This window comes from Nonomuraea sp. NPDC049758 (assembly GCF_040674635.1).
Lineage (GTDB): Bacteria > Actinomycetota > Actinomycetes > Streptosporangiales > Streptosporangiaceae > Nonomuraea.
Genome location: NZ_JBFAMZ010000009.1, coordinates 112,314 through 165,811 on the forward strand (window position 1 = coordinate 112,314; position 53,498 = coordinate 165,811).

60 protein-coding genes and 1 pseudogene (1 of these 61 only partly in view) are annotated in these 53,498 nt (G+C 74.3%); 19 read left to right on the plus strand and 42 right to left on the minus strand.

Features of this window, described 5'->3' with window-relative positions:
* Positions 1-47: 47 nt before the first annotated feature.
* The 3 genes from AB0J46_RS24405 (at position 48) to AB0J46_RS24415 (ending at position 3,432) form a co-directional block, all read left to right on the plus strand.
* Entirely contained in the window at positions 48-1,361 is a 1,314-nt protein-coding gene (locus AB0J46_RS24405) for a sensor histidine kinase (protein ID WP_364335675.1), read from the plus strand.
* On the plus strand, positions 1,358-2,020 hold the full coding sequence (locus tag AB0J46_RS24410) for a response regulator transcription factor (protein ID WP_364335677.1): 663 nt from the start codon (positions 1,358-1,360) through the stop codon (positions 2,018-2,020). The genes AB0J46_RS24405 and AB0J46_RS24410 overlap by 4 nt, the downstream gene beginning before the upstream one ends.
* Before the next feature lie 80 nt (positions 2,021-2,100).
* Positions 2,101-3,432 (plus strand): serine hydrolase domain-containing protein, encoded by a 1,332-nt coding sequence (locus AB0J46_RS24415; RefSeq protein WP_364335679.1) that lies wholly within the window; start codon positions 2,101-2,103, stop codon positions 3,430-3,432.
* Between the two features lie 84 nt (positions 3,433-3,516).
* Here AB0J46_RS24415 and AB0J46_RS24420 read toward each other — a convergent pair whose 3' ends face one another.
* Complete coding sequence (locus tag AB0J46_RS24420) at positions 3,517-4,380, minus strand: LysR family transcriptional regulator (protein WP_364335681.1); 864 nt, start codon at positions 4,378-4,380, stop codon at positions 3,517-3,519.
* Positions 4,381-4,451: 71 nt separating this feature from the next.
* On the opposite strand from AB0J46_RS24420, the gene AB0J46_RS24425 reads away from it, so the two are divergent.
* Positions 4,452-5,150, plus strand: a complete 699-nt coding sequence (locus AB0J46_RS24425) for a gamma-glutamyl-gamma-aminobutyrate hydrolase family protein (protein ID WP_364335683.1) — start codon at positions 4,452-4,454, stop codon at positions 5,148-5,150.
* 26 nt (positions 5,151-5,176) lie between these two features.
* On the opposite strand, the gene AB0J46_RS24430 is transcribed toward AB0J46_RS24425, so the two are convergent.
* A complete protein-coding gene (locus AB0J46_RS24430; RefSeq protein ID WP_364335685.1) occupies positions 5,177-6,196 on the minus strand; it encodes a hypothetical protein in 1,020 nt (339 codons plus the stop codon).
* A 150-nt stretch (positions 6,197-6,346) separates the two neighbouring features.
* Between AB0J46_RS24430 and AB0J46_RS24435 the strand changes: the two genes are divergently transcribed.
* Together AB0J46_RS24435 and AB0J46_RS24440 are read left to right on the plus strand one after the other, a co-directional pair.
* Positions 6,347-7,564 carry a histidine kinase gene (locus AB0J46_RS24435; protein ID WP_364335687.1) on the plus strand — a complete coding sequence of 406 codons (1,218 nt, stop codon included), beginning with the start codon at positions 6,347-6,349 and terminating at the stop codon, positions 7,562-7,564.
* Complete coding sequence (locus AB0J46_RS24440; RefSeq protein WP_364335689.1) at positions 7,545-8,216, plus strand: response regulator transcription factor; 672 nt, start codon at positions 7,545-7,547, stop codon at positions 8,214-8,216. Before AB0J46_RS24435 ends, AB0J46_RS24440 begins: the two co-directional genes overlap by 20 nt.
* Here the strand turns inward: AB0J46_RS24440 and AB0J46_RS24445 are convergent.
* Together AB0J46_RS24445 and AB0J46_RS24450 are read right to left on the minus strand one after the other, a co-directional pair.
* On the minus strand, positions 8,213-8,644 hold the full coding sequence (locus AB0J46_RS24445) for an SRPBCC family protein (protein ID WP_364335691.1): 432 nt from the start codon (positions 8,642-8,644) through the stop codon (positions 8,213-8,215). The genes AB0J46_RS24440 and AB0J46_RS24445 overlap by 4 nt on opposite strands.
* A 162-nt stretch (positions 8,645-8,806) precedes the next feature.
* On the minus strand, positions 8,807-9,091 hold the full coding sequence (locus tag AB0J46_RS24450) for a hypothetical protein (RefSeq protein WP_364335693.1): 285 nt from the start codon (positions 9,089-9,091) through the stop codon (positions 8,807-8,809).
* A gap of 197 nt (positions 9,092-9,288) precedes the next feature.
* On the opposite strand from AB0J46_RS24450, the gene AB0J46_RS24455 reads away from it, so the two are divergent.
* Complete coding sequence (locus AB0J46_RS24455; protein ID WP_364335695.1) at positions 9,289-9,756, plus strand: GNAT family protein; 468 nt, start codon at positions 9,289-9,291, stop codon at positions 9,754-9,756.
* Positions 9,757-9,766: 10 nt separating this feature from the next.
* Here the strand turns inward: AB0J46_RS24455 and AB0J46_RS24460 are convergent, their stop codons facing one another.
* The 3 genes from AB0J46_RS24460 to AB0J46_RS24470 all read right to left on the minus strand — a co-directional run bounded on the left by AB0J46_RS24460 (position 9,767) and on the right by AB0J46_RS24470 (position 11,975).
* The gene (locus AB0J46_RS24460) at positions 9,767-10,168 is read right to left on the minus strand and encodes a hypothetical protein (protein WP_364335697.1); all 402 of its coding nucleotides are present in this window, start codon (positions 10,166-10,168) and stop codon (positions 9,767-9,769) included.
* 1 nt (position 10,169) lies between these two features.
* Positions 10,170-10,706: a dihydrofolate reductase family protein gene (locus tag AB0J46_RS24465; protein ID WP_364335699.1), complete on the minus strand. Its 537-nt coding sequence runs from the start codon at positions 10,704-10,706 to the stop codon at positions 10,170-10,172.
* Positions 10,707-11,390: 684 nt separating this feature from the next.
* On the minus strand, positions 11,391-11,975 hold the full coding sequence (locus AB0J46_RS24470) for a TetR/AcrR family transcriptional regulator (protein WP_364335700.1): 585 nt from the start codon (positions 11,973-11,975) through the stop codon (positions 11,391-11,393).
* An 82-nt stretch (positions 11,976-12,057) separates the two neighbouring features.
* Between AB0J46_RS24470 and AB0J46_RS24475 the strand changes: the two genes are divergently transcribed.
* Positions 12,058-12,882 (plus strand): alpha/beta fold hydrolase, encoded by an 825-nt coding sequence (locus AB0J46_RS24475; protein WP_364335702.1) that lies wholly within the window; start codon positions 12,058-12,060, stop codon positions 12,880-12,882.
* Between the two features lie 30 nt (positions 12,883-12,912).
* Here AB0J46_RS24475 and AB0J46_RS24480 read toward each other — a convergent pair whose 3' ends face one another.
* The 5 genes from AB0J46_RS24480 to AB0J46_RS24500 all read right to left on the minus strand — a co-directional run bounded on the left by AB0J46_RS24480 (position 12,913) and on the right by AB0J46_RS24500 (position 15,889).
* A complete protein-coding gene (locus tag AB0J46_RS24480) occupies positions 12,913-13,350 on the minus strand; it encodes a GNAT family N-acetyltransferase (RefSeq protein ID WP_364335704.1) in 438 nt (145 codons plus the stop codon).
* A gap of 59 nt (positions 13,351-13,409) precedes the next feature.
* Positions 13,410-13,829 carry an HIT family protein gene (locus AB0J46_RS24485; RefSeq protein WP_364335706.1) on the minus strand — a complete coding sequence of 140 codons (420 nt, stop codon included), beginning with the start codon at positions 13,827-13,829 and terminating at the stop codon, positions 13,410-13,412.
* Between the two features lie 57 nt (positions 13,830-13,886).
* On the minus strand, positions 13,887-14,783 hold the full coding sequence (locus AB0J46_RS24490) for an RNA polymerase sigma-70 factor (RefSeq protein ID WP_364335708.1): 897 nt from the start codon (positions 14,781-14,783) through the stop codon (positions 13,887-13,889).
* 108 nt (positions 14,784-14,891) lie between these two features.
* The gene (locus tag AB0J46_RS24495; RefSeq protein ID WP_364335710.1) at positions 14,892-15,491 is read right to left on the minus strand and encodes an SRPBCC family protein; all 600 of its coding nucleotides are present in this window, start codon (positions 15,489-15,491) and stop codon (positions 14,892-14,894) included.
* A gap of 53 nt (positions 15,492-15,544) precedes the next feature.
* On the minus strand, positions 15,545-15,889 hold the full coding sequence (locus AB0J46_RS24500) for a hypothetical protein (RefSeq protein ID WP_364335712.1): 345 nt from the start codon (positions 15,887-15,889) through the stop codon (positions 15,545-15,547).
* A 146-nt stretch (positions 15,890-16,035) separates the two neighbouring features.
* On the opposite strand from AB0J46_RS24500, the gene AB0J46_RS24505 reads away from it, so the two are divergent.
* Positions 16,036-16,731 carry a TetR/AcrR family transcriptional regulator gene (locus AB0J46_RS24505; RefSeq protein ID WP_364335714.1) on the plus strand — a complete coding sequence of 232 codons (696 nt, stop codon included), beginning with the start codon at positions 16,036-16,038 and terminating at the stop codon, positions 16,729-16,731.
* Positions 16,732-16,812: 81 nt separating this feature from the next.
* Here the strand turns inward: AB0J46_RS24505 and AB0J46_RS24510 are convergent, their stop codons facing one another.
* Together AB0J46_RS24510 and AB0J46_RS24515 are read right to left on the minus strand one after the other, a co-directional pair.
* Positions 16,813-17,421 (minus strand): dihydrofolate reductase family protein, encoded by a 609-nt coding sequence (locus AB0J46_RS24510; protein ID WP_364335716.1) that lies wholly within the window; start codon positions 17,419-17,421, stop codon positions 16,813-16,815.
* Positions 17,422-17,482: 61 nt separating this feature from the next.
* A complete protein-coding gene (locus tag AB0J46_RS24515; protein WP_364335718.1) occupies positions 17,483-18,055 on the minus strand; it encodes a helix-turn-helix domain-containing protein in 573 nt (190 codons plus the stop codon).
* Between the two features lie 156 nt (positions 18,056-18,211).
* Between AB0J46_RS24515 and AB0J46_RS24520 the strand changes: the two genes are divergently transcribed.
* Positions 18,212-19,153, plus strand: coding sequence for a chlorophyllase (locus AB0J46_RS24520; protein ID WP_364335720.1), 942 nt, complete (start codon positions 18,212-18,214; stop codon positions 19,151-19,153).
* Here AB0J46_RS24520 and AB0J46_RS24525 read toward each other — a convergent pair.
* The 4 genes from AB0J46_RS24525 to AB0J46_RS24540 are packed head-to-tail and all read right to left on the minus strand — an operon-like array spanning position 19,132 to position 22,379.
* Positions 19,132-20,031: a GNAT family N-acetyltransferase gene (locus AB0J46_RS24525; RefSeq protein ID WP_364335722.1), complete on the minus strand. Its 900-nt coding sequence runs from the start codon at positions 20,029-20,031 to the stop codon at positions 19,132-19,134. The genes AB0J46_RS24520 and AB0J46_RS24525 overlap by 22 nt on opposite strands.
* 11 nt (positions 20,032-20,042) lie before the next feature.
* Complete coding sequence (locus tag AB0J46_RS24530) at positions 20,043-20,687, minus strand: response regulator transcription factor (protein ID WP_364335724.1); 645 nt, start codon at positions 20,685-20,687, stop codon at positions 20,043-20,045.
* Entirely contained in the window at positions 20,678-21,778 is a 1,101-nt protein-coding gene (locus AB0J46_RS24535; protein ID WP_364335726.1) for a histidine kinase, read from the minus strand. Before AB0J46_RS24535 ends, AB0J46_RS24530 begins: the two co-directional genes overlap by 10 nt.
* On the minus strand, positions 21,762-22,379 hold the full coding sequence (locus AB0J46_RS24540) for a DedA family protein (protein WP_364335728.1): 618 nt from the start codon (positions 22,377-22,379) through the stop codon (positions 21,762-21,764). The genes AB0J46_RS24535 and AB0J46_RS24540 overlap by 17 nt, the downstream gene beginning before the upstream one ends.
* A 101-nt stretch (positions 22,380-22,480) precedes the next feature.
* Here AB0J46_RS24540 and AB0J46_RS24545 point away from each other — a divergent pair, with 101 nt between their 5' ends.
* Both AB0J46_RS24545 and AB0J46_RS24550 read left to right on the plus strand, forming a co-directional pair.
* Positions 22,481-25,204 (plus strand): DEAD/DEAH box helicase, encoded by a 2,724-nt coding sequence (locus tag AB0J46_RS24545; protein ID WP_364335730.1) that lies wholly within the window; start codon positions 22,481-22,483, stop codon positions 25,202-25,204.
* Positions 25,201-26,349 (plus strand): SWIM zinc finger family protein, encoded by a 1,149-nt coding sequence (locus AB0J46_RS24550; protein WP_364335731.1) that lies wholly within the window; start codon positions 25,201-25,203, stop codon positions 26,347-26,349. Before AB0J46_RS24545 ends, AB0J46_RS24550 begins: the two co-directional genes overlap by 4 nt.
* Before the next feature lie 21 nt (positions 26,350-26,370).
* On the opposite strand, the gene AB0J46_RS24555 is transcribed toward AB0J46_RS24550, so the two are convergent.
* Entirely contained in the window at positions 26,371-27,843 is a 1,473-nt protein-coding gene (locus AB0J46_RS24555; protein ID WP_364335732.1) for a pyridoxal-dependent decarboxylase, read from the minus strand.
* 106 nt (positions 27,844-27,949) lie between these two features.
* On the opposite strand from AB0J46_RS24555, the gene AB0J46_RS24560 reads away from it, so the two are divergent.
* On the plus strand, positions 27,950-28,456 hold the full coding sequence (locus tag AB0J46_RS24560) for a ricin-type beta-trefoil lectin domain protein (RefSeq protein ID WP_364335733.1): 507 nt from the start codon (positions 27,950-27,952) through the stop codon (positions 28,454-28,456).
* 21 nt (positions 28,457-28,477) lie between these two features.
* On the opposite strand, the gene AB0J46_RS24565 is transcribed toward AB0J46_RS24560, so the two are convergent.
* Positions 28,478-29,047, minus strand: a complete 570-nt coding sequence (locus AB0J46_RS24565; RefSeq protein ID WP_364335735.1) for a WHG domain-containing protein — start codon at positions 29,045-29,047, stop codon at positions 28,478-28,480.
* A gap of 69 nt (positions 29,048-29,116) precedes the next feature.
* Here AB0J46_RS24565 and AB0J46_RS24570 point away from each other — a divergent pair, with 69 nt between their 5' ends.
* On the plus strand, positions 29,117-29,614 hold the full coding sequence (locus tag AB0J46_RS24570; protein WP_364335737.1) for an FBP domain-containing protein: 498 nt from the start codon (positions 29,117-29,119) through the stop codon (positions 29,612-29,614).
* Positions 29,615-29,622: 8 nt separating this feature from the next.
* Here AB0J46_RS24570 and AB0J46_RS24575 read toward each other — a convergent pair whose 3' ends face one another.
* Positions 29,623-30,570: a GNAT family protein gene (locus tag AB0J46_RS24575; RefSeq protein ID WP_364335739.1), complete on the minus strand. Its 948-nt coding sequence runs from the start codon at positions 30,568-30,570 to the stop codon at positions 29,623-29,625.
* A 44-nt stretch (positions 30,571-30,614) separates the two neighbouring features.
* On the opposite strand from AB0J46_RS24575, the gene AB0J46_RS24580 reads away from it, so the two are divergent.
* Entirely contained in the window at positions 30,615-31,202 is a 588-nt protein-coding gene (locus tag AB0J46_RS24580) for a TetR family transcriptional regulator C-terminal domain-containing protein (RefSeq protein WP_364335741.1), read from the plus strand.
* On the opposite strand, the gene AB0J46_RS24585 is transcribed toward AB0J46_RS24580, so the two are convergent.
* Complete coding sequence (locus AB0J46_RS24585; RefSeq protein ID WP_364335742.1) at positions 31,199-31,837, minus strand: SDR family oxidoreductase; 639 nt, start codon at positions 31,835-31,837, stop codon at positions 31,199-31,201. The genes AB0J46_RS24580 and AB0J46_RS24585 overlap by 4 nt on opposite strands.
* Before the next feature lie 95 nt (positions 31,838-31,932).
* On the opposite strand from AB0J46_RS24585, the pseudogene AB0J46_RS24590 reads away from it, so the two are divergent.
* Positions 31,933-32,328: pseudogene (locus tag AB0J46_RS24590) on the plus strand (SDR family oxidoreductase); the annotation flags it as partial.
* A 19-nt stretch (positions 32,329-32,347) separates the two neighbouring features.
* Here AB0J46_RS24590 and AB0J46_RS24595 read toward each other — a convergent pair.
* The 17 genes from AB0J46_RS24595 to AB0J46_RS24675 all read right to left on the minus strand — a co-directional run bounded on the left by AB0J46_RS24595 (position 32,348) and on the right by AB0J46_RS24675 (position 48,328).
* Entirely contained in the window at positions 32,348-32,746 is a 399-nt protein-coding gene (locus tag AB0J46_RS24595; RefSeq protein WP_358004655.1) for a VOC family protein, read from the minus strand.
* Positions 32,743-33,360 carry an SRPBCC family protein gene (locus AB0J46_RS24600; RefSeq protein ID WP_364335744.1) on the minus strand — a complete coding sequence of 206 codons (618 nt, stop codon included), beginning with the start codon at positions 33,358-33,360 and terminating at the stop codon, positions 32,743-32,745. The genes AB0J46_RS24595 and AB0J46_RS24600 overlap by 4 nt, the downstream gene beginning before the upstream one ends.
* Positions 33,347-33,685: a metalloregulator ArsR/SmtB family transcription factor gene (locus AB0J46_RS24605; protein ID WP_352356418.1), complete on the minus strand. Its 339-nt coding sequence runs from the start codon at positions 33,683-33,685 to the stop codon at positions 33,347-33,349. Before AB0J46_RS24605 ends, AB0J46_RS24600 begins: the two co-directional genes overlap by 14 nt.
* Before the next feature lie 32 nt (positions 33,686-33,717).
* Positions 33,718-35,757: a prolyl oligopeptidase family serine peptidase gene (locus AB0J46_RS24610; RefSeq protein WP_364335746.1), complete on the minus strand. Its 2,040-nt coding sequence runs from the start codon at positions 35,755-35,757 to the stop codon at positions 33,718-33,720.
* Positions 35,758-35,843: 86 nt separating this feature from the next.
* Entirely contained in the window at positions 35,844-38,102 is a 2,259-nt protein-coding gene (locus AB0J46_RS24615) for an exo-alpha-sialidase (protein WP_364335748.1), read from the minus strand.
* 133 nt (positions 38,103-38,235) lie between these two features.
* Positions 38,236-38,841, minus strand: coding sequence for an energy-coupling factor transporter transmembrane protein EcfT (locus AB0J46_RS24620; RefSeq protein ID WP_364335750.1), 606 nt, complete (start codon positions 38,839-38,841; stop codon positions 38,236-38,238).
* Positions 38,838-39,512: an ABC transporter ATP-binding protein gene (locus AB0J46_RS24625; protein WP_364335752.1), complete on the minus strand. Its 675-nt coding sequence runs from the start codon at positions 39,510-39,512 to the stop codon at positions 38,838-38,840. Before AB0J46_RS24625 ends, AB0J46_RS24620 begins: the two co-directional genes overlap by 4 nt.
* Entirely contained in the window at positions 39,509-40,633 is a 1,125-nt protein-coding gene (locus AB0J46_RS24630; RefSeq protein WP_364335754.1) for a thiolase family protein, read from the minus strand. Before AB0J46_RS24630 ends, AB0J46_RS24625 begins: the two co-directional genes overlap by 4 nt.
* Position 40,634: 1 nt before the next feature.
* A complete protein-coding gene (locus AB0J46_RS24635; RefSeq protein ID WP_364335756.1) occupies positions 40,635-41,975 on the minus strand; it encodes an AMP-binding protein in 1,341 nt (446 codons plus the stop codon).
* A complete protein-coding gene (locus AB0J46_RS24640; protein WP_364335758.1) occupies positions 41,975-42,565 on the minus strand; it encodes a biotin transporter BioY in 591 nt (196 codons plus the stop codon). The genes AB0J46_RS24635 and AB0J46_RS24640 overlap by 1 nt, the downstream gene beginning before the upstream one ends.
* A gap of 61 nt (positions 42,566-42,626) precedes the next feature.
* On the minus strand, positions 42,627-43,271 hold the full coding sequence (locus AB0J46_RS24645) for a DNA/RNA non-specific endonuclease (RefSeq protein ID WP_364335760.1): 645 nt from the start codon (positions 43,269-43,271) through the stop codon (positions 42,627-42,629).
* Positions 43,272-43,446: 175 nt separating this feature from the next.
* Positions 43,447-44,745 carry an alpha-amylase family protein gene (locus AB0J46_RS24650; protein ID WP_364335762.1) on the minus strand — a complete coding sequence of 433 codons (1,299 nt, stop codon included), beginning with the start codon at positions 44,743-44,745 and terminating at the stop codon, positions 43,447-43,449.
* Positions 44,746-44,823: 78 nt separating this feature from the next.
* On the minus strand, positions 44,824-45,354 hold the full coding sequence (locus AB0J46_RS24655) for a GNAT family N-acetyltransferase (RefSeq protein WP_364335764.1): 531 nt from the start codon (positions 45,352-45,354) through the stop codon (positions 44,824-44,826).
* A 20-nt stretch (positions 45,355-45,374) separates the two neighbouring features.
* The gene (locus AB0J46_RS24660; protein WP_358286808.1) at positions 45,375-45,935 is read right to left on the minus strand and encodes an XRE family transcriptional regulator; all 561 of its coding nucleotides are present in this window, start codon (positions 45,933-45,935) and stop codon (positions 45,375-45,377) included.
* 27 nt (positions 45,936-45,962) lie between these two features.
* On the minus strand, positions 45,963-46,247 hold the full coding sequence (locus AB0J46_RS24665) for a DUF6204 family protein (RefSeq protein ID WP_358286809.1): 285 nt from the start codon (positions 46,245-46,247) through the stop codon (positions 45,963-45,965).
* A 12-nt stretch (positions 46,248-46,259) separates the two neighbouring features.
* Entirely contained in the window at positions 46,260-46,898 is a 639-nt protein-coding gene (locus tag AB0J46_RS24670; protein WP_364335766.1) for a TetR family transcriptional regulator, read from the minus strand.
* Positions 46,899-46,945: 47 nt separating this feature from the next.
* A complete protein-coding gene (locus AB0J46_RS24675; protein WP_364335768.1) occupies positions 46,946-48,328 on the minus strand; it encodes a LysR substrate-binding domain-containing protein in 1,383 nt (460 codons plus the stop codon).
* Positions 48,329-48,398: 70 nt separating this feature from the next.
* On the opposite strand from AB0J46_RS24675, the gene AB0J46_RS24680 reads away from it, so the two are divergent.
* A complete protein-coding gene (locus AB0J46_RS24680; RefSeq protein ID WP_358286815.1) occupies positions 48,399-48,770 on the plus strand; it encodes a nuclear transport factor 2 family protein in 372 nt (123 codons plus the stop codon).
* On the opposite strand, the gene AB0J46_RS24685 is transcribed toward AB0J46_RS24680, so the two are convergent.
* Together AB0J46_RS24685 and AB0J46_RS24690 are read right to left on the minus strand one after the other, a co-directional pair.
* On the minus strand, positions 48,767-49,165 hold the full coding sequence (locus AB0J46_RS24685; protein ID WP_364335770.1) for a hypothetical protein: 399 nt from the start codon (positions 49,163-49,165) through the stop codon (positions 48,767-48,769). The genes AB0J46_RS24680 and AB0J46_RS24685 overlap by 4 nt on opposite strands.
* Positions 49,166-49,331: 166 nt before the next feature.
* Positions 49,332-50,297 carry an SDR family NAD(P)-dependent oxidoreductase gene (locus AB0J46_RS24690; protein ID WP_364335772.1) on the minus strand — a complete coding sequence of 322 codons (966 nt, stop codon included), beginning with the start codon at positions 50,295-50,297 and terminating at the stop codon, positions 49,332-49,334.
* 53 nt (positions 50,298-50,350) lie between these two features.
* On the opposite strand from AB0J46_RS24690, the gene AB0J46_RS24695 reads away from it, so the two are divergent.
* Positions 50,351-50,926, plus strand: coding sequence for a TetR family transcriptional regulator (locus tag AB0J46_RS24695; RefSeq protein ID WP_364335774.1), 576 nt, complete (start codon positions 50,351-50,353; stop codon positions 50,924-50,926).
* Positions 50,927-51,005: 79 nt separating this feature from the next.
* Positions 51,006-51,929 carry an endonuclease/exonuclease/phosphatase family protein gene (locus tag AB0J46_RS24700; protein WP_364335776.1) on the plus strand — a complete coding sequence of 308 codons (924 nt, stop codon included), beginning with the start codon at positions 51,006-51,008 and terminating at the stop codon, positions 51,927-51,929.
* A 63-nt stretch (positions 51,930-51,992) separates the two neighbouring features.
* Here AB0J46_RS24700 and AB0J46_RS24705 read toward each other — a convergent pair whose 3' ends face one another.
* Positions 51,993-53,498, minus strand: partial view of a phosphodiester glycosidase family protein gene (locus AB0J46_RS24705; protein WP_364335778.1) — the 3' portion only. 48 nt of this gene lie beyond the right edge of the window; 1,506 of the gene's 1,554 nt are visible here — the last part of the coding sequence; its start codon lies off the right edge, out of view; the stop codon is at positions 51,993-51,995.

Genomic DNA, 53,498 nt, shown 5'->3' on the forward strand with positions numbered 1-53,498 from the left:
CGGCAGGCCGATGCCCGCGGCGGCGACCGGTGACTACGATCGGCCGGGTGCGCGAACCAACGCCCAGGCCACCCTTGACGCAGCGGCTGCCGCACGGCGTGCGGACGGCGCTGTCGTGGTGCGCCGTGGTGGCCTGCCTGCCGCTGCTGTACGTCGTGACGCTGACCGACGGCGAGAGCCCGCTGCCGGTGGGCGCGGCACACATCGGGTTCGCCGCCGCGACGGCGGTCCCGATGGTGTGGGCCCGGCGACGGCCGTGCGCGGTGCTGGCGGTGCTGCTGGCCGAACTGGTCGCGGCGGTGGCCTCGGCGCAGCCCGCCGACCGGATCTGGCCGCTGCTGCCGGCGGCCGATCTGCTGGTCTGTATCGTCACGGCCACCCGTACGCGCCGGACCGGGCTGGTGGCGGCGGCCACCACGCTGATCGTGCAGCAGGCGGTCTGGCACGGGACCCTGCTGGCCCAGGGGCTGCGCGTCGCCGCGCCGGGCTTCCTCGCGCTGTCGCTCCTGCTCGTCCTGGGCGTCGTGGTCGCCTGGACGGCGGGCACCACGCTCCGGCAACGACGCGAGTACGGCCAGGCGCTGCGTGCACAGGCCGAGCTTCAGGCGGTCACGGCCGACCGGCTGCGCATCGCGCGCGAACTGCACGACATGGTCGCCCACAGCATCGGCGTCATCGCCATCCAGGCCGGCGCGGGCGCCCGGGTGATCGACAGCCGGCCGGACCAGGCGCGCCAGGCGCTCGGCGCGATCGAGGCCGCCGGCCGGCACACCCTGCAAGGACTGCGGCACATGCTCGGCGTGCTCCGCGAGCCCCCGGCCGCCGGAGAGCCGGAAACGTGGACGGGGCCGGAGCCGGGGGCGGGGGCGGGGTTGCCGGCGGGGCTGGCAGACCTCGACCGGCTCGCCGCGACGACCACGGCCGCCGGCCTCCACGTGGACGTGCGCCGCCGAGGCACGCCACGCGAGCTGCCTCCGGCCGTCGACCGGTGCGCCTTCCGCATCGTCCAGGAGTCGCTGACCAACGTCGTCCGCCACGCCGGGGCCCGCCACTGCCAGGTCGTCCTCGACTACGCGCCGGGCGAACTGCGTATCGACATCACCGACGACGGGTGCGGCACCGCCTCAACCGGCACCGCCTCAACCGGCACCGCCTCAACCGGCACCGCCTCAACCGGCGCGGGCTCGCCCGGCAGCGGGTACGGGATCGCCGGCATGCGCGAGCGAGCCGCCCTGCTCGACGGCCGTCTCAGTGCCGGGCCGCGACCGCAGGGCGGCTTCCGCGTCACCGCCGCCCTGCCGCTGCCGGAGCACGCCCCAGTGCGCGAGAGCGGCAGCAGCACACACGTGGAGGCACGATGACCGTCCGCGTCCTGCTCGCCGACGACCAGCCGCTGATCCGCGCCGGTCTGCGCATGGTCATCGACGGCACCGCCGACGTCGTCGTCGCCGGGGAGGCCGGGACGGGAGCCCAAGCCGTCCAGCTCACCCGGCAGCTACGCCCCGACGTCGTCGTGATGGACATCCGCATGCCCGGCATGGACGGCATCGAGGCCACCCAGACCATCACCGCCGAATCCCCCGCCACCCGCGTGATCATGCTCACCACGTTCGACGACGACGCCAACGTCCACGCCGCGCTGCGGGCCGGAGCCAGCGGCTTCCTGGTCAAGGACATGGCGCTGGAGGACATCCTGTCCGCCGTCCACGTGGTCGCCGCCGGCGACGCGCTGATCGCGCCCAGCGTCACCCGCCGCCTCATCGCCGAGTTCGCCGGCCGCCCCCAACCCCGCCCGCCGGCCCGCGAGCCGCTGGGCGTCACCGCGCGGGAACGCGAGGTGCTGACGCTGGCCGGGCGCGGCCTGTCCAACGCCGAGATCGCCGCCCAGCTGCACATCAGCCCCGGCACCGCCAAGGCCCACATCGCCAGCCTGCTCACCAAACTCGGCGCCCGCGACCGGGTCCAGCTCGTCATCGCCGCCTACGACGCCGGCCTGGTCGCCCCGCACCACGATCGATGACAGCCCGGCGACCCGGCCGGCCGCGGCGAGGCGGCAGGTACGCACCTGGCGGCCACCCGACGCCGCTAGTGTTGTCGCCCATGAGTCAGGTGGGACAGGTGACGGCCCGCGCGCTGCTGCGCAGGCTGGCCGTCGAGCAGGCCGAGTGCAGGGTGCCGTCGCTGACGGCGGCGATCGTCCGCGACGGGCGGACGGTGTGGTTCGGCGGCCGCGGCCGCGTCGGCGACGGCCCGCCGACCCCGGCCACCCAGTACCGGCTGGGATCGATCACCAAGTCGATCGTGGCCGTGGCCGTCATGCGGCTGCGCGACGAGGGCAGGATCGCGCTGACCGACCCGCTGGAGCGCCACCTGCCCGGCACCGCCGCCGGGCAGGCCACCATCGCCCAGCTGCTGTCGCACACCTCGGGCCTGACCGCCGAACCGCCGACCGAGTGGTGGGAGCGCACCCCCGGCCTGGAGCTGCCCGACCTGCTCAAGCGGGTGGGCCCCGACCAGGTCAGGCACCGGCCCGGCCGCCTCTACCACTACTCCAACGTCGGGTTCGCGCTGCTGGGCGAGCTGGTGGCCCGGCTGCGCGGCACCGACTGGCAGCAGGCCGTGCGGCAGGAGGTGCTGGCGCCGCTGGAGATGAACGCCACCACCGCCCGCCCCCGCGCCCCGCACGCCACCGGCTACGCCGTCCACCCATGGGCCGACACGGTGCTCACCGAGCCCGAGCACGACGCCGTGGCCATGGGGCCGGCCGGGCAGCTGTGGTCCACCCCGCACGACCTGGCCCGCTGGGCCGCCTTCGTCGGCGGCGACACCGGCGGCGTGCTGTCGGCCGACACCCTGGCCGAGATGCGCGAACCGGCCGGCGTCGCCGACGGCGACTCCTGGACCGCCGGCTACGGGCTCGGCCTGCAACTGGCCCGCGTCGGCGGGCGCCGCCTGGCCGGGCACACCGGGTCCATGCCCGGCTTCCTGGCCACCGTGTGGGCCGACCCGGCCGAACGCGTCGGCGTGCTGTTCATGGCCAACACCACCAGCGGCATGACCGGCTCCCTGCCCACCGACCTGCTCGACATCCTCGACGAGCACGAGCCGCGCCTGCCCGAGGAATGGCAGCCCGCGCCCGCCGACCCCGAGCTGCTGACGCTGACCGGGCTGTGGCACTGGGGGCCCAAGCCGTACGCGCTGCGGCTGCTGCCCGAGCGCGGGCTGTCCCTGGCGCCCGTCGACGGCAGCGGGCGCGCCTCCCGGTTCGTGCCCCAGGACGACGGCACCTGGCTCGGGCTGGACGGCTACTACGCCGGCGAGAGGCTGCGCGTGGCCGCCGACCACCTCGACCTCAACACGTTCGTCTTCACCCGCGAGCCCTACGACCCGGCCGCGCCGGTGCCGGGCGGGGTGACCGGCTGGCACGCCTGACCCGTCCCCTGCCGCCGCACACGGATCGGGCCGGACGCCGCCCGCGTCAGCCCGCCGGACGGGGACCGGCCCGCGTCCGGCGCGTCAGGCCGGTGGGCCGGTCAGGGCCCTTGCCAGGGTGGCGGCCGGGCCGGGCGGCAGCGCGCCGTGCACCAGCTCCACGCGGTGCACCAGGCGCGGCGCCACCAGCGGCACCCCCCGCCCGGCCGAGGCAGGCAGCAGCGTCAGCCCGTGCCCGGCGGCCACCAGGTTGAGCACGGTGTGCACGTCGTCGCCCTGGTAGACCAGCGCGGCGGCGAACCCGTCACCGGCCAGGTCACGCAGGCGCGGCAACGGGCACAGCGGCGTCTGCAGCCAGCGGGCGTCGACGAGGTCGGCCAGCCGCAACGCCCGGCGTCCCGCCAGCGGATGCCCCGGCGGCAACGCCACCACCAGGTCCTCCTCGCTGACACCAACCGTGGTCATCGGGCCCGACTCCGGCAGGCGCAGCGGGTCGCTGGGGGCGGCGATGCCGTCGGCCAGCCCCAGCTCGGCCTCACCCTCGGCCAGCAGCTCGGCCAGCCGCTCCCGGTCACACGTACGCACCTCCACCCGCAGCCGCGGCTGGGCGGCGCGCGCCTCGGCCAGCCGTCCGGCCAGCACCGCGTTGACCGCCAGCGGGGTCGCGGCCAGCCGCAGCCGGTGGGCCGGCTGGGCCGCCGCGCGCAGCACGTCGGCGCGCGCCGCCCGCAGGCGCAGCAGCAGCGGCCCCGCGTGCTCCAGCAGCCGCTCGCCGGCCGGGGTCGGCTCCACCGGGCGGCGGCCGAGCAGCGGCAGCCCCAGATCGGCCTCCAACGCCGCCACCTGCTGGGAGATCGCCGACTGGGTGTAGCCGAGCTCGTGGGCGGCGGCCGAGAAGGAGCGCAGGCGGGCCACCGTCACGAACGTGCGCAACAGATTCGGGTCCATCAGTAATGCTTATAGCAGGTGCAGACATCATCGTTGGCGCTTAAGGACGGGTGGCGGTCACGATGGGAGGCATGAGAATCGCCCTGGTCGCAGACCGTTCACCCAGCGTCCGGTCCCACGCCCGCGTCCCCCGCCTGATCGAGGCGCTGCGCGAACGCGACGGCATCGCCCTGGACCCCTACTGGATCCCCACCACCGAGGCCGGCGACCTCGACGGCTTCGACGGCATCTGGATCATGCCCGGCAGCCCGTACGCCAGCGAGGCCGGCGCCGTCAACGCCGCCCGCACCGCCCGCGAGCGGCGCATCCCGTTCCTGGGCACCTGCGGCGGCTTCCAGCACATGCTGCTGGAGTACGGCCGCAACGTGTGCGGGCTGGACGTCGAGCACGCCGAGAACACCCCCGGCGCCGAGGCTTTCCTGCTGGAGCCGCTGTCGTGCTCGCTGGCCGGGCACGAGGGGCTGGTGCGCCTGACCCCCGGCTCGCAGATCGAGCAGATCATGGGGACCACGTCCATCGTCGAGGCCTACAGCTGCTCCTACGGCCTCAACGACGCCTACCGCGGGACGCTGGCCGAGCACGGGCTCGTCTTCTCCGGCCACGCCGAGGACGGCATGGTGCGGGTGGCCGAGCTGCCCGGCCACCCGTTCTTCGTCGGCACGCTGTTCCAGCCGGAGCTGGCCGGCGACGGGCGGCGTCCGCACCCGCTGATCGCCGCGTTCGCCGCCGCCGTGCAGCGCCACGCCCAGCCCGCCGCCGCGGCCCGCTGAACGTCAGTCCGTTCGGGCGCTGCGGGTCAGCGCGTACCGGCCGGCGCTGACAGTCGGCCCGTACGGCGGCCCAGCAGCGCCAGGAGAGCGGCCGTCACCAGGCCGAGCACGGTGAGCCAGACCCGGTCGGCGGCCGTCTCGCCGTTGGCGAGCACTCCGAAGGCGGTGTGCCCGATCAGCGCGCCGCCCGCCAGCGCCAGGCTGTGCCGGTCGCCCCAGCCGCCGTGCCCGGCCCACCGCCGTACCAGCAGCGCGGCCACCACGGCCAGCAGCGCCGCGGCCGCCATCGGCGCCGCCACCCAGCCGCCCTGGGTGAAGGCCGGATGCCGGGCCCCGCCGAAGGGGAACAGCAGCGCCAGATACCCGAACGCGACGACCCCGGCCCCCACCGCCACCAGCGCAGGAGCGGGCACGCCCGCCGACCCGCCGGCCGCCTGCGCCGACCCGGCCGACGGCGGCGGGACGACCCGCAACGCCAGGACGGCCAGCGCCGCCACCGCCAGCAGCAACCCCGCCTGCACCGGCCACGGCGCCAGGTAGCCGGGGTCCATGAAGGCCGCCGTCCAGCGCAGCAGCAGCACGCCCAGCACGAACACCACGCCCGCCACCACCAGCCCGGCCCGCCCCAGGTAGGGGCGGTTGCGCAGCGCCGGGAACAGCAGGTCGGCCAGCAGGATCGGCAGCGCCACGCTGAACACCGCGTGGTAGGGGATGTTCAGCTCGGTGTAGGCGCTGTTGAGGCCCAGGACGCGCGGCGCCCACCCCGCCGCGCCGTACAGGGTGGGGCTGGTCAGCGCCTGCAGCGCCAGCCCCTCCTCCACGATCCCGTACGCCGCCCCCAGCAGCAGCACCGACCCCCACCCGCGACCGGCACGGCGTACCAGCTCGCGGATCAGGACGGTGCCCGCGCCGTAGATCGGCGTCCACACCAGCAGCAGCCACGCCTGGCGCAGCGGCGGATTGCCCAGCATGAGCTCGGCGACGACCGGGGTGAGCCCGGCCAGGACGAGCGCGGCCCACCGGCCGCGTGCCTGAAGGGAGACCATGCCCCCACGTTCCCGCCCCGTGCGGGGGCGGCGCTGCTGCCTTGCGGCCGGTGCGTGGCCACCGCGGTCGTGCACCGGTCACGACTTTGGTTGCCACGGCCGGCGACCACGGTTGCCGCACGGCACGGCGGGTGCGGGCTACGATCGGCCATGGTGTTCGGGGCGAACAGCCCGCAGACGGGCGACGAGAGTCAGGGCAGGCGGTCGCGGCGCGGGCGGGTCGCGGTTGCCGGAGGGGTCGTGCTCGCCCTGGCCGGCGCCGTCTCGGTGGTGTGGGGAGACCTCGCGCCCGGCACGCCCCGCTGGTACCTGTGGGCCGACGTGATCGGCGGCGCGGCGGCGTGCGCGGCGCTGTGGTGGTGCCGCCGCCGTCCGGTGGCCGCCGGGCTGGCCGCCGTCGCGCTGGCGATCCCGGCCGCCGCCGCCTCGGTCGCCGCCGGGATCGCCACGCTGGTCGTCGCGCTCCACCGGCGTCCGCCCGCGGCCGTGGCCGTCGGGGCGGCGTGGGTGGCCGCGTCGCTGGCCAGGTTCGCCCTGCGGCCGCCGGGGCTGGCGCCGTACCCGGTGTGGGCGCTGGTCGCGGTGCTGTTCGGCGGGGCGGTCACCGGCTGGGGCATCCTGGCCAGGACCCGCCGGCAACTGCTGGCCTCGCTGGCCGAACGCGCCCGCCGCGCCGAGGCCGACCAGCGGCAACGCGCCGAGGAAGCGCGCCGCGCCGAACGCCTGGACATCGCCCGCGAGATGCACGACGTGCTGGCCCACCGGCTGTCGCTGCTGGCCGTGCACGCCGGCGCGCTGCGCTTCAACGCCGCCGCCACGCCCGCCGAGGTCGCCGAGACGGCCGAGGTCATCCGCGCCAGCGCCCACCAGGCGCTGCAGGAGCTGCGCGGCGTCATCGGCGTGCTGCGCCGGCACCCCGGCGACCGGCCCGCCTCTGCCGAGCCGCCCTCCGCCGAGCCGCCGCCGGCCGGGCTGGAGCCGCTGGTGACGGAGTCACGGCGGGCCGGGATGCGCATAGACCTGCGCGAGCACGGCATACGCTTCGCCGACCTGCCCGAGCCGACCCGGCGCACCGCCTACCGCGTCGTCCAGGAGGGCCTGACCAACGCCCGCAAGCACGCCCCCGGCCGGACCGTCACCGTCGAGGTGCGCGGCACGGCCGGCCGGGAGCTGACCGTCGAGGTGCGCAACCCGCCGCCCGCCGGGCCGCGGGCGGAACTGGCCGCCACCGGCGCCGGAGCGGGGCTGGCCGGCCTGGAGGAACGCGTCACCCTGGCAGGCGGCAGGCTGGAGCACGGACCGGCCGGCGACGGCGGGTTCCGGCTGGCCGCACGGCTACCATGGCCCCGTGGAGGAGTCGCGGAGTGAGCCCGGCCCGATCCGGGTGCTGATCGTCGACGACGACGCGCTCGTCCGCACCGGGCTGACCCTGATGCTCAAAGGCGCACCCGACCTGCGCGTGGTCGGGGCCGTGGCCGACGGCGGGCAGGTCCAGGCCGCGGTCGCCGAGCACTCCCCCGACGTGGTGCTGATGGACATCCGCATGGCCGGCCTCGACGGCATCGAGGCCACCCGGCGGCTGCGCGCCCGCACCGGCGCCCCGCAGGTCATCATCCTGACCACCTTCGACGCCGACGAGCACGTCTTCCGGGCGCTGCGCGCCGGAGCCGGCGGGTTCCTGCTCAAGGACACCCCGCCCGAGGGCATCGTCGAGGCCGTCAAACGGGTGGCGGCCGGCGAGCCCAGCCTGTCGCCCAGCGTCACCCGCCGCCTGATCGCCCACCTGATGCCCGAGGAGGACGACCGGCGGCGCGCCGAGGCCCGCCGCGTGCTGTCGGCCCTCAGCGAGCGGGAGCGCCAGGTGGCGCTCGCCGTCGGGCAGGGCAAGCCCAACGCGGTCATCGCCGGCGAGCTGCACATGAGCGTGGGCACCGTCAAGGGCTACATCTCGCGCATCCTGACCAAGGCGGGACTGGACAACCGGGTGCAACTGGCTTTGGTCGTCCACGACGCCACCTAACGGGCCGGCGCCTCCAGCAGGCGCGCCAGCCTGCGCAGCGAATGCCGGGCCAGGGCCGTCACCACCGGACGTCCCGCCGGCCACAACGCCCGGCCCGCCGCGCCCAGCGGCAGCAGCAGCTCCTCGGCCCAGATCACCCGGCTGCCGCCCCGCCACGGCCGCACCCGGATCGCGCCCCGCCCGCGCACCAGCCGCCCGGTGTGCTCCATCAGCACGTACGACGGCGGCTCGAAGGCCACGATCGTCATCGTGTCCAGGAACCCCACCGGCCGTACCCCGGTGTAGGCCTCCACCCGGCGCTCGCCCACCTGCCGCGCCGACGTCATGAACATCCATTCGCGGTGCCGCGGCCAGTCGGTGATCAGTGCGAACACCTCCTCCGGCCGCGCGGCCACCTCCACCGCCGCGCCCGCGTACACCGGTCTCATCCCTGGCCTCCTCGTGTGCCGGCTCATCCTTCAGGACATGAGGTACGTGCTCATGATCCTGCCGGACGAACCCGGCACGGGCGCAGGGGTGGGCATGAGAAGGTCCCGCCGCCGGGCTGAGGACTGGGGAAGTCAGACCCGGCGGCGGGACCGGCATCGGGATCACGACCCCGGCGAGGAGCTCCCGCCGTGGCCGGCCATGCCGTACGCGGTGAGGTACGGCATGGCGCGGCCGGCCGGGTGGTACGCGGTTGCGCTGCGGACAACGGCCGGCCCCGCGTCATGGGGGTGACCGTCGGGGTGACCGTGGTGACCGCAGCGGCTCGCGGCCCTGACCGGGGACGTGCCCGTGCCCATCGCGGCCCGAGCCGCGACTCCGCCGTCGGCGAGCGTGGCCGTCGGCACCTCGACGACGGCCCCCGGCCCGCTGACGGCTGTGCCTGTCATGCGCTCCTCCTCCCTGCCCGAGCGGGCGACTCTGCACCGTGACTACCCCATGTCACTCTCCGTGAAGCTCGATGGCCGGGTAAAATCCCCGGTCAGCAGCCCAAAGACAGGGCTGCGATCACGTTGGGTGAGGGAAACGGCGGCGCGGGAGGCGTGTCTGCCGGAACTGTCGGTGCCTGGTGGCACACTCGGCGGGCATGAGCGATGACGTGCGGCTGCGGCCCGTCCTGCAGGCCGATCTGGAGGTGTTCCTGGAGCAGGAGCACGACGAGGAGGCCGTCCGGCGGTCCAGGTTCGCCCCTCGCGAGCGGGCGGCCTTCATGACCCACTGGACCACCCGGGTGCTCGGCGATCCCACCGTCCTGGTGCGCACGGTCACGGTCGGGGGTGAGGTGGCCGGGAACGTGGTGTCCTGGTGGGAGGGCGAGCGGCGTTTCGTCGGCTACTGGCTGGGCCGCCCCTTCTGGGGGCGCGGCGTCGGCACCGCGGCTCTGGGGCTGTTCCTGGCGGAGGAGAAGACCAGGCCCCTGTACGCCGACCCGTTCGCGGGCAACACCGGCTCGGTGCGGCTGCTGGAACGCCACGGGTTCCGGCACGCCGGCACGGTCCGGCACGGCCAGGACGAGCATCTGCTGCTGGTGCTGGGCGACGACCCGTCCGCCTGACCGGTCAGGCTCAGCTGCGGCCGCCCGTGAAGGCGGGTTCGCCGTCCTTCAGCGCGCGGAAGCGCAGCGCCGACCACGTCTCGTCCACCGCGACCTGGCCGTTGGGACGCAGCCCGTACTCGCCGACGATGGGCCAGAGCGTGTCGCGGTTGATGTCGGACTTGTTGCCCTTGGGGTAGGCCACCCAGACCACGGGCGGCGCGGTGATCTCGTCGCGGTGCTCGTCCAGGAGCCGGCGGGCCGCGGCGGCGTCGGAGGCGAAGATCAGCGCGACGTCCGCCTCCTTGACGGATCCGGCCTCGCGGGCGCCCTCGGGCAGCGGCCCCAGGAGCGGCCGATGGGCGGGGTCGGAGACCCACACGGTGGTCGCCGGCTTGACGAGCAGCTTGTCGGCGACGGTCTTGGCGGCCATGTCAGGCCCTCGTGTAGATCAGGTTCAGCACGCCGGTGCTGAAGGTGGTGGAGGTGGTCAGGGTGAGCGGGATCTGCTCGCGCACGTCGTCGAACAGCCGCTTGCCCGAGCCGACGACGATCGGGTGGAGCAGCAGGTTGAGCTCGTCGAGCAGGCCCTCGCGCAGCAGCGAGACGACCAGGGTGCCGCTGCCGACGACCGAGATGTTCCCGCCGGGGCCCTCCCGCAACGCCGCCAGGTCGGCCAGGCTCACGACCTCGGTGTTCTGCCAGGACGGCGAGGTCAGCGTGGTGGAGACGACGTACTTGGTCGAGGAGTTCATCGCCTCGGCCATCGGCTCCTTCTCGGGGTCCTGGTGCGGCCAGTACCCGGCGAACTCCTCGTAGGTGTGCCGGCCCAGCAGCATGGCGTCGGCGGCCTGCATCTGCGCGCCGACCGACTGGCCCATCTCGTCGTTGAAGTACGGGAAGTGCCAGGTGTCGGGGGCCTCGACGACGCCGTCGAGGGAGATGAACAGGCCCGCGGTGATCTTACGCATGATTGTCGCTCCTTGAGTTCCTGAGGTGCCTCAACCTTCCCACCGACAAATGAAGTTGTCAAGACGACTTCCGTTGTCCGAAGTGCGTGTTCTCCTGCCTGGCGGCCAGGTGATGGCCACTCCGGGAGGTGATGGTCATGCGTGGCGAAGGGGCGGTTCTCGGAGGGTGGAGCGGTGGAACCGGCAAGGCTCCGGTGGGGGCCGACTCTTTCGGGAAGAAGCGAATCTGCGCGCCCGCCTGGCCCTTGGACCCTTGGACCCTTGGACCCTTGGACCCTTGGCCGCGCCGACCGCGCCGACCGCGCCGACCGCGCCGACCGCGCCGACCGCGCCGACCGCGCCGACCGCGCCGACCGCGCCGAGAACCTACAGCGGACGGCGGTTCGGTCGCGGGCTACTGAGGATGCCTCCCGGCCATGGACCGCCGAGGATGCCTCTCCCCGCAAACGGCCCCTGAGAGCGGCCCCCCTGCCGCAAGCCGCCTCCACCACGGATGGGGTTCCCGTCTGGGCCTGCGGGAACGGCTCTTCGGGCCGGTGGACGGGTCTCCGGTCGCGGGTTGCCGCGGAACGCTCTGGGTCAGTCGTGCGGAACGGCTGCGGTGTCGGTCGCGGGGAACGGTTCCGACCCTAGGCGGAAGGCTTCCAGGGGCGTGGGCTCGGGGTGGGGTGTGTTGGAGTGCGTTCAGGGGGTGGTGGCGGGCAGGAGGGTCAGGGCGGCCTGGAGGGCGTGGTCGGCGGCGGCTGCGCTGTCATGATGGGCCGCGACGACGGTCGCCCCCTCGACCAGCATCAGCAGCTGCCGCCCCACCAGCCCTGGATCGGCGGCCCCGGCACGTTCGGCGATGCCGGTCAGCAGCTCTAGGTAGCGGTCCAGGTGGCGGGCGGTGATGGCCCGTACGGGGTCGGCGTGGTGCTGGGCGGCGGCGTTCAGCAGGGCGCAGCCGCGGAAGCCCGGGTCGGCGTACCACTGCCGCAGGGCGTCGAACACCGCGGCCAGCTGGGCGCGCGGATCGTCGCCCGCGGCCTGGACGCGGCCGGCCAGCCAGCGGGCGACGCGGTCGCTGCGCTCCCGGAGCACGGCCTCGACCAGGCCCTCCTTGGTGCCGAAGTGGCGGTACAGGGTCTCCTTGGAGATGCCGATCCCGGCGCACAACCCGGCGACGCCGATGCCGTCGAGGCCGCGCTCGTACAGCAGGTCGGTGGCGGCGCTCAGGATGGCGGCGCGGGTGCGGGCGGGGTCGATCGTGGAGCCTTTGGCCACGGGCATGGCTTGGATAGTACCGGTCGGTTCGATCGGCTGCTAACGTCTCGGGTCGTACCGATCGGTTCGATCTTCGGGGAGTTCACTCATGTTTGACCCGCTTTCCGCTGACCCGCCGCGCGACCCCGACTTTCCGGCCACCACGCCGCAGGTGACGTTCGACAGCGGCGGCGAGCGCCTGCTCGGCGTGCTGCACTTGCCTGCCGGACACGGCCCGCACCCCGTCGTCGTGCTGCTGCACGGATTCCCCGGCAACGAGCGCAACTTCGACCTCGCCCAGACGCTGCGCCGCGCCGGCTACGCCGCCCTGGTGTTCCACTACCGCGGATCATGGGGCGTGGGCGGCACCTGGTCCTGGGGGCACGTGCTGGAGGACGCCGCCGCCGTCGTCGCCGCGTTGCCCGGCCTGGCCGCCGCGCACCGGCTCGACCCGCGGCGCCTGGCGCTGGTCGGTCACAGCATGGGCGGGTTCGCGGCGCTGACGACGGCCGCGGCGGACCCGTCCGTGACCGCCGTCGCCTCCGTCGCCGCGTTCGACCTGGGTGTGGCCGCCGCGCTGTGCCGCGCCGACGCCGAGGTGCGGGCCGGGTACGTCAAGGCGTTCGACGGCGAGCTGGCCCCCCTGCGCGGCACCAGCGGGCAGGCGCTGGTCGACGAGATGGAGGCGGGCGGCGACGCCTGGCGCCTGGCCCGGCTCGCGCCCCGGCTGGCCGGCCGCCCCGTGCTGCTCGCCGGCACCGGCCACGACGACGTCACCCCGCACGAAGTGCACCACGAGCCCCTGGTCGCCGCCTACCGGGCACATCCCGTCGAACGCCTCGAAGACCACCTCTTCCCCACCGACCACGCCCTGTCGGACTGCCGCGTCACCCTGGCCCGCACGATCCTCGGCTTCCTCGAACGCTCCCTGTGACGGCCACGCCCCGCCTCGGGCGGCGGGCCGTCAGGAGGGACGGGCCACGTACGCGTGCTTGGCGTCGCCGGAGAAGCCGCAGGCGCGATAGAAGGCGTGGGTCGCAGGCCGGCGCGAGCTCGTCATCAGCATCGCCTTGTAACAGCCGGCCTGCCACGCGGCCTGGAGGGTGGCGGCCATGATCTGCTTGCCCAGCCCCGTGCCCCGCCGCGACGCCTCGACGACGACGTTCTCGATCACGGCGTACGGCGAGGCCGACCGGGTGAGGTTGGGGATCACGTTGAGGTAGGTCGTCGCGACGACGGCCCCGTCCAGTTCCAGCACGTAGAGACGCAGCGCGGGGGATGCGAGGATCTGCCGGAAGACCGCCAGATCGGCCCCATCCACGATCTCCGGGTCATCCGGCTGCAACTGCCGGTAGAGGCGGACGATGTGCTCGAAGTCGTCAAGCCGGGCTTCGCGGAACATGCGGGGAGCATAACAACATGCCGCGCACGCGGCCGGTCCTAGGTCAGCGGGTCAGCGGGTCAGCGGGGTAGAGCGGCACGGATCAGCGCCGCGTCCTGGTCGAGCCGGGCGCGCGAGCGGCTGCGCCACTCCGCGCTGACCACCACGCCGTCGCCCGCGAAGCGCGGCACCACGTGCAGGTGGAGGTGGAAGACCTCCTGACCGGCGGCCTCGCCGTCCGCCAGCGACAGCCGCACCCCCTCGCAACGCAGCCCCGAGGCCCGCAGCGCGGCCGCCACCCGCCGGGCCGCCCGCCAGATCGGCCCGCCGACCGCGTCACCGGCCTCGGCCAGGCCGGCGACGTGCGCGCGCGGGATCACCAGGACGTGACCGGGCGTGGCCGGATGAAGGTCGAGGATCGCCAGGACGTCGTCGTCGCCGTAGACCACGCTGGCCACGGCCCGCCCGGCGACGATGTCGCAGAACACACACGCTTCCATACCGGTCATGATCGGCGACGGCGGACGACGGCCGCACCCGGATTTCCCCGCGGCCCGTCAGCGGCTCACGACGGTCTCGTGTCCCATCCGGGACAACTTGCCGGGGTTGCGCACGGCGTACAGGCCGCTGATGAGGCCGCCGTCCAGGCGGATCGCCACGACGCTGTCGATCTCGCCGTCGAGGTCGACGAGCAGCGCCGGATGGCCGTTGACGTGGGCCGGGCGCAGACGGGCCGTGCCGGCGAGCCTGGACAGCACCCCGGCCACCGTGGCCGCGCCCTCGATCGGCGCCAGCGCCGCCCGCACCACGCCGCCGCCGTCGGTGAGCAGGACGACGTCAGGAGCCAGCAGGTCGAGCAGGCGCTGCAGGTCGCCGGTCTCGATCGCGCTCTGGAAGGCCGCCAGCGCCTGGCGCGCCTGCTCGGCCGACACGCTCGCCCGCGGACGGCGTGCGGCCACATGCCCCCGGGCGCGGTGGGCGATCTGCCGCACCGTCGCCGGGGCCTTGCCGACGGCCTCGCCGATCTCGTCGTACTCCAGGCCGAACACCTCGCGCAGCACGAACACCGCGCGCTCGGTGGGATGGAGCGTCTCCAGCACCAGCAGCATCGCCATCGAGACGCTCTCGGCCAGCTCGACGTCCTCGGCCACGTCCGGCGAGGTCAGCAGCGGCTCGGGCAGCCACGGCCCGACGTAGGACTCCTTGCGCCGGCGCATCGTGCGCAGCCGCGTCAGCGCCTTCCTGGTGACCATGCGGACCAGGAAGGCGCGCCGGTCACGCACGGACTCCAGCTCGACCGACGCCCACCGCAACCACGTCTCCTGCAGGATGTCCTCGGCGTCGGCGGCCGAGCCCAGCATCTCGTAGGCGACGGTGAACAGCAGGTTGCGATGCTCGACGAACGTCCGGGTCGCGCTGTCGGCCTGGTCCGCCGGTTCGACGCTGGTGTCCATCTTGTGCTCCCGCCTGTCGGTTCTCGACCCTGCCACACGCACCAGACGCCGCTCACCGCCGCCGCGTGACATCCGGGGACAGTGGCGCCCGTCACATCGCGCGGGCGGTCAGCGGGACTCCGCGGCGGCCTTCAGATCGCGCAGCCATGCCTCCAGCCCCGCGCCGAGGAGCTTGGTGGCGGTGGCCACATCGGCCTCGACCTGGCCACCGGTCCAGGTCTCCTCGGTGTGCACGCGCACACCGCCCTTGACCTCGGTGAACGTCCACAGGTGCACGCCCCGGTCGATGCGCACGCCCGTGCCGACCGCCGGGCCGCTCCACAGCAGGCAGGCGTCGCGCTTGACGCGCCGGAGGGTGGAGGTGATGCGCATGGTGGTGGCCGGGGTGGTGGCGGTGGCCGGAGCGGGCGTGGTCCACCGCCACGACGAGCCGGGACGCAGCGGGCCGTGGTCCAGTCGCTTGCTGGACAGGACGGGCTGCTGCCAGTCGGGCCACTGCTCCACACGCGTCTGCAGGCCGAAGATCCTGCTCAGCGGAGCCTTGATGACGATGTCGGCCCGGTACCGGATGCGGGCGGAGGCGTCGACCCCCTCCCCCCGGCACCGGGCCGCCCCGGCGGTGGCGTGGGCGGCCGGGACGTTGCCCGCCAGGACGCCGGCCACGGCGAGCGGGATCAGGATCGAGGCGACGCGGACGTTGCTGAACATGGTGTTCCTCTCGTTGAGGGGTCGTAGAAAAAGGGGGTAGGCCGGGGACGCCGTCAGCGCCGTCCGTCCCGCACGATGGCCGCGACGAGCGCGGCGCAGGCGGCGACGATCAGCACGGCGAAGGCGGGGTGCATGTCCTTCGACAGGCTCGGCGCACCGCCGGGCCGGGCCACCCACACGGCGAGCGGCGCCGCGTAGGCGAGGGCGACCAGCACGGCCGCCCACCGGACCAGCCGGTCCCGGGCGTGGCGCAGCGCGCCGACCAGCACGACCGCGACCGGAACGATCGCCAGCAGCGCGAACTGGCCGACGATCATGACGGGGACCGCCCAGGCGGCGACGCTCACCGCCACCGGCGTACTTCGACCGGGACGGGTGGACGGCTGGTACGTGGTCATGACGTTCCCTTCACCTGGACGGTTGCGAACGCTAGATGCTCATGCGTTCGTTAGAAGTTATAACCGCACAGAGAAAGGAGTGTCAACAACGTTCGTGATACCCTCTAACTAAATCTCTTTGGTGTAGCGGCGGAAGGCGGCACGGCATGGCGGACACCGGCACGGCGACCCCGCGCGAGCGATACCGCGCCCAGATCCGTGCCGAGATCAAGGAACACGCCTGGCAGCAGATCGCCACGACAGGGGCCTCCGCGCTGTCCCTCAACGCGATCGCCAAGCAGATGGGCATGAGCGGCCCCGCGCTCTACCGCTACTACGCCAACCGCGACGAGCTGATCACCGAACTCATCCGCGACGCCTACCGCAGCCTCGCCGACACCCTCCGCTCAACAGCCGAAAAGGCCACCGAAGAGGGCGCCGACCGCAGCGATGACCAGGACGATGGCCGGGGCGACGGGCTGGCCGGGCTGGCTCACGCCGTACGCGGCTGGGCCCTGCGCGACCCCCAGCGCTACCTGCTCATCTACGGCACCCCCGTCCCCGGCTACCACGCCCCCGACGACATCACCGCCATCTCCTCCCAGATCATGACCCTCCTGCTCGACGCCGCCTCGGCCGCCCCGCCCCGGCGCCCCGAAACCCCGCTCGACCACCACCTGGCCGCCCACCGCGACTGGGCCGGCGACCACCCCGCCCCGCCCGCCGTCCTGCACCAGGCGCTCAGCTTCTGGACCCGGATCCACGGCGTGCTGTCCCTGGAGCTGGCCGGCCACTTCGCCGGCATGGGCTTCGACCCCGCCCTGCTCTTCGCCGCCGAGCTGGACGACCTGCTGACCCGCTGACCCCGCGCCGACCCCGCGCGCACGACAGGCCCGGCCCGCCGCGGAAGGCGAGGCCGGGCCTGTCGCAACAGGCAGGGCGCGTTACCGGACGTCCTGGGGCAGGTGGGTCTTGGCGTCGTCGTAGGAGCCTTCACCGGCCGCATCAGCCGGCCGGTAGACCAGGTACAGCACGCCCGTGGTGAACGTCTGCGAGCTGACCAGCTCCAGCGGGATCGAGCTGTCGCCCTCGTCGAACAGCCGCTCGCCCCTGCGCACCGCGATCGGGTGCACCAGCAGGTGCAGCTCGTCCAGCAGCCCGGCGGCCAGGAGCTGCCGCACCACCGAGACCGAGCCGCTCATCGCGATCGGGCCGCCCGGCTCGGCCTTCAGCGCCGTCACGCCCTTGACCAGGTCGCCCTGCAGCAGCTCGGAGTTGCGCCAGGTGAACTCCAGCGGCTGACGGGAGACCACGATCTTGCGCGCGTCGCCGATCGTCCTGGCGAAGGCGGCGTCCTCGCCGCCCGCCGCCTCGCGCTCGGGCCACGCCCCGGCGAAGCTGTCGTACGTCTCGCGCCCCAGCAGCAGCGTGTCGGCCATCTGCGCCGTCACCGCCGCGCCCATCTCGTCGTTGAAGTACGGGAAGTGCCACTCCGCCGGGTCCTGGACGACGCCGTCGAGCGAGATGAACAGGTTCGCGCTGATCTTCCTCATGATGACTCTCCATGCGTCTCGGGATGTGCCTGAAGTCTCGCCAGACCTGCTTACGGATCTCTTAAGGTCTTCCTTCCCGGCTGAGCCCGGCGACCAGGAGCCCGACCAGGCGGCGGGCGTCGTAGCGGGGGTCGGCCTCGGCCCCGATGCACAGGTTGCCCACGCCGCGCATGAGCTCGAACGCGTCCAGATCGCCGCGGATCTCGCCGGCGGCCGCCGCGGCCTCCAGCAACTGGGCGCACACCGGCACCAGACGGTCCAGGAAGTAGGCATGCAGCGCCTGGAAACCGGTGTTGTCCGGTTGCAGCACCGCGGCCAGCCCGTGCTTGGTGACCAGGAAGTCGACGAACAGCCCGATCCACTCCCGCAACGCCGCGTACGGGCTCGGACCGGCGGCCAGCAGGGCCGGCCCGGCCGCGGCGCAGGACTCCACCTGGTGGCGGTAGACGGCGATGACGAGGTCGGCGCGGGTGGCGAAATGGCGGTAGATCGTCGCGGTGCCGACGCCGGCCTCGGCCGCGATGTCACGGATCGGCGCCTCCACGCCCGAGGCGACGAACACCGCGGCGGCCGCGCGCAGCAGGTTCTCCTCGTTGCGCCGCGCGTCGGCCCGTTTCGGCCGCGACTCCTCCACGCCGTTCCTCCCCGGGTCGGATTGCTAAACGGGACACGGTCCCGTATCGTCGAAAACGGGACACGGTCCCGCTTGCAACATCATGCCAGAGCGAAGGCCCGACGGCCAAGCCGTGCCCTCTCGCACCTGCGGCAACTCCACCCGGAAGGCACCACCATGCCCGCATCGCCCACCGCTCCCGTCGTGTCGGTCCGGCCGGTCGTCCTGCCCGCCCCCGGACGGGGCCAGGACCTCCAGGTCCGCGTCTCGGCCCCCGCCACCGGCGACCACCTGCCCGTCGTCGTCCTGTCCCACGGCCACGGCTGGTCCATGGACGGCTACGCCCCCCTCGCCGACCACTGGGCCGCCCACGGCTTCGCCGTCCTGCAACCCACCCACCTCGACTCCCGCACCCTCGCCCGCCCCGCCGACGACCCCCGCACCCCCCACATCTGGCGCATCAGGGTCGAAGACCTCAAGCGCGTCATCGACGGCCTCGACGTCCTGGAAAAAGCCCTGCCCGGCCTGGCCGGACGCCTGGACCACGGCCGCATCGCCGTCGCCGGCCACTCCTGGGGAGCCCACAGCGCCAGCATGCTCCTCGGCGCCCGCATCCTGGACGCCGCCGGCCACCCAGGGGAGGACCTGTCCGACCCGCGCGTCACGGCCGGCGTGCTGCTCGCCCTGCCCGGCACCGGCGGACGGGACCTGTCACCCTTCGCCGCCGAGCACTTCCCCTTCATGAACCCCGCCTTCGCGTTCATGACCACCCCGGCCCTGCTGGTCGCCGGCGACAAGGACGACTCACCCCTGTCGACGCGCGGACCCGACTGGTTCACCGACGGGTACCACCACAGCCCCGGCGACAAGAGCCTGCTGACGCTGTTCGGCGCCGAGCACACTCTCGGCGGCGTCGCCGGACACCACGTCGCCGAGACCACCGACGAGAGCCCCGAACGCCTGGCCCTGCTGCAGCGGCTCACCACCGCCTACCTGCGCACCGCCCTGAACCCCGGCGACCCCGCCTGGCCTGCCGCCCGCGCCGCCCTGGAAGCGGCCCCCCACCCCCTGGGCCGGATCGAGGGCAAGCGGGCCGATCAGCCGGCCGGACGGCGGTAGCCGTAGGTCTCGTGCCGTCGGACGAAACCCAGCGAACGGTACAGCTCGCGGGCGGCCACGTTGTCGGCGTCGTGGTTCACCGTCACCGCCGTCATGCCCGCCGCCCGCATGCGGCGCATCGCGTGCAGCATCGCCGCCCGCGCCAGGCCCCGGCGCTGGAACGCCGGATGCGTGCCGACCGGCTCGAAGTGACCGGTCGCGTTGCGCCCGTCGAGCCAGCCGACCGCGAAGGCCGCGATCCGGCCGTCCGGCGCCTCGACCACGATCTCGTCGGCCGGGTCGTAGCCGGGCCGCTCCATCACCGCCGAACGGTAGAGCGGCCCGGTCCAGTCGTCGCCGAACGCCGCGTTACGCGCCTCGGCCAGGCCCGGCGCGTCCTGCGGCACGGCGTGCCGCACCGCGAACCCGGCCGGCGCGCCCGGCTCGGGCAGCGGGCCGCTCAGGTCGCGCTCGTTGACGTGGTCCCACACCCGGAACCGCGCGAAACCGGCCCGTCCCAGCAGGCCGATCCGGGCGGCGTCGCAGTCGAGGACATCGGTCAGCACGTACCGCTCGCCCGGGTCCATCAGGCGCGCGGTGGCGGCGGCCGCCCAGTCCAGCATGTCCAGCTCCGCCGGCCCGCCGCGCAGCCGGGGCGCGGCGAAGACGTCGAAGGCGCAGCCGAACCGCAGCAGGATCGCGATCCCGGCCAGGCCGCCGGCGTCCTCCCACAGCCGGACCAGCTCGGCGGCCGGACGGCGGTCGCGCAGGTTGTCGTAGACGCGGTGCGGCAGCTCACCGGCGTGGTCGTAGCCGCACCGCCCGGCCTCGGCGATCCACCCCGACAGGACCGACCGCAGCCGCGGCAGGTCCTCATGACGAAAGACGCGCGGACGCACGAAGATCCCCTTCAGGACTTCAGGAAGTGCAGGACGGCCAGCACCCGGCGGCTGTACCCGCTGGCATGCGACAGGCCCAGCTTGTCGAACAGCGAGTTGACGTGCTTCTCCACCGCGCTCTGCGACACGTGCAGCTGCCCGGCGATCGAGGCGTTGGTCATGCCCTGGGCCATGCGCTCCAGCACCTCCCGCTCGCGCGCGGTCAGCCGGGCCAGCGGATCGACCTGCGTGGTACGGGCCAGCAACTGCCGCACCACCTCCGGGTCGAAGGCCGCCCCGCCCGCCGCCACCCGCTCCAGCGCGTCCAGGAAGTCGCCGACCTGCGCCACGCGGTCCTTCAGCAGGTAGCCCACGCCCTCGACGTCGGCGCTCATCAGCTCGGTGGCATACCGCTTCTCCACGTACTGCGACAACACCAGCACCTTGACGTGCGGCCAGCGCCGCCGGATCTCCAGCGCCGCCCGCAGCCCCTCGTCGGTGTGGGTCGGCGGCATGCGCACGTCCACCACCACGACGTCGGGGGCGTGCTCGGCCACCGCCGCCACCAGGGCCTCGCCGTCGCTCACGGCGGCCGGCACCTCGTGGCCCTCCTCGCCCAGCAGGCGTACCAGACCCTCGCGCAGCAGCGTGGAGTCCTCGGCCAGGATCACCCGCACGGCAGCCCCGCCGCCACCGTCGTCGGGCCGCCGGGCGGGCTGACCACCTCGAAGGCGCCGTCCAGCGCCGCCACCCGCCGGGCCAGCCCTGACAGGCCGCCTCCCGAGGGGCGCGCGCCGCCCGTGCCGTCGTCGCTCACCCGTACGAGCACCCTGTCGTCCTCCTGTCTGACCTCGACCGTCACCATCGTGGCGGCCGCGTGCTTGGCGGCGTTGGTCACCGCCTCGCTCACCACGAAGTACGCCGCCGTCTCCACCGCCATCGGCGGCCGGCTCGGCAGGTCGCACACCACCTTGACCGGCACGCCCGCGCGTTCGGCCACCCCGGCCAGCGCCTCGCCCAGCCCGAGGGAGTCCAGCCCGCTCGGGTAGACCCGCCAGGCCACCTCGCGCAGCTCGGCCAGCGCCTGCTGGGCCTGCTCGTGCGCCTGTTCCAGCAGCTCGGGACGCCCCCGCCGGGACCGCCCGATGAGCATCGACAGCGCCACCAGGCGCTGCTGCAGCCCGTCGTGCAGGTCACGCTCGATCCGGCGGCGCTCGGAGTCGACCGCGGCCACGATCCCGGCCCGGCTCTCGGCCAGCTCGGCGATCCGGCGCTCCAGCGCCTCGGTACGGTCGGGCCCCAGCAACCGCCCGGCCAGCCGCCGCTCCAGCGCGTGCACCCCCACCAGCCCCGACACGGCGATGAACAGCAACACGCAGCCGCCCACCAGGAAGTACAGCACCAGCGGCGGCGTCGGCGTCATCCCGTCGTACGGCTCGCCGCGGGCCCAGGCCCCCAGCAGCAGGATCGCGGTGCGCGCGCCGAGGACCAGCAGCGCCACCACCAGGCCGCCCAGCACCCCGGCCGGGATCCTGGCGGCCAGGTAGCGCGCCGGCCGGGTGTCCCAGCCGGACAGCGCGTCCAGCGCGGCGGTGTCCAGGCGCAGGCGGCGCGCCTCGAACCCGGCCAGCCCCGCCGCCAGCGCCCGCACCCGCGGCCGGCCCAGGAAGGGCAGCGTGAGCAGCAGGAACAGCGCGCCGGCGAGAGCGGTCAGCCCGCCCAGGACCACCGCGCCCAGCACCCTCAGCCCCTCAGCGGCGGTTCGCATGCCTTCCCTTACGCCGTTCCGTCAGCCGTACCGCGACGAAGACCGCGATCGCCAGCACCACCAGGCCGATCACCACGTAGGTGCCGATCCCCACGTACGCCTCGACCAGCGACCAGTTCTCGCCGAGAAAGTATCCCGCAAGCACGAAGATGGTGTTCCAGATGGCGCTGCCGGCCGTCGTGAGCAGGGTGAACGTCACCAGCGGCATGCGCTCCACGCCCGCCGGGACGGAGATCAGGCTGCGGAAGATGGGGATCATCCGGCCGAAGAACACGGTCTTGCGGCCGTGCCGCAGGAACCACGCCTCGGTCTTCTCGATGTCGGTCACCTTGACCAGCGGCAGCTTGGCGGCGATGGCCAGCGTGCGCTCGCGGCCGAGCAGCGCGCCCACCCCGTACAGGGCCAGCGCCCCGACCACCGAGCCGAGCGTCGTGCACACCAGCACGTCGAGCAGGTCCAGTTCGCCCTGGCTGGCGGTGAAGCCGGACAGGGGCAGGATCACCTCGCTGGGCAGCGGCGGGAACAGGTTCTCCAGCATGATCGCCAGCCCGGCCCCGAAGGCGCCGAGGTTCTCCATCAACGCAATCAACCAATCCGTCATGTCCCCCAGGCTACGAATGATCCGTTATGGCGGTAATGAGGCGGACGGCCGATGTGCTCTGTGGTAAACCACACCCCGATGTACCGTACACTGTACGGCCTATGAGTGCTCTTCCGGATCTGGCGCAACACCCAGCGATCTTCCGTCCCGGCGATCCCCCCAGGTCCGGCCACCTGGTCTTCCTCGACGACCAGGGCGACGGCACGGCCACGGTGCTCGAACCAGGCGACGACGGACAACCTCGCGCGCGCGAGCGAGCCGTCACCGAGATCCCCGTCGCCGACGCCGTCGCCGTGCTGGCCAGGGCCCGCGCCGACGCCGCCGCCCACCCGGCCACCCGCTTCTGGGGCGCCGTCGCGCTGGTCGCCCTCCAGCTCGTCACCCGCGGCCGCATCCTGCCCGCCGTCTCACCCGACGGCCACGACTCCTGGCGCGCCGGCCCCCTCGACGCCGCCGACGCCCGCCGGGTGCGCGAGCTGGCCGCGGCCATGCCCGCCGCCGCCCGCGCCATCCCCGCGGGCGACCTGCTGCTGCCCGACGCCGAGCCCCTGGTCCGCGCCTTCCTCGACGCCGTGGCCGACGCCATGCCGCGCTCGCCCGGAGCCGTACGCGCCACCGGCACCACCGCCTTCGCCGCCGTCAAGCCCGTCAAGGTGCCCCACCTGCGGCCCTGGGCCGAGGAGGTCTCGGCGGGGCTCGACTCCGGCGTGCGGCTCTCGCTCCGGCTGGAGGCCGACGACCTGGCCCAGGCCGAGTTCCGGGCCGTCGTCCAGGTGCACGGCCTGGCCGACCCCTCGCTCGTCGTGGACGCCGCCGACCTGTGGCAGGGCCGCGACCCCGGGTTCGGCCTCCGCGCCAGGATCGAGGTCACCCTCGCCCTGCGCCGCGCCGCCCGCTCCTGGCCCCGCCTGGAACGGCTGCTGGAGCACGCCGTCCCCGACGAGCTCGCCCTCACCGACGGCGACGTGGCGGACCTGCTGACCGGCGCGGCCGACCGGCTGGCCGCCGCCGGCGTCGAGGTCCACTGGCCGCGCTCCCTGGTCCGCGGCCTGAGCGCCCAGGCCGTCGTCGGCGAACGCGACAGCGCGCCCTCCGACCTGCCCTCCTTCCTCGGCGGCCACCACCTGACCAGCTTCAACTGGCGGCTCGCGCTCGGCGGCGCCCCGCTGACCGCCGCCGAGATGGACCTGCTGGCCGAGTCCCACCGGCCCGTCGTACGGCTGCGCGACCAATGGGTGCTCATCGACCCCGCGCTGGCCCGCAAGGCCCGCCAGCGCGACCTCAAGCCCCTGACCGGCCTGCAGGCGCTCGGCGCGGCCCTGACCGGCACGGTCGAGATCGACGGCGGGGACGAACCCGAACAGATCACCGTCGAACCCACCGCCTGGCTCGCCGACCTGCGCGACCGGCTCACCGACCCCGAACCCGTGCCGCCGCCGCCCGGCCTGGCCGCCACCCTGCGCGACTACCAGCTCCAAGGGCTGCGCTGGCTGGCCAGGATGACCTCGCTCGGCCTCGGCGGCTGCCTGGCCGACGACATGGGCCTGGGCAAGACCATCACCCTGATCGCGCTCCACCTGCACCGCGCCGGCACCGGCCCCACCCTCGTGGTCTGCCCCGCCTCGCTGCTGGGCAACTGGGAACGCGAGATCACCAAGTTCGCGCCCGGCGTCCCGGTCCGCCGCTACCACGGCGCCGCCCGCACCCTGGCCGACGACGGGTTCGTGCTCACCACGTACGGCACCATGCGCCTGGACGCCGCCACCCTGGGCGCCCACCCCTGGGGGCTGCTGGTCGCCGACGAGGCCCAGCACGTCAAGAACCCCGCCTCCAGCACCGCCAAGGCGCTGCGCGAGATCCCCGCCGGCGCCCGCGTCGCCCTCACCGGCACCCCCGTGGAGAACAACCTGTCCGAACTGTGGGCCATCCTCGACTGGACCACCCCCGGACTGCTCGGCCCCCTGACCCGCTTCAGGGCCCGCTGGGCCAAACCGGTCGAGTCCGGCGACGCCGACACCGCCGCCCGGCTGGCCCGGCTCGTCGGGCCGTTCCTGCTGCGCCGCCGCAAGAGCGACCCCGGCATCGCCCCCGAACTGCCGCCCAAGACCGAGACCGACCGGCCCGTCCCCCTCACCACCGAACAGGCCGCCCTGTACGAGGCCGTCGTCCGCGAGAGCATGACCCAGATCGAGAACGCCAAGGGCATGGCCCGGCGCGGCCTGATCGTCAAACTGCTGACCGGGCTCAAACAGATCTGCAACCACCCCGCCCACTACCTGCACGAATCGTCCCCCCGTCTGACCGGCCGCTCGGGCAAGCTGGAACTGCTCGACGAGCTCGTCGACACGATCGTCGCCGAGGACGGCGCCGTGCTGGTGTTCACCCAGTACGTCGCCATGGCCAGGCTCCTGGAACGCCACCTGTCCGGCCGCGGCGTCGCCAACCAGCTGCTGCACGGCGGCACCCCGGTCACCCGCCGCGAGGAGATGGTCGCCCGCTTCCAGGACGGCCACGTCCCCGTCTTCCTGCTCTCCCTCAAGGCCGCCGGCACCGGCCTGAACCTCACCCGCGCCGACCACGTCATCCACTACGACCGCTGGTGGAACCCCGCCGTGGAGGACCAGGCCACCGACCGCGCCTACCGCATCGGCCAGACCAGGCCCGTCCAGGTGCACCGGCTCATCGCCGAAGGCACGATCGAGGACCGCATCGCCGCCATGCTCGGCGCCAAGCGCTCGCTCGCCGACGCCGTCCTGGCCTCCGGCGAGGCCGCCTTCACCGAGCTGACCGACGCCGAACTCGCCGCACTCGTGGAGCTCAGATGACCGCCGTACGCGGATTCGCCGCCTTCCCCCCGCAACGCGCCGGCGCCCGCTTCGCCACCACCTGGTGGGGCCAGGCGTGGATCAAGGCCCTGGAGGACACCTCGCTCGACCAGACCCTGCTGCGCAAGGGCCGCGCCTACGCCAAGACCGGCCAGGTCGGCCCGATCACCGTCAGCCCCGGCCGCCTGGCCGCCGTCACCGAGCACGAGTACGACACCGTCGTCCGCGTCGAACAGCTCACCGACGCCGCCTGGGAACGTTTCCTCGACCAGGTCGCCGCCAAGGCCGGGCACATCGCCGCCCTGCTCGACCGCGACGTCCCGCACGACCTGGTCGAGGCCGCCGAGGACGCCGCCGTGCCGCTGCTGCCCACCGTCGGCGACCTGGAGCCCGAATGCTCCTGTCCCGACTGGGGACACCCCTGCAAGCACGCCGCCGCCCTGTGCTACCAGGCGTCCTGGCTGCTGGACGGCGACCCGTTCGTCCTGCTGCTGTTGCGTGGACGCGGCGAACAGGAGCTGATCGAGGCCCTGCAGAACCGCGACCTGCCCATCCCGGCCCCCGCCCGCGCGCCCGGCGGCGCAACCACCGAGCCGGACGCCTCCGGCGGGGTGCCCGCCGCGCAGGCGTTCGCGCTCGGCGAGCCGCCGCTGCCCGAACCGCCCCCGCGGGAGACCGCCTTCACCCCCCTCGCCCTGGACCCCGCACCCGGCGTGGACCTGACCGCCCTGGCCGTGCTGGCCGCCTCCGCCGCCGCCCGCGCCCGCCAGATCCTGCTGCACGGCCACCTGGAACCGCTGACCGAGTACCAGGACCGCGTCCGCCTGGCCGCCGAGCACGACCTCGACCTCGGCCTGGACGCCGCCGTCCAGGCCTGGCGGTACGGCGGCGCCCCCGGGCTCGACGTGCTCGAAACCCCCTGGACCCCGGCCCGCCAGGACCTGGCCAGGGCCCAGGCGCTGCTGGAGTCCGGCTGGGACGGCGACCCGCCGCCCCACCTGGAGACCTGGCGCAACCGCTGGACCCTCGGCCCCCGCCAGGTCCGCTACGGCCGCGACGGCCGCTGGTACCCCTTCACCGAGCACGACGGCCACTGGTGGCCCGCCGGCCCGCCGGAACGCGACCCGTCCACCCTGCTCACCTGACCCCGGCAGGCGCGAACGGGGTCACGGGGCCGACTCCTCGGCCTGGCCCGCCGCGGCGACCACGGCCAGCAGCCGGTCCAGGTCGCCCGGCCTGGCGTGCGGGTTGAGCAGGGTGAGCTTGAGCCGGACCCGGCCCGGGCCCGTCCCCGGCAGCTCGGTCCGGCCCACCACCGCCCGGCCCTCCCGCAGCAGCCTGCGCCGCAACCCCGCGTTCACCTCGTCCGAGCGCGCCGGATCGGCCGGCACGTACCGGAACAGGAACGCGGTCAGCACCGGGTCGGCGTGCAGCTCCAGCCGCCGATGGGCGCGCACCGCCGCCGCGCCGTGCCGGGCCAGGTCGTGGCAGGCGTCCACCAGGCGGCCCAGCCCCGGCCGGCCCAGCGTGCGCAGCGTCACCAGGATCTTGAACGCGTCGGCCCGGCGCGTGGTGCGCAGCGACAACCCCAGCAGGCTCGGGTAACCGGCCTCCTCGTCGTCGGCCGGGTTGAGATAGGCCGCCCGCCGGGCCAGCGAGGCGTACGTCTCGGCCCGGCGCACCAGGAACACCCCGGCCGCGGCCGGCTGCCAGCCGAGCTTGTGCCAGTCCAGCGACACCGAGTCGGCCAGCGCGAGACCGTCCAGGAGCGGGGCCAGCCGGTCCGACAGCAGCGCGCCACCGCCGTAGGCGGCATCGACGTGCAGCCAGGCGCCGTGCTCGGCGGCCAGCGACGCGCACGCCCGCAACGGGTCGATCGCCCCGGTGTCCGTGGTGCCCGCCGTGGCCACCACCGCCACCGGCAGCTCACCGCGCCCGGCGCTCGCCCGCAGCGCCCCGGCCAGCGCACCGGCCTCCATCCGCAGCTCCCGGTCGACCGGGACGGCGACGACCGCGTCCTCACCCAGCCCGAGCAGCGCCGCGGCCCGCCGGGTGGAGAAGTGCGCGGCCTCGGAGGCGAAGATCCGCAGCCGCGGACCCCCGCCCGGCAGGCCCGACAACTCCGCCCGGACGCCTGCCGACCGGCCCACCGCCAGATCCCTGGCCAGCATCAGGCCCATCAGGTTGGACTCGGTGCCGCCCGAGGTCAGCACGCCGGCCGCGGCCGCCCCGAACCCCACCAGCCGGGCCAGCTCGGCCAGCAGCGACGTCTCCAGCGCGGTCGCGGCCGGCGCCTGGTCCCAGGAGTCCAGCGACGGGTTGAGCGCCGAGACCGCCAGATCGGCCGCCACCGCCACCGCCAGCGGCGGACAGTGCAGGTGCGCCGCGCAGAACGGATCGGCCGGGTCAGCGCTCCCGTAGGCCAGCAGCTCGGTCAGCGCCCCCAGCCGCTCGCCCTCCGGCGCGAACGCTCGCGCCACTTCGGCGGCCAGCTCCTGGGGCGTGCGGGCGGGCAGCGGGCCGCCGCGCCGCCGCGCGCCCTCGGCCAGGGCGGCCAGCACCTCACGCAGCAGCGGCTCCAGCGCGGCCGCCCCGCCCACGCCGCCGGACAGGGCCGGGCCCTTCGTCGCATCGCTCATCCGGCCACTGTGCGGCATCGGCGGCGCCGCGGCCAGCGGACACCGCGATGGAACGCCATGGAACGCCCCTGAGGACAGGCACCCCGTCGACCTCAAGGAGACCCGCATGCGACACCCGCTCCGGATCGTGTCCGCCCTGGGCGTGGCGCTGGCCCTCGGCCTCGTCCCCGCCGCCGCACAAGCCGCCACCCCGGTCCACGTCAAGGAGGCCGAGCAGGGCAAATGCCTCGACATCCGGACCGAGGACGACATCTTCGTCCCCGGCGCCCGGCTGCAGCGCTTCACCTGCCACGACGTCAACGAGCAGCGGTGGGAGATCGTCCCGCTGGCCGGCGACTCGTTCCTGCTGCGCAACCCGCTGACCAGGCTCTGCGTGGCGGCCGGCTCGGCCGGCTTCGGCGCGCAGGTGGTGGAACGGGCCTGCGGCGACGCCGACCCCGCCGTCCGCTGGTTCACGCTGGGCGGGGTGCCGTTCGTCAAGGGGTCGGGGTTCAACCAGATCCGCTCGTCCCTGGCGCAGGGAAGCTGCCTGGACACCCTGGACACCTTCGTCAAGATCTTCCCCTGCTCGCCGGGGCTGACCAACAAGGCCCAGCTCTGGGCCGCGGTCTGACCTCGTGGTCCGACCTCGGGCTCAGGCCGGCGGCCAGTTCCTGAGCACCGCGTCCAGGGCGTCGAGGGCCCTGGACCAGGAGGCGTCCACCTCGCGGGGATGGCGGCGGAACCCGCCGGCCATCTCCAGCGTCACGTAACCGTGCAGCGTGCTGCTCAGCATGCGCAGCGCGTCGGTCTGGTCGGGCTCGGCCAGGTCGTAGCCGCGCAGGACGGCCCGCGTCAGCTCCGCGTGCCGGCGGCCCGCGGAGACGTCCAGCGACTCGGAGTCGAGCTCCAGCTGGGTGGCGGCGTACCGGCCCGGATGCTCCTTGGCGTAGCCGCGGTAGGCCGCGGCGAAGGGCACCAGCGCCTCCTTGCCCGACCGGCCGGCCAGCGCGGCGGCGGCCCGGTCGGCCATCTCGCCCAGAGCCAGCTCGGCCACCCTGACCCGCAGCTCCTGGATGTCCTTGACGTGCGCGTACAGGGCCGCGGGCTTGACGCCGAAGCCGCGGGCGAGCGCGGAGACGGTCACGTTCTGGAAGCCGACCTCGTCGGCCAGGTCCGCGGCCGCCCTGGTCAGGCGGTCGACGGTCACTCCCGCGCGGGCCACGGCAGCACCCTTTCTTACAGTCTTTAAGTATTTGCATACTACCGTTAAGAAAAGCTAGCCTCCACATTCATGAGACCCCTGACCGAACACGACATCCGCACGTCGTTCATCAACTGCTCCAAAGGCGAGGCCAAACGCGCCGGCCTGCCCAGGGATCTGGCCGACCTGCCCTGGGACGACCTCGACTTCCTCGGCTGGCGGGATCCCGGCGCCCCCGAGCGCGCCTACCTGGTGGCCGAGGCCGACGGCTCCCTGGTCGGCGTCGCCCTGCGGGTCACCTCCGGCGCCTCGCGCTCCTTCACCGCGCGCAGCATGTGCTCCTTCTGCCTGACCACGCACACCGGCGGCGGCGTCGCCCTGATGACCGCCCGCCGCACCGGCGAGCCCGGCCGCCAGGGCAACACCGTCGGGCAGTACCTGTGCGCCGACCTTGCCTGCCCCCTCTACCTGCGCGGCAAGAAGGAGGCCGCGGGCGCCGGCGTCGTGGACGAGTCGCTGACGCCGGCCGAGAAGGCCGCCCGCGCGCACGCCAACGTGCGCGCCTTCCTGGACAAGGTGACCGCCTGACCCGCCCGCTACTCGTCGTCCCAGGCCATCGAGCTCATCCGCCACCCGGCGGGCGTCCGGACGAACTGGGTGGTCTTGCGGCCCGCGCCCGCGAACCGCACGCCGTCCCGGACGCCGGACTTGCGGTAGTCGCTGAACCGCTGGGCGACCGACCCGAAGATCTCGGTGCGCTCGGCCACCTCCCACTCGCGGAACTCCGTCAGCGTCCCGTCGGTGAGCATGCGCTGCCGCGGCTCGACGAAACCGTCCAGGTCGTGCACCACGGGCTCGGGCCCGGTGTTGTTGACGATCACCGCCTGCGGGACGAACAGCTCCCGGACGGCGCCGACGTCCGGGCGGCGCCCGCCGGTGTTGGTGAAGGCGTCCAGGAAGGCCGCCATCAGCCGGTCGAGCTCGGCCTTGACGCCGCCGGCGGGCGCGTCGCCGGCCAGCAGCGACCAGACCTCGCTGTCGTGCCGCTCGCCCCGATGGGGGAAACGCTTGCGCAGCACGCCGTCGCGGGTCATGCCGAGCCGGCGCGCGACCTCGATGCTGCGCGTGTTGCCCGGCGAGACCCACCACTCCACGCGCGCCATGCCGCGCTCGGCGAACGCCCAGTCGATCAGCAGCCGGCACGCCCGGGTCACCAGCCCCCGGCCCTCACCGGCCGGCTCCAGCCAGCAGCCGATCTCGCACACCCCCGAGACCGCCTCGAACCGGGTGAACATCACGCCGCCGACCAGCGTGCCGGCCAGCCAGATCCCGTAGATGCGGGCGCCGTCGGCGGCCTGGTCGTCGGCGTAGCGCTGCAGGACGGCCGTCGCCGAGGCCAGGTCGGTGCTGCGCTCGGCCCACGGGATCCAGGGGTCCACCGACGGGCGGGCCCGGTCGATGTGATCGAGGAACTCCTGGGCCCGCCAGGGCTCCAGCGGGCGGAGCTCGGCCTCGTCGCCGAGCGGAAGTGCGAACACGGACACCGTCCCAAAGTACGTAACGAGCGTTCGGTATGTAAGGTAGCAGCATGCCGCCCGCCGCAGGAGACCGTGAAGCCCGCCGTGACGACGTCTCGCGGGCGGTCTGGCAGGTGCTGGCCGACAAGGGGTTCGGCGGGCTGACGCTGCGCGCCGTCGCCGCCGCCATGGGCGTGTCGACCGGCCTGCTCATGCACTACTTCCCCACCAAGCGGGCCCTGGTCGGGCACGCGCTCGACCTGCTGGAGCGGCGCACGGCCGCCCGTCCCCGCCGCGAGCCCCCGGCCCCCGGCCTGGCGGCGCTCAGGGCCGCGCTGCTCGACATCCTGCCGCTGGGCCCGGCCGACGTCGCCCGCAACCGCATCTGGGTCAGCTCATGGGACCTGGCCCTGGCCGACGACGACCTCGGCGCCGGCCAGGCCGCCCGCTACACCCGGCTGCGCTCGGCGCTGCGCGCGCACCTGGAGACCGCCCGCGACCTCGGTGAACTGCCCCGGGAGGCCGACCCCGAACGGCTGGCGGCCGGCGCGGTGGCGTTCACCCATGGGCTCGTCGTCCAGGCGCTGTTCGACCCCGGCCGCTTCCCCGAGCACGTCCAGGTCGCCCTGCTCGACGGCTTCCTCTCCTCGCTCGTCTAGGTGGCCACCGAGACGACGTGCCCCGCCGACGCCGGGTCGGCGGCCAGCTTCAGCATGCAGTCGGCCAGGTCGGCGCGGGTGGTGGAACGGCCGCCGCGCAGGTTGAGGTCCAGGGCCGTGCGGTAGCGGCCGGTGAGCCCGCCGTCGAGCAGGCGGGAGGGGCGCACGATCGTCCAGTCCAGCCCCGAGGCGCGCAGCAGGCGCTCGGACTCGGCCAGGTCGGTGTAGGAGTTCCTCAGCAGCGGCTGCAGGACGAGGGGCTTGAGCACGTACCGGGTGAACGGGCCGTCGCCGGCGTCGGCGACCAGGCCCGCGGCGCTCACCAGCAGCACCCGACGGGCCGGGACCCGCGCCATCGCCTGGAGGATCGAGCGCATGGCGGTCGTGTGCACGGTCGTCGGGCCGCGCCCGCGCGGGCCGAGCGCGATCAGGACGGCCTCCCCGCCCTTGATCGCCGGGGCGACGGCCCGAGGGTCGGCCAGGTCGGCGGTCACGGTCTCGACCCGATCGCGCAGCCCGGCCGGCAACCGGGCGGCGTCGCGGACGACGGCGGTGACCTCGTGCCCCAGATCGAGCGCCTGCCGGACGAGCTCCAACCCCGTGCGGCCGGTCGCGCCGAAGATGACGAGCCTCATGTCGTGCCCCTTCACGAGAGGGTGGGTGAACACTTACTCACCCTACTCGCCGCGGCCCTCAGACGGCGTCGGCCGGGACGTGCCGGTTCCGGGGCGCCTACGGGGCCGCCCGCGCCGCCGCCCGCGTCATGCCCCCCGGCGGCTCGGTCACCTTCAGTTCCGGCCTCTACCTCCAGCGGCCCGTCCCCGGCGCGGCCGCCGCCATTGCGATCCTCGGCGCCGTCGAAGGGCTCACCAGGACCCTGGCCGTCGAGCTGGCCCCGATGCGGCTGCGCGTCAACGCCGTCAGGTACGGCATCGTGGACACGCCGCTCTCGCGTGGCAGCCTCGGCCCAGACGGGGCGGAGGCGGTCGCCGCAGCCGGCCGGAACACGCCGCTCGGCCGGTTCGGCACCGCACAGGAGGCGGCCTCGGCCGCGCTGTTCCTCATGGCCAACAACTTCGCGACCGGCACCGTGCCCACCGTCGACGGAGGCCAGAGCCTGGTCTGACCTCCGCCGGGAGCGGCCCTCAGGCCAGGTTGAGCTGCCAGGAGACGCCGAACCGGTCGTTGACCCAGCCGAACCTGGTGCTGAAGCCGTACGAGCCGATCGGCATCAGCGGCTGGCCGCCCTCCGCCAGCGCCGCGTAGAGCCGGTCGATCTCCTCCTCGGTGTCGCACGCGACCCAGATCGACATCGAGGGGGTGAAGCCGAACGCGTGCCGCTCACTGCTGTCGATGCACATGTACTCCTGGCCGGCCAGGGTGAACGTGGCGTGCATGACGGTGCCCTCGGGCCCCGGCCCCTCCGGGCCGTAGTGGGAGACGGCCACCACCTTGGAGTCCTCGAACAGCGAGACGTAGAAGTTCATCGCCTCCTCGGCGTCGCGGTTCTGGAACATCAGGAACGTGGTGGTCTTCTGGCTCATGACTGGCCCTCCGTCGGTAGGTAGAAAGCGGTGGTGGCGGCGACCGCGGCGGCGGCGGCCCCGGGCGGCGCCCCGGCCTCCTCGAAGGCCGCGCCCCACGCCCGGCTGCTGGCCGTGATGTAGCGGCGGCCGTCGGCGGTCAGCTCGAAGCCGGCCTTGTCGGGCATCGGCAGCCCGGAAAGATGCAGCCAGAGGCCCAGGAGCCCGAGGTCCCAGCCCACGCCGACCGCCCCGGGCCCGAACCGGCCCCACATCTCCGGCGGCACCTCGGCGGTGTGACGCAGCTCGAACCGGGTGCCCCCGCCCTCGGCCGACAGGCGCACCTCGACCTCGGAGAAACCGGGGTCGGGCCCGAACAACCAGCTCACCCTGAGGTAGGAGGGCGGCTCGCAGGCGAGGATCTCCCCGCCCGCGTTGCCCTCCAGCTGGTACGTGCCCCCCAGCCGCAGGTCGCCGGAGACCGGCATGAACCAGCGGGCTATGCGCTCAGCGTCGGTGCAGGCGTCCCAGACGTCCTTCACCTCCGCGTCGTAGTGGCGGGTCAGGGTCACGGACTTGCGCTCGCCGTCCTTCAGCTCGCGCCTGATCCGGGATATCTCGTCAAGGCTGTCCATCGTGCTTCTTTCTTCTGCCCCGCGCCAGCTCGGTGGCCAGCGCGTCGAGGCGCTGCTCCCAGAAGCCGCGGAAACGGTCGAGCCAGAGGTCGACCTCCCTCAGCGGCGCGGGCTCCACGGCGTAGAGCCGTCGCGTGCCCTCGGCCCGCACGCTGGCGAACCCGTTGTCGCGCAGCACCTTCAGATGCTGGGAGACCGCCGGCTGTGAGACGCCGAACTCTCGCTGGATGACTGCGGTGACCTCGCCGGAGCTCTGCTCGCCGCCGGCCAGCAGCTCCAGGATCCGGCGGCGGACCGGATCCCCGAGGACGTCGAACGCGTGCACGACCTCAGTGTTTCAGGTGCAACTTATATAAGTCAAACCTGGGATAGGTGGTGGCGGATGAAGTCCAGCTCCAGCAGCAGCAGGTTCTCGGCCACGTCCTCCTGAGGGGCCATGTGCGTCACGCCGCTCAGCGGCAGCACCGTGTGCGGACGGCCCGCGGCCAGCAGCGCCGCCGACAGGCGCAGCGTGTGGGCGGCGAAGACGTTGTCGTCGGCCAGGCCGTGCACCAGCATCAGCGGACGGCTCAGGCCGGGCGCGTCGGCCAGCAGCGAGCAGCGGTCGTAGGCCTCGGGATGCTCGTCGGGATGGCCCAGGTAGCGCTCCTGCCAATGGGTGTCGTACAGGCGGGGATCGGTCACCGGGGCGCCCGCGACGGCCACGTGGAAGACGTCGGGATGACGCAGCACCGCCGCCGCCGACAGGTAACCGCCGTAGGACCAGCCGCGGATCGCCACCCGGCCCAGGTCCAGGTCGGGATGGCGGGCGGCGGCGGCCTGCAGCGCGTCGGCCTGGTCCTCCAGCGCGGCGCTCAGCTTGTCGAACCGGACCGCGCGCTCCCAGGCCGGCCCCCGGCCCGGCGTGCCCCGGCCGTCGGTCACCAGCACGGCGAAGCCCTGGTCGGCGAACCACTGCTCGATCGCGAAGCCGTCCAGGCCGCGCAGCACCCGCGCCGCCATCGGCCCGGCGTACGGCGACAACAACACCGGCAACCGCCCCGACCCCGGCACGTGCCCGGACGGGAACAGGACCGCCGTACGCAGGTCGCGCTTGCCCAGCGACACCAGCTCCACCCGCGGCCGCAGCACCGGGACCGCGCCGTGGGAGGCGATCGTCCGGCCGCCCACGCTCACAGCCACCCCGTGCTCCTCCAGGGAGCGGCGCACCACGACCGTCGCCCCGCCCGCGCGCGTGCCGGTGTGCACACCGGGCTCGGCGGTCACCCTGACCAGGCCCTCGGCCCTGGACCAGGTGCACAGGTGTCGTTCGGTGGGCTCCTCGCAGCAGTGGAGCAGCACGGTGTCGCCGTCGACGGCCAGCACCGCCAGCACCTGCAGGCCGGGCGGGGTCACCACGTCCTGGCCCACCATCAGGCGGCGGGTGTCGTCGCGGTCGACCGTCCAGACCAGCTCGCCCGCGGCCGTGCGCGACGGCACGCCGGGCACCAGCTCCAGCCAGGCGTCGTCGGTGTCCTCGCGCACCGGCGTGGTCGCCCCGGTCGCCGGATCGACCTCCAGGACACGGGTGGTGCGCTGGTCCCGGCTCTGCACCAGCACCAGCAGGCCCTGGCCGGTCCACGACACCGCCGCCACGTACTCGAAGGCCGCGCGGTCCCACACCACCCGGGTGCGCCGGCCCTCCAGCGTGACCAGCCACAACGACACGTCGGCGTTGGCCGTGCCGGCCGGCGGGTAGGCCATGGTCCGCGGCGGCCGGCCGGGCTCGGCCGGCTCGGCCAGGCACCACTTCTGCACCGCGGCGTTGTCCACCCGGGCGGCCAGCAGCCGGGTGCCGTCGGGGGCCCACCAGTAGCCGCGGTGACGGCCCATCGACTCGCCCGCCACGTGCTCGGGCAGCCCCCACGTCACGTCGGTGCCGTCGGGGACCAGCAGCGGCCGCTCCCCGACGTGCAGCGCGCCGCCGGAGACGAACGCGACGTGCTCGCCGGTGGGGTCCAGCCGCGGGTCGGAGCCGGTCAGGCCGAGCGCGGTCACCTCGCCGGTCAGCAGGTCGACGGTGTGCAGCGCGCCGTCGGCCGCGTAGACGGCCTTGGTGACGGCCGCGTCGGTGGCGTAGGCGACGATGCCGGAGGCGTGCTCACGGGTGCGCTCCCGCCGGGCGCGCTCGGCCTCCGACAGCCGCGCGCCGGGCACGGGCGCGCCCGGCTCGGCCAGCAGGCGCTCCTCCCCCGTGGCCACGGTGAACGACCACAGCCGGTGCACCGGATCCTCGCCCGAGGACGACCGCAGGAAGATCACCCGCGCGCCGTCCGGGGAGATCGTGAAGTTCCGCGGGACGCCGTAGGTGAAGCGAGCCGTGCGGGCGTGCTGGCGGGGAAGCGTCAGGGGAGGCATGGCGCGATCATAGGCACGGCCCGTCGAGGCGGCGCAAGGCAGGCCAAGGTGGCGGCGCGGGCACGCTCCCGCGCCGCCGCGCGAGGTCAGCGGTCCTCGAACCGCACGTCGTCGAACAGCGCCTCGTCGCCGGTCGGAGCGGTGCCCGCGCTGCTGAAGGCGTAGCCGTCCATCGAGGTCACGGCGGCCGTGCGGGGCAGCGTGGCGATCTGGCGGTCACCGGCGTACAGGGTGGCGGAGGAGGTGGTGGCCTCCAGACGAATCCTGGTCCAGCCCTCGCCGACCGTCCCGGCGGGGGCCAGGGTCGTCCACTTCTTGGTGGCGGCGTCGTAGCGGCTGACCGCGCCGGCCCTGCTGATGCTCAGGTGGTAGGCCGACGTCGTCCCGCTGGTCACGGTGAACAGGAAGGAGTTGGTCACGCTGACCGGCCTGTAGCGGAACTCCAGAGTCTTGCGCGCGCTCGCGGTCGTGGTGCGGGCCGCCTTGGCCATGAGGGTGGTGGACTTGTCGGACAGGGTCAGCGCGCGGTCGGCGCCCACCTCGTACGGCGACACCCATGCCGCCGACAGGCTCTGGTAGCCGCGCGGGCGCAGCCAGATCGGGTCGTTGTCGAAGGTGTCGGTCGTGGAGTAGAGCTCGACCTCGTTGAGCATCGCGCAGCTCGGGCCGATCTCGGCGTCGCAGTCCGGCGTGGCCTCGACGACGATCTTGACGTGCCGGCCGGTGGCGTTCACCGGCTGGTGGCGCAGCGCGTAGTCGGTGCGCCCGGTGACCGTGGCCACCGGGCGGCCCCAGTCGGCGCCGTCCTTGGAGACATAGACGCTCGCCGAGGCCGGGTGCCCCGGGCGCAGGCTGAGCCCGATCCGGTTGAAGGTCTGCTCGCGGTCCAGGTGCAGGACGTACTCGCCGGGGCCCTGGGAGACGGCGCTGGACCAGTACGCGGTGCTGCCGTCGAAGGCGCCGTCGGGGCGCACCCGCGGCCGCCGGGCGTCGGCCCAGGTCATGTTCGTCTCGACGGTCAGCTCGCCGGCGCGCTGCTTGGCGGCCAGGTCGATCCGGCCCGCGCCGGGGGCCAGGACGTCCAGATGGCGGCGCTTGACGGCGTACCAGCCGCCGTTCTCGAACCTGCCGCTCGCCGGGCAGGCGGTCTCGTTCAGCGTGCCGTCGGCCTTGACGCCGGGCAGCTTGCAATTGTCGAAGAGCTGGACCAGCCGGTTGGCGCCGACGGCGGCCAGCGCCGTGTAGCCGGACGAGCCGTGCGTGTCGTAGACGCCGTCGCGGTTGTGGTAGGTCACGCGCTGCTGCGTCCAGGAGTCGCCGCGGCCGTCGGGGGAGATCGCCAGCCAGTCGTCCGGACGGCCCGCGCTGAGCACCAGCACGCCGTTGGGCATGAGCAGCAGGCGCGGCGCCACGCCGCGCACCGTGCAGCTCTGGCCGGACAGCTGCAGGTCGCGCACCGCCGACCAGGTGCGGCCCTCGTCGGTCGAACGGCTCCAGGCCAGCGTGGAGTAGGTGCCGCCGTCCTTGCGCATGACCGCCAGCAGGCTGCCGTCGGCGGTCTGCTCGACGGCCGTCTCGTTGTACGTCGCCTCGCCGGCCGGGCGGGCGACGACGCCGCGGCGGGCGAAGGTCCGGCCGCCGTCGGCGCTGGCGTACAGCTCGGCCTGGTTCTTGCCGCCGGTGGCGGTGTAGCGGGCGTAGACGGTCACCAGGACGGTCCCGTCGGCCAGCTGGATCGGCACGCCGTGCGCCACGCCGCCGCCGACCAGCTCGTCCGGGCTGGTGAAGGTGGCCTTGGCGGTGTCCCAGGTCTGGCCGAGGTCGGTGGAGGTGTGCACGTCCAGCTCGTTGGTGTGGGCGTCGACCTTCGACAGGTAGTAGGCGGTGCCGAACAGGCGGCCGTCGTGCAACTGCACCGGCGCCTCGCGCAGCGGCGTGCTGCGCGCCGGGCCGAAGGTCAGGCCGCCGTCGTCGGAGACGGCCATGCCGCTGGTCTGGGCCATGACCGCGTCCACGTTGGTGGACCAGGTGGCGATCAGCTTCTGGCCGGGCGTGCCGTCGGGCCTGACCACGTCGATCGCGGTGAGATTGGGGAAGCCGGCGTAGTCGCGGCGCTGGGCCGCCGTCGGCTCCTTGGCCGCCGGGCGCGGGCTGGGGTAGACCCAGTCCACGAAGGCGTCGCTGCCCGATCCGGCCAGGTAACCCTCACGCGGCCCCGACTCCTGGGCGGTGAGGGCGGGCGTGTCGGGAATCGAGCAGTACGCGGCCGCGTGCGCCGTCCCCTGCAGGACGACGGGAAGGGGGGCCAGCAGGCAGGCGGCGAGCAGCGCTCTTGTGGGCAGCACGGGGGAAGGACTCCTTGCGCAACGAACGATCGACGTCCGTTTTGTCGTTTATTTACGCAAGAAGGCTATATTTGACCAAAAGTGGAGGTGTAAGTTGTAACTGCCTTATGTCCGCTTTGTGATGAAGTGCGGGTCAGTCGTCGAGCCCGCGGGCCGACAGCGCCTCGCCCAGCGCGTCCGCGTGCCGCAGAGCGCCCACCACCAGCGGCACCGCGAAGGCCCGCACACTGCGCTCGACCCCCCGCGCCCGCTGCGCCTCCCTGATCCGCACCGCCAGCGACGCCACCACCGGCACGCTGCGCACGGTGAGCGAGAGCAGCAACGACAGCCGGAACGGATCCAGCCCCACGAACCTGACCGGCGCCAGGACGCGCTCCAGCGCCGCCAGCATGTCCGCCGTCCGCGTGGTGAGCGTCACCAGCCCCGCCAGCGCCACGGCCAGCACCACCCGCAACGTCGAGGACACCGCCGCGTCCAGGTCGGCGAACACCAGTTGCAGCACGAACAGCATGATCGCGAACCAGCGCACCGGCCGCACCTGCGCCCACGCCGCCCGCCCCCCGACCCGAGCCGACGCGTACAGCGCCGCCACCACGACCGCCGCCCCCGCCAGCGCCACCGGCGGCCGCACCAGCACCAGCGCCGTGCACGACACCGCCAGCCCCGCCAGCTTGACCCCGGGCGGCAGCCGGTGCAGCCACGAGCCGCCCGGCACGTACGCCCCGGTGAGCCCGTTCACGCCATCAGCTCGGTGTAGTGGCCGATCGCCTCGGCCGGCGTGCCGTCGGCGACCACCCGGCCCTCGTCCAGCACCAGCACCCGGTCGAACCCGGCCAGCAGCGGCAGGTCGTGCGTCACCGCCACCACCTGCTGCGGCATCTCCCGCAACAACGCGGCCACCTGCCGCGAATGACGCAGGTCGAGCAGCGTCGTGGGCTCGTCCATGACCAGGATGTCGGGTTCGAGGACCATGACCGCGCACAGGGCCAGCAACTGCTTCTGACCGCCGGACAGGTGGTGGGCGGGATGGTCGGCGTGCCCGTCCAGGCCGTGCCGGGCCAGCACGTCGTGCACCCGGCGCTCGACCTCCTCACGCGGCAGGCCCTTGCGGCGCAGGGAGAAGGCGACGTCCTCGGCCACGGTCGGCATGACGATCTGCGCGTCGGGGTCGGTGAACAGGAACCCCACCCGCCGCCTGATCCGCGCCGCCTGCCGGCGGGTGTCCAGGCCGAGCACGGTGACCTCGCCCGAGGTGGGCACCGCCAGGCCGTTGATCAGCCGGGCCAGCGTGCTCTTGCCCGAGCCGTTCGCACCGACCACGCCCACCCGGCGCTCGGTCAGGCTCGCGGTGACGCCGCGCAGCACGTCGCGGCTGCCCAGCCGGACGTGCACGTCGGCGAACTCGATCACGCGACCACCTCGAACAGCGCGGCCACGCCCAGCCCGCCGCCCACCGCCGCGGCCGCCAGCCCCAGCGTGCCTGCGGGCGCCCCGGCCCGTACCAGCCTGGAGAAGAGCCTGGTCACCACCACCGCGCCGGTCGCGCCCCACGGATGGCCGAGCGCCAGCGCGCCGCCGCCCGCGCACACCCGCTCGCGGTCGGCCTCCAGCGGGTCGAGGCCGAGCGCGTCGGTGACGGCCAGCACCTGCGCCGCGAACGCCTCCACGATCTCCACCGCGGCCACCCGTCCCATGTCCACCCCCGCACGTGCCAGCACCCGGCGGACCGCGGGCACCGGCCCCCATCCGGGCAGCGCCGGATCGCACCCGACGACGGACCCGGCCAACAGCCGCAACCCCGGCAGGCCGGCCCGCTCGGGCGCCAGCGCCACGGCGGCCGCGCCGTCGCTGACCGGGGAGGAATTACCGGCGGTCACTGTACCGCCCGGCACGAACGCCGAAGGCAACCGGGCCAGCGACGCCGCCCGCAGCGCCCTGGGACGCTGGTCCTCCGACCGGCCGCCGACCGGCACGATCTCCTGGTCGAAGGCGCCCGCCGCGCGGGCGGCCAGCGCCTTGGCGTGGCTGAGGCGGGCGTAGTCGTCCTGGCGGTCGCGGCTGATGCCGTACGCGCCGGCCAGGGCTTCGGCGGCCGGGCCCATGTCGGGGTCGGGATGGCCCTCGGGGGCGAACGGCGCCCGGTCGTAGGGACGGTCCGCGCCCCGCGGCGTGCGCAGCGGCGCGGTCGAGGCGCTCTCGGCTCCCCCGGCGATCACCAGGTCCATCTCCCCCGCTGCCACCGCCTGCCCGGCCACCAGGATCGCGGCCAGCCCGCTGCCGCACTGCCGGTCGACGGTCAGGCCGGGCACGCCGTGGCCCAGCCCGGCGGCCAGCGCCGAGATCCGGGCCACGTTCCCGCCGGGGCCCATGCAGTTGCCGAGCACCACGTCGTCCACCGGCCGGCCGGCCTCGGCGGCCACCGCCTCGATCACGGGGGCGGCCAGCCGGTCGACGCTCACGTCCTTGAAGGCGTGCCCGGCCGTGCCGATCGGCGTACGGCGGGCCGCCACGACGACGGGTCGTCCGCCCACGTCAGACCAGCCTCCGGAGCTCGGGGTCGCCGCCGGCCAGCCGGTCGGCCACCAGGCCGCGGGCCGGCTTGCCCGACCCGGTGCGCGGCAGGGCGGGCACGGCGTACCAGCGGCGGGGCCGCTGCGCCACGTCCAGCCCGCTGCGCGCGACGGCCTCCAGCAGCGCGCGCGGCGGCGGCGAGGCGCCCTCGACCACCGCGGTCACCACCGAGCCGAGCGACGGGTGCGGCGACCCGATCACCACGATGTCCCCCACCCCCGGCACGTTCCGCAGCACCGCCTCGACGTCCTCGGGCACGACGGTCGCGCCGCCGGTCTGGATCGCGCCGTCGCCGCGCCCGCGCACCCGCAGCACCTGCCCGGCCCGGTACGGCTCGGCCAGGTCGCCGACCGTCATCCAGCCCGCGCCGTCGCGGCGCAGCGGGCCCCTCGCGCCGCCCAGATAGCCGTCGGCCAGCCACGGCGAGCGCGCCCACACCTCGCCCAGCGTGCGCCCCGGTTCGGCCCTGACCTCGATCTCGACCTCCGGAAAGGCCCGCAGCCCGCCCCCGTCGGGGTCGAAGGCCACGAACGACAGCTCCGTCGCGCCGTAGTAGGACATCACCCGCACCCCCGCCCGTCCGGCCAAGTCCCGGGCCTGCCCGCTCAGCGCCGCGCCGCCGACGACGGCCGTACGCAGGCGGGGCGCCTGCTCCAGCACCTCGGGCAGCCGGTGTGGCACCAGGTGGATCGCGGTCGCCGCGCGCAGCGACGCCGCCGTGGGCCGCCCACCCGGCACGACGGCGGTCGCGCCGACGGCCAGCGTGTGCACGGCGGCGAAGGCGTACAGGGAGGAGACCAGCGGGCCGGGCACCAGGACGACGTCGGCCGCCCCGATGCCGGTCAGCTCGGTCAGGTGCGGGAAGGAACGCGTCCAGGACGCGCGGGTGCGCGCGACCGCGCGCGGCCGGCCCGTGCTGCCGGAGGTGAAGCACGCCCACGCCCGGTCGCCGGGACGGGGCTCGGGCACGAGGGGCGCGCCCGGCGTGGAGGGCAGCGGCTCCTCGATCCGCAGGTCCGCGCCGGCTGCCCCGGCCACCCGCGCCCACCGCTCCGCGCTCCACGCCGGATCGCCCACCAGCGGTGTCACCCCCGCCAGATCGGCCGCCAGCACCGCGATCAGCAGCTCGACCGGGTCATGAAGGGCGATGGCGGCCAGCTCGCCGCGCCCGCGAAGATGCCGCGCGCCGCCCTGGACGCGTCCGGCCAGCTCACCGTAGGTCAGCGAGCCGCCCGGGCCGCGCAGCGCGACCCGGGACGGGCCGTCGGCGGCATGCCGCAGGACGTGCTCGGCGACCGGCATCAGCGCACCCGTTCGCGGTGGATGGCCGGAACGGCGTCGGGATAGGCGCGCTGCGTGCCCCTGGCCACCAGCGCGGCCACCACCGCCTTGAGCGCGTCGCCCGGCAGGAACACCGCGCTGAGGGCCAGCGCCTTGGTGAGCGGCAGCCCGGTGACCAGCGCCTGCACCGGCACGCCCACCAGGTAGACCACCCCGATCCCGCCCGCCGCGCACGCCACCAGCAGCCGCAGGACGCTCGGCGTCCGGCCCGCCCGCTCCACCAGCAGCCCGGTGACCGCGGCCCCCGGGACCCAGCCGAGCAGGAACCCGGCGGAGGCGGCGGTGAACACGCCGAGCCCGCCGCGCCCGCCCGCCAGCAGCGGCAGCCCGGCCGCGACCAGCACCAGCAGCACGACCACCGCCAGCGCCCCCCGCCGGCTGCCGAGGATGGCCCCGGCCAGCATGACGCCGAGCGTCTGAAGAGTGATCGGCACCGCGTTGCCGAAAAGGTTGACCGCCCCCGGCGCGCCCAGCACCGCGATCAGCGCGGCGAACACCGCGATCCTGGCCAGGTCACCGGTGGGGAACCGCCGTCTTCCTGCGTTCGTCATGAGGACGATCCCACACCAGAACGGGCCGATCCCGCATGCAGGGTTCCCACAACACCGGCGGCTACGCCTTGTCAGAGGCGCTCATGCAGTGCGCCGTCCGGAACGCGTTGGTGATCTTCGTGTGCCAGGAGTCCAGCTCGCGGGCCGACAGGGTGGCGTTCGGGAAGGTCACCGTGACCCGCCGGGACACCCCGGAGATCGTCGCCGCCATGGAGACGTGGATGCGGTCGGGGATCACCGTCGTGCCGTCGGGATAGTGCACCTCGACGCGGTAGTCGGCCACCGCGCCGCCCTTGGCCTCCAGGCAGGCGCGGGCGCCGTTCTCGACGCGGAGCATCAGGCCCTGGTTGATCTGCCTGCCGCGCATGGGGACCAGGTTGTAGCGCAGGCTGGCGCCGGAGAAGGAGGAGGCGATGAGATGGCCGCCCTGCCAGTCGCCGCTGCCGCCCCAGTTGCCGACGGTGGCCTCGCACCCGCTGCGCGCGGCCGCCTTCCTGGCCAATTGGGGGGCCAGGGCCTGGGCGGGCCGTCCGGCGCCGTCGGTGGTGTAGGTGCGGGAGCCGTCCTTGTAGGTGTGGTTCTTGGCCAGGTGCCGGATGCAGGCGGCGGCGTCGGTGCCGGTGCTGGGGCCGGCCGCCTGGGCGGGGGCGGTCAGGGTGGCGGCCGCCAGCGCGGCGGCGCACAGGACAGGGGGGAGCCGGGTCATGGGCATGAGAAGGCATTCCTCTCGCGGGGGACGCACGACGGGCCCGCTCCGGCAGGCTGCTTCGCCCTGTCGGCGAGCGCGTCGGCTTTGTCGCGATAGTGATGCCCCGACGAAGTTGTAGCGGAACGTTGCTGAAACGCTACTGTTCGTAGTGATTACAGGTAGGTCGCCCTGTTCAGGGTTCGACGACGGCCCAGCCGTGCGGGGGCAGGGTCAGCAGCGAGCCGGCCAGGACGCCGTCCCCGGCGGCCAGGCTCCCGGAGAACGGCAGCGTGACCTGCGACGGCTCGTCGGCGGTGCTCAGCGCCACGGCCAGCGCGTGGCCGCCGGAGCGGCTCTCGTAGGCGTAGAGCTGGTTGGACAGGACCAGGTCGGTGGTGTGGGCGCGGGACAGCCACCGGTGACGGCGGCGCACCGCGACGAGCCGCTTGTGCAGGTCAAGGACCGGCAGGCCGGTCGGCGGCATCTCCAGCGGGGAGGCGGGGAAGGCCGGGCGCACGGCGTCGTCGCCGCCCTCGCGCTCCTCCTTGACGCCGCGCAGGGCGTACTCGTCGCCGGCGTACAACGAGGGCGTGCCGGCGACCGTCATCAGCACGGCCAGGGCGTGCGGCAGGTGGCGCTCGTCGGCCAGGCGGCTGGCCAGGCGGGTGACGTCGTGGTTGCCGACGAACGTCATCGGCGCGAAGGACTCGGCGAAGGCGGTGTGGCGCTTGAGCGCCCAGGCCAGCTCGAAGGCGTTGCGGTCGTTGAGCGAGCTCCAGATCGCCTTCCACAGCTCGTACTGGGTGACCGCGTCCACTCCGGTCTCGGCCACGAACGCGGCGTAGTCGCCGTGGATGACCTCCCCCACCACGTACGCCTCGGGCCGCCCGCGGCGCACCTGAGGCAGCACCCGCGCCCAGAACTCCGGCGGCACGGCGTAGGCGGCGTCCAGCCGCCAGCCGTCGGCGCCGCGGTCGAGCCAGTGGGCCATCACCGCCGCGACGTGCTCGGCGACGGCCGGCTCTGCGTGGTCGAGCGCGACCAGCGACTGGTGCCCTTCGAAGTCGTCGTGCGCCGGAGCGCCGCCGCCGGCCGGCCAGCGCAGCCGGAACCAGCGCGCGGCCGCCGAGCCCGGCCCCTCGCGCAGCGCCTGCTGGAAGCGCGGGAAGCCCTGGCCCACGTGGTTGAAGACGCCGTCGAGGAGCACCCGCAGCCCGCGCTCGTGGGCGGCCGACACCAGCGCGTCGAAGTCACCGTCGTCGCCCAGGCGCGGATCGACGCGGAAGTGGTCGAGGGTGTCGTAGCCGTGGGTCTCGGCGGCGAAGATCGGGCCGAGCTGCAGCCCGTCGGCGCCCAGCGCGGCGGCGTGGTCGAGCCACGGCGTCAGGCCCGCGAGCCGGTGGGTGACCCGCGGCACGGCGGCGCGCTCGGCGCCCAGGAAGCCCAGCGGGTAGACGTGCCAGAAGATCGCCTGCTCTGCCCAGGACGGCACGTCAACCCCCCGATGAAGATCCGAAGCTCATTCTAGGCGGGGCCCCGCCGGGAGCCGCCCGCCGGGGCCCCGCCCGGCTCACGCGCCGGTCGTGAGGCGCTTGTAGAAGAAGCTGCAGTCGAGCAGGGTGCCGTCGGGGGCGCCGGCGTAGCCGGGCACGACGCCGTAGCGGGTCCAGCCGCCGGTGCGGTAGACGTGCTCGGCGGTGCTGCCGGTCTCGGTGTCGAGCACCAGCAGGCCGGCCCCGGCCGCGACGGCGCCGTCCTCGGCGGCGGCCAGCAGGAGGCGGGACAGGCCGCGCCCGCGCGCCCGACGGTGCACCAGGAGCTTGACCAGCTCGGCCCGGTGCCGCGAGTTGGGCTTGCGGGCCAGGACCAGGCTGACCGTGCCGGCCAGGAAGCCGTCGGCGTCGCGGCAGGCCCACACCGCCATGCCGCCCTCGGCCACCGCCGCCGCCTGCCCCCGCCACCAGGCCGCGGCCTCCTCCGGGCCGAACGGTTTGAGAAAGCCGACCGAGGCGCCGCCGTCGACGGCGTCGGCCAGCAGCACGGCCAGCTCCTCGACGCTGCCGGCGAACTCCTGCGCGGACATGCGGGTGACGGTGTGCACGACAGGGCTCCTTCGGGTGCTCACGGCAGGACGACGACCAGGGCGTAACGGACCGGCGAGGGCCCCGGGCAGCGGAAGCGCGACCGCCCCCACAGGCGGAACCGCAGGCAGTCGCCCGCCTCCAGCCGATGGACGCGGCCGTCGGCGGTGATCTCCACGACGCCCTCCAGCACCCAGACGTGCTGTTCGAGCCCGGGGACCGGCGGCTCGTCGTAGGCGATGTCCGCGCCCGGCCGCAGCCGACCCTCGACGACCTCGCCGCGCAACCCTGGATGCGGCGGCGAGACGGAACGTCGCTCGAAGCCCGAGCTCTCGTCCCGCCACACCGCCTGGGACGCCGCCCGCACCACCTGCGCCGGCTCCGGCTCCACCTCGGCCAGCAGGCGCGACATCGTGCGCCCGTAGACCGCGCAGAGCTTGTTGAGCAGGGCGGCGGTGGGGCTGATCTCGCCGCGCTCCAGCCGGGACAACGTCGAACGGCTGATCCCGGCGCGCCCGGCCAAGTCGTCGAGCGACCAGTCGCGCTCGACCCGCAGCTCGGCGAGCCGCCCGGCCAGCCGCTCGTCCAGATCCTGTCCCATATTCAGGACGATATCCCAGATATGGGATCAGCGGCGACCCTTCCGGCGGATCCTGATGTCCCGCATGTCGGTCACCGCGACCTGCAGCACCCGGTACGGCACCCCGTACGCCTCCAGCGCCGCGACCGCCCGCCCGGTGGCCTCGTGCTCACCGTCGTCCGGCCCGGCGGGCACCTGGCAGCGGAAGGTGAACGCCGACACGGTGCCGTCGTGGGTGAACGTGCCCGCCTCGGTGAACGCCGTGTCGTGCGCCGCCAGCACCGCGGCCCGCCCCTCCTCGTCGATCCCGTCGAACTTCCCGCGGATGGTCACCCGGAACAACGCTCAGCCCTCCCGTACGGCATAGGTCAGCAAGGGCTCGCCGAGCAGGCCCTCGGTCACGTCCAGCAGCTCCAGTACGGCCTCGGCGATGGCGTCGGGCCCCTGCCCGGCCGCCACCCGCCTGCCGACCTCGGCGTACACCAGCGAGTGCAGGCAGCCGATCTGCCAGGCGACGGCCCGCGGCAGCGGATCGCCCGGCTCGGCCCCCGTCTCCTCGGCCAGCGTGTCGGCCAGCGCGTCGGTCATCTGCCGGCCCAGCTCCTCCAGGCGCGCCCGCAGCGTGGGAGCGGCCAGCATCATCTCCAGCACCTGGCCGAACCCGGCCGTCAGCCCCAGGCTGCGCTCGCGCCCGCGCACCTCCTCGCGCAGGTGGGCCAGCACCGCCCGCGCCGCCGACACGCCCGGCGCGCGCTCGCGCACGATGTCGGCGAGCCGCTGCGGCGAGGCATCCTCGGGCGGCAGCACGAGATCTTCCTTGGCGGTGAAGTAGTTGTAGAGCGTGTTCACCGACACCTCCGCCGCCGCGGCGATCTCGGCGATCGTGACCTGGTCGAAGCCGCGGTCGACGAACAGCCCGATCGCCACGTCGGAGAGGTGCCGGCGGGTCTTGCGCTTCTTGCGCTCGCGAAGCCCTTCGGTCATGACAGGACTCTACTGCAAAAATGAAGTGGATTGCAGTTTTGGGGCCGTCATCGGGATTCGGCGTCGGCGGCGAACCGGTCCCACGCCGCCTGGCGGGTGATGCCGAGGGCCTCGCCGATCCTGGCCCACGTCACGTTGCGGTCGCGCAGGATGCCCACCCAGGCGCGCAGGTCGCGTTCGGCCTGCTCAAGGGTGAGCGCCTGGCGGGGCAGGGAGGCCAGCACGTCGTCGTCGGACATGCCGGTCACGTACTTGTCGTCCGGGGCGGGGCCCCAGTGGACGCGCGACCCGCCGTCGCCGGCCGGTGCCTTGCGGAGCTCGGCGTGGACGATCTGGTGGCTCAGGTCGACGCAGGCGTCGCAGATGTAGACGCCGGGCCCGGCGACGACCTTCCTGGCCTCCTCGTGCGGCGTGCCGCAGAACGAACACCTCGTCGCCAGCTGCCCGACGGGGTCCGGACTGGTCTCACTGCGTGTCATCATGCTGTCAGCCTTCCCTTGACGGCCCGCTGTGTCAAGGGAAGGCTGACAATCGTCGGGCTCGCCGTCGAGGCCGCCGGCGAACGCGCGGCGGGCGTGCGGCACGAGCGCCCGCACCGCCGGGCCGCCGCCCTCCCGCCACACCAGGGCCAGCAGCGCGGGCGTCCGCACGTCGTCGATGAGCAGCGCGGTGAGCCGGTCGCGGTGGAGCGCGGCCATCGACTCGCTGAGAATCGCCACCCCGAGGCCGCGGACGGCCAGGCCGGCGATGGCGTCGGCGGCGCCGGCCTGCAGCGCGATCGGCGGCCGCAGCCCCTGGGCCGCGCACGCCTCGTCGAACACCGCCCGCAGCCCCGTGCCGCGCGGCATGCACACGATCGCCTGCTCGCCCAGGTCGCGCAGGGCGATCCGCCCCCGCCCGGCCAGCGGATGCTCCGGCGGGACGGCCGCGACCAGCCGCTCGCTGACGATCGTCAACGCCTCCAGGCCCTCGGGGACGCCGTTCGCGACGCCGATGAGCGCCAGGTCGAGCGCGCCGCCACGGACCCCCTCGACCAGCTTGTCGGAGTTGTCCTCCAGCAGCGACAGCTCCACGCCCGGATGCGCCCGGCGGAAGGCGGCCAGCGCGTCGAACAGCGGCGTGACCGTGCAGCCGAGCACCATGCCGACCGTCAGCGTGCCGCGGATGAGGTCGGTCACCTCGCCCACCGCCTGGCCCACCGCACCGGCGGCGGCCAGCGCGGCGCGGGCGTGTTCGAGCGCCGCCTTGCCCGCGACGGTGAGCGTGGCCACCCGGGCCGACCGGTCGAACAACTCGGCGCCGAGCTCGCGTTCGAGCTGCCGGATCTGGGCGCTGACGCCCGACTGGCTGATGTGCACCCGCTCGGCCGCGCGGGTGAAACTGCGCTCCTCGGCCACCGCGACGAAGTACTCCAGCTGCCTCAGTTCCATAACCTCAGATTGTAGAGGCCATCACAACCATCTGTTGGACTTCTGCAGTGGAAGTCGGCAGGCTGGCACCATGACCGCATACGAGAAGGCCATGCAGCCCGAGGACATCACCCGCCTGTTCGTCGAGCGTTCCAACGCCGGCGACGCGGCCGGCGTCGCCGCGCTCTACGAGGAGGACGCCGTGCTGGCCTACCCGCCCGGCAGCCGCACCGTCGGACGGGCCGCCATCCAGGAGCTGTGGGAGAAGGTGCTGGCCGGCCGCCCGCGCTTCGAGCCGGAGCAGCCGCTGCCGACGCTGGTCAGCGGCGACCTCGCCCTCACCTCGACCCCACCCAAGGACGGCTCGGGCGCCCGCGCCCAGGTCGTGCGGCGCCAGCCCGACGGGAGCTGGCTGCGCGTCCTCGACCAGCCCGAGTTCGTCCAGCCCGGCGAGCGTGCCTAGCCCGGGACGGCGCCGCTGACGGTCGTGCCCTCGCCGGGCACGCCGCGCACCGACAGGCGCCCGCCCAGCTCGGCGAACGCCGCGCGCATCCGGCCGACGCCGCCGCCCGGAGCCGTGGAGGCGAAGCCGCGGCCGTTGTCGCTGATCGTCAGGCGCAGGCCCTGGGGCCCGGCGGTCACGGCGAGCGAGGCGGTGCTCGCGCCGCTGTGGGCCTCGACGTTGGCCAGCGCCTCCTCCGCGACCGCCAGCACGGCCCGCCGCCACGCCACCGACACGGGACCGGCGGGCAGCGCCCAGATCTCCACGGTGATCCCCGTGCGCTCGGACCACCGGCCGCACAGGCTCTCCAGCTCGCCCGCCAGAGCCGGCCTGGCCTTGTCCATGATGCCCGTCATCGCATCTCCTCCGGACGCCCTTCCCCTTGAACGGGTGGGACTGCCCTGAGCATGGCGATCGGGGCGTTGAGCCTGTGTTGAGCCTGTGTTGAGCCGTCGTTGAGCCCTCACCCGGGCACGATCGTCGAAGCGTAGCACCACGCCGTCAGCGATGAGGGGACGCCGGTCACCCCGCAGGCGTGCGGCCGGGCGCGAAGGGGTCCAGGCCGGTCAGGGCGGTGCTGGCGGCCCACAGCCGGGCCGCGAGCTCGGGGTCGGCCATGTGCCCGCGCACCGGTTCGCGGGCCGGCAGGCCGCGCATCCCCAGCACCCTGGGCCCCCACAGCTCACCCCCGCGTACGGACGGATCCAGCACGGCCCGCACCGCCGGCCACGCCGCGGCCTCCTTGCCCTGCAGCAGCAGCCCGGCGGGCAGGCCGCGCAGCCGCTCACCGGCGGTGCGCGGCCGGACCGGCCGCGAGGGCGTCAGGGAGTCCAGCGCGCCGCCGGGATGGGTGACCACGCTCGCCGTGGTGGCGCCCGCGGCGCGCAGGCGGCGGTCCAGCTCGAAGCCGAAGAGCATCTGCGCCAGCTTCGAGCGCGCGTACACCCGTTTCGGCCGGATGTCGCCGCGGCTCTGCAGATCGTCCAGGTCCAGGGTCTCGGACCTGGCGGTGAGGCTGCCGGTGGTCACGACGCGGGCGGCGGGGGCGGCGGCCAGCAGCGGAGCCAGGTGCGCGACCAGCGCGAAGTGGCCGAGATGGTTGGTGGCGAACATCAGCTCGTGGCCGTCCTTCGTCTCGCGCCGCGGCGGGTCGTCGAGCAGCACGCCGGCGTTGCACACGACGGCGTCCAGGCTCGGCAGCCCCAGCGCCGCGACGGCGGCCCCGATCGAGGCGAGGTCGGCCAGGTCGAGCGGCACCTGCCGGACGCGCGCGCCGGGGACCCGGCCGCGGATGGACAGCGCGGCGGTCTCCGCCCTGGCGGCGTCGCGGCTGCCCAGGACCACGGTGGCGCCGGTGCCGGCGAGCTGCTCGGCCACGAAGTAGCCGATGCCGGCGTTGCCGCCGGTGACCAGGAAGTGCCTGCCCTGTGCGGACGGCAGGCGCCGGACGTCCCAGGGCGCGGAGGAGGAGGACACGGGAGCGCTCATTTCTGTAGTCGCTATGAATTCAGAATCATTCTAGTTTTTGCTACGATGAGAGCATGACGACAGGACGCCGCGAACGCAAGAAGGCGCAGACCCGCAAGGCCCTGGCCGAGGCCGCGGTGCGGCTGTTCACCGAACACGGCTACGACGGCGTGACCGTCGCCCGGGTCGCCGACGAGGCCGACGTCTCCATCGCGACCCTGTTCGCGCACGTGCCCGACGGCAAAGACGCGCTGATCTTCGACGACGGCGACGAGCGGCACGTCTGGCTGGCCGCCGCCGTCCGCGAGCGGCCCCCCGGGCAGAGCGTGCTGGCGGCCCTGCGGAACTGCCTGGCCGAGCGGGGGCCGTTCGCCGGCGACCTGCCGCCCGAGCAGCGGCGCAAACGCGACCTGATCGTGGGCACGCCCGCCCTGCGGGAGTACTCGCGCCGGCTCTGGATCGCCGCCGAGGGCCCGCTGTCCGAGGCGATCGCGGCCGAGACCGGGCGCGATCCCGCCGACATGACCGTGCGCGCGCTGGCCCGCTACGTGCTGGAGATCCCCGAGCTGGCCGGCGCCGAGCCCGACCCGCGCGCCGCCCTCGACGCCGTCTTCGGCCTCCTGGAGTCCGGCTGGCCCGAGCGCGCCTGACGGCGTCGGGGCGTTGACGCGGGGGACCCGGCTCTGGTCCGCTGTACGTCACTGATCATCGACTTCGGGGAGCGAGCCCGTGTGGTTTCCCAGGCGCCTGGCCGCTGTGATCGTCTCGTCGGTCCTGGCCGTCTCGGCCGTGCCCGGCGCGGCCCGAGCCGCCACGCCCGTCACCGTCTGGCACTGGAACGCGGCCGGCAACACGCTGAACCACGGCTCGACCGGCAACGGCATGGTCCGGGCCGCCGTGGGCTCGATCGTGGCGCGGGGCGCGACCCTCGTCTCGTTCAACGAGCTGTGCGCGAGCCAGTACCAGGCGCTGGTCACCGGCCTGCGGGAGGCCGGCTGGCCCGCTGACGACGGCAACTTCGCCCGGTTCGTCGCCACCTACCCCGCCCAGACCGGCGGGCCGTGCGGCGGCGGCGAGTACGGCAACGCCCTGTTCAGCAAGCAGCCCCTGGGGGCCGCCGAGCGCATCACCCTGCCCGACGACGGCAAGACCGAGAAGCGGAAGATGCTCTGCGCCCCTCTGCAGTCCCGCCCCGGCCTGCGGTTCTGCGTCACGCACACCACCTACGTGGACGCCTACCGCGCCGCCCAGCTCGACGCCGTGCTGACCAGGCTGGAGGCGTACCACGCGGCCGGTGACACGGTGGTCGTCGCGGGCGACTTCAACCTGCCGCCCGACGCCGCCCGCCTGAACGGCTACTACTCCCCCACCGTGAACACCCCCAACAACCGCGGCAACACCGGCCGCTACCACGAGCTCGACGACGCCGACGCGGGCAACTGCCCCGGCTACGGCGAGCTGACCGTCAGCACGCCGGACGGCAAGGGCCCCTGCGGCTCGGGCACCAAGCTCGACATGATCTTCGCCAGAGCCGACCGGATCAGCGGCGCCTACTCGGCCGACTCGCTCGCCCCCGCGACCACGTGCACCGGCAACCCGGGCGGCCTGTGCTCCGACCACCGCGTGCTGGTCGGAACCGTCACCCTGTCCTGAGCACGGCCGTGGCCCACCCCGGGGAGCACGGGGCGGGCCACGGCCTTTCCGGCAGGCGGACGCTCACCGCCCCGGCCGCACCAGCAGCACGTTGCCCAGCGCGCGCTGCCCGGTGGCGTCGGAGGGACGGTTGACGATGCCGCTCTGCGCCGTCGCCATCACGCTGGAGCCGCCGCCGTCGAGGTTCATGGCCTCCACCGCGCCCAGGCCCCGCATCAGCTCGGCGGCCCGGGCGATGCCGAGGCCCTCGCTGTAGCCGTCCTGGCGGCCGTCGACGACCACCAGCAGCAGGCGGCCACGCTCGTCGAGCCCGACCATCGAGCGCGGGTTGGCGCGGACGGTCCAGTTGTAGGTGAACGTCTGGTCGGCGCCGTCGCGGATGATCCCGTCGGCGGCGGCGTTGACCGACACCTGCCCGTCCCGGACGAGCGTCGGGCCGACCTGCAGGATGGTGGTGTCCGGGGTGAGCGGGACGCGGCGGCCCCGGCTGTCCTCGACCCGCTCGGTGACGGTCAGCCTGGCCCCGACGGAGGCGTGCGCGAGGAGCCAGCCGGCGCTGTCGCCGATCGCCTGGACGGTCGAGCCACCCGCCGGCACGGCCGCGCCGCGCGTGCCGTTCACCGCCAGCACCTTGCCGCGGGCGTCCAGCACGGCCTCGGCGCCCGCGCCGGACGGCGGGGTGCCCCACTCAGGGGTGAACCGGACCAGTTCGCTGGGGTCGGTGCACTTGAAGTCGTGCTGGGGCTGCTCGGTGGGCAGGTCGCCGCCGACGCCGCCGCAGTTCCAGATCTCGCCGGGCAGGCGGTTCACGCCGTCGATCTCGACGGTGTCGCGGCCCACGCGCAGCGTCACGTGGGCGGTGTAGGCGTCGGCCTCCAGCCGGCGGCCGCCCTGCGTGATCCTGATGCCGCCGCGTCCCTGGGTGGCGCTGCCGATCAGCCGGCCGTCCTTGACGTACAGGCCGGTGGGCGAGCTGTTGAGGAACCACTGGGCGTTGACGCCCGCCACGGCGCCGGTCGAGGCCATGAGGTCGGTCAGCGTCTCCATGCCGCTCAGCGTGGGGCCGAAGTCGGTGTCCACCGTGCCGCGGAAACGCCGGAAGTCCACGCGCAGCACGTGGACGCGCTGCGGCGCCGCGGCGTCGGTGCCGTCCTGGGCGGTGTAGCGGGTGCCGCCGGTCAGGCCCGCGGCCTTGATGCGCGCGAGGCCGGCGGCGGCGTCGGCGGCGGTCGCGTACCGGCCGACGCGCACGACCCAGCCGAGCACGCCCGCCGGCCGGTCGGCGAAGGCGGGCAGGTCCACCTGCTCGACGCGGGGCTCGAAACCCTTCTCGCGCAGCGTGGCGGCGACCCGGTCGGCGATCTCCCGGGGGCCCAGCGCCGTGGCCGCCCGGTTCAGCGGGCCGTCGATCGTGGCCGGCAGGTAGACGTGCACGGTCCAGAAGTCGTCGTCGTTCTTCGCGCCGAGCGTGAGCCGGGTCAGCGTCACGCCGGGGGCCACGTCCACGGTGTCCTGCGACGCGGTGGCCCCGGCGGCTGCGGTGACGGCCGCGGTGGCCGGGGACGTGAC

Excerpts from the sequence above, each read along its gene's own strand:
- AB0J46_RS24410 (WP_364335677.1), top strand. The coding sequence starts at position 1,358 with ATGACCGTCCGCGTCCTGCTCGCCGACGACCAGCCGCTGATCCGCGCC.
- AB0J46_RS24415 (WP_364335679.1), top strand. The coding sequence starts at position 2,101 with ATGAGTCAGGTGGGACAGGTGACGGCCCGCGCGCTGCTGCGCAGGCTG.
- AB0J46_RS24420 (WP_364335681.1), bottom strand. The coding sequence starts at position 4,380 with ATGGACCCGAATCTGTTGCGCACGTTCGTGACGGTGGCCCGCCTGCGC.
- AB0J46_RS24425 (WP_364335683.1), top strand. The coding sequence starts at position 4,452 with ATGAGAATCGCCCTGGTCGCAGACCGTTCACCCAGCGTCCGGTCCCAC.
- AB0J46_RS24430 (WP_364335685.1), bottom strand. The coding sequence starts at position 6,196 with ATGGTCTCCCTTCAGGCACGCGGCCGGTGGGCCGCGCTCGTCCTGGCC.
- AB0J46_RS24435 (WP_364335687.1), top strand. The coding sequence starts at position 6,347 with ATGGTGTTCGGGGCGAACAGCCCGCAGACGGGCGACGAGAGTCAGGGC.
- AB0J46_RS24445 (WP_364335691.1), bottom strand. The coding sequence starts at position 8,644 with ATGAGACCGGTGTACGCGGGCGCGGCGGTGGAGGTGGCCGCGCGGCCG.
- AB0J46_RS24450 (WP_364335693.1), bottom strand. The coding sequence starts at position 9,091 with ATGACAGGCACAGCCGTCAGCGGGCCGGGGGCCGTCGTCGAGGTGCCG.
- AB0J46_RS24455 (WP_364335695.1), top strand. The coding sequence starts at position 9,289 with ATGAGCGATGACGTGCGGCTGCGGCCCGTCCTGCAGGCCGATCTGGAG.
- AB0J46_RS24460 (WP_364335697.1), bottom strand. The coding sequence starts at position 10,168 with ATGGCCGCCAAGACCGTCGCCGACAAGCTGCTCGTCAAGCCGGCGACC.
- AB0J46_RS24465 (WP_364335699.1), bottom strand. The coding sequence starts at position 10,706 with ATGCGTAAGATCACCGCGGGCCTGTTCATCTCCCTCGACGGCGTCGTC.
- AB0J46_RS24470 (WP_364335700.1), bottom strand. The coding sequence starts at position 11,975 with ATGCCCGTGGCCAAAGGCTCCACGATCGACCCCGCCCGCACCCGCGCC.
- AB0J46_RS24475 (WP_364335702.1), top strand. The coding sequence starts at position 12,058 with ATGTTTGACCCGCTTTCCGCTGACCCGCCGCGCGACCCCGACTTTCCG.
- AB0J46_RS24480 (WP_364335704.1), bottom strand. The coding sequence starts at position 13,350 with ATGTTCCGCGAAGCCCGGCTTGACGACTTCGAGCACATCGTCCGCCTC.
- AB0J46_RS24485 (WP_364335706.1), bottom strand. The coding sequence starts at position 13,829 with ATGGAAGCGTGTGTGTTCTGCGACATCGTCGCCGGGCGGGCCGTGGCC.
- AB0J46_RS24490 (WP_364335708.1), bottom strand. The coding sequence starts at position 14,783 with ATGGACACCAGCGTCGAACCGGCGGACCAGGCCGACAGCGCGACCCGG.
- AB0J46_RS24495 (WP_364335710.1), bottom strand. The coding sequence starts at position 15,491 with ATGTTCAGCAACGTCCGCGTCGCCTCGATCCTGATCCCGCTCGCCGTG.
- AB0J46_RS24500 (WP_364335712.1), bottom strand. The coding sequence starts at position 15,889 with ATGACCACGTACCAGCCGTCCACCCGTCCCGGTCGAAGTACGCCGGTG.
- AB0J46_RS24505 (WP_364335714.1), top strand. The coding sequence starts at position 16,036 with ATGGCGGACACCGGCACGGCGACCCCGCGCGAGCGATACCGCGCCCAG.
- AB0J46_RS24510 (WP_364335716.1), bottom strand. The coding sequence starts at position 17,421 with ATGAGGAAGATCAGCGCGAACCTGTTCATCTCGCTCGACGGCGTCGTC.
- AB0J46_RS24520 (WP_364335720.1), top strand. The coding sequence starts at position 18,212 with ATGCCCGCATCGCCCACCGCTCCCGTCGTGTCGGTCCGGCCGGTCGTC.
- AB0J46_RS24535 (WP_364335726.1), bottom strand. The coding sequence starts at position 21,778 with ATGCGAACCGCCGCTGAGGGGCTGAGGGTGCTGGGCGCGGTGGTCCTG.
- AB0J46_RS24540 (WP_364335728.1), bottom strand. The coding sequence starts at position 22,379 with ATGACGGATTGGTTGATTGCGTTGATGGAGAACCTCGGCGCCTTCGGG.
- AB0J46_RS24545 (WP_364335730.1), top strand. The coding sequence starts at position 22,481 with ATGAGTGCTCTTCCGGATCTGGCGCAACACCCAGCGATCTTCCGTCCC.
- AB0J46_RS24550 (WP_364335731.1), top strand. The coding sequence starts at position 25,201 with ATGACCGCCGTACGCGGATTCGCCGCCTTCCCCCCGCAACGCGCCGGC.
- AB0J46_RS24555 (WP_364335732.1), bottom strand. The coding sequence starts at position 27,843 with ATGAGCGATGCGACGAAGGGCCCGGCCCTGTCCGGCGGCGTGGGCGGG.
- AB0J46_RS24560 (WP_364335733.1), top strand. The coding sequence starts at position 27,950 with ATGCGACACCCGCTCCGGATCGTGTCCGCCCTGGGCGTGGCGCTGGCC.
- AB0J46_RS24570 (WP_364335737.1), top strand. The coding sequence starts at position 29,117 with ATGAGACCCCTGACCGAACACGACATCCGCACGTCGTTCATCAACTGC.
- AB0J46_RS24580 (WP_364335741.1), top strand. The coding sequence starts at position 30,615 with ATGCCGCCCGCCGCAGGAGACCGTGAAGCCCGCCGTGACGACGTCTCG.
- AB0J46_RS24585 (WP_364335742.1), bottom strand. The coding sequence starts at position 31,837 with ATGAGGCTCGTCATCTTCGGCGCGACCGGCCGCACGGGGTTGGAGCTC.
- AB0J46_RS24595 (WP_358004655.1), bottom strand. The coding sequence starts at position 32,746 with ATGAGCCAGAAGACCACCACGTTCCTGATGTTCCAGAACCGCGACGCC.
- AB0J46_RS24600 (WP_364335744.1), bottom strand. The coding sequence starts at position 33,360 with ATGGACAGCCTTGACGAGATATCCCGGATCAGGCGCGAGCTGAAGGAC.
- AB0J46_RS24610 (WP_364335746.1), bottom strand. The coding sequence starts at position 35,757 with ATGCCTCCCCTGACGCTTCCCCGCCAGCACGCCCGCACGGCTCGCTTC.
- AB0J46_RS24635 (WP_364335756.1), bottom strand. The coding sequence starts at position 41,975 with ATGCCGGTCGCCGAGCACGTCCTGCGGCATGCCGCCGACGGCCCGTCC.
- AB0J46_RS24640 (WP_364335758.1), bottom strand. The coding sequence starts at position 42,565 with ATGACGAACGCAGGAAGACGGCGGTTCCCCACCGGTGACCTGGCCAGG.
- AB0J46_RS24645 (WP_364335760.1), bottom strand. The coding sequence starts at position 43,271 with ATGACCCGGCTCCCCCCTGTCCTGTGCGCCGCCGCGCTGGCGGCCGCC.
- AB0J46_RS24660 (WP_358286808.1), bottom strand. The coding sequence starts at position 45,935 with ATGGGACAGGATCTGGACGAGCGGCTGGCCGGGCGGCTCGCCGAGCTG.
- AB0J46_RS24670 (WP_364335766.1), bottom strand. The coding sequence starts at position 46,898 with ATGACCGAAGGGCTTCGCGAGCGCAAGAAGCGCAAGACCCGCCGGCAC.
- AB0J46_RS24675 (WP_364335768.1), bottom strand. The coding sequence starts at position 48,328 with ATGGAACTGAGGCAGCTGGAGTACTTCGTCGCGGTGGCCGAGGAGCGC.
- AB0J46_RS24680 (WP_358286815.1), top strand. The coding sequence starts at position 48,399 with ATGACCGCATACGAGAAGGCCATGCAGCCCGAGGACATCACCCGCCTG.
- AB0J46_RS24685 (WP_364335770.1), bottom strand. The coding sequence starts at position 49,165 with ATGACGGGCATCATGGACAAGGCCAGGCCGGCTCTGGCGGGCGAGCTG.
- AB0J46_RS24690 (WP_364335772.1), bottom strand. The coding sequence starts at position 50,297 with ATGAGCGCTCCCGTGTCCTCCTCCTCCGCGCCCTGGGACGTCCGGCGC.
- AB0J46_RS24695 (WP_364335774.1), top strand. The coding sequence starts at position 50,351 with ATGACGACAGGACGCCGCGAACGCAAGAAGGCGCAGACCCGCAAGGCC.